The sequence below is a fragment of the Klebsiella sp. D5A genome (genome assembly GCF_001620885.1).
GTDB lineage: Bacteria > Pseudomonadota > Gammaproteobacteria > Enterobacterales > Enterobacteriaceae > Klebsiella > Klebsiella variicola.
On sequence record NZ_KV407481.1, the window covers coordinates 224,823 to 281,253 of the forward strand.

54 protein-coding genes, 1 tRNA gene and 2 pseudogenes (2 of these 57 only partly in view) are annotated in these 56,431 nt (G+C 55.9%); 30 read left to right on the forward strand and 27 right to left on the reverse strand.

Annotated elements, in window-relative coordinates:
- Both qseC and qseB read right to left on the reverse strand, forming a co-directional pair.
- A protein-coding gene (gene qseC / locus AS136_RS01115; protein ID WP_063266644.1) for a quorum sensing histidine kinase QseC crosses the window boundary here: on the reverse strand, window positions 1–684 show its 5' portion. 666 nt of this gene lie to the left of the window's left edge; 684 of the gene's 1,350 nt are visible here — the first part of the coding sequence; its start codon is at window positions 682–684; its stop codon lies off the left edge, out of view.
- Window positions 681–1,340 (reverse strand): quorum sensing response regulator transcription factor QseB, encoded by a 660-nt coding sequence (gene qseB, locus AS136_RS01120; RefSeq protein ID WP_008806509.1) that lies wholly within the window; start codon window positions 1,338–1,340, stop codon window positions 681–683. Before qseB ends, qseC begins: the two co-directional genes overlap by 4 nt.
- Before the next feature lie 149 nt (window positions 1,341–1,489).
- Here qseB and AS136_RS01125 point away from each other — a divergent pair, with 149 nt between their 5' ends.
- The 6 genes from AS136_RS01125 (at window position 1,490) to AS136_RS01150 (ending at window position 9,956) form a co-directional block, all read left to right on the forward strand.
- Window positions 1,490–1,897, forward strand: a complete 408-nt coding sequence (locus tag AS136_RS01125) for a YgiW/YdeI family stress tolerance OB fold protein (protein WP_008806508.1) — start codon at window positions 1,490–1,492, stop codon at window positions 1,895–1,897.
- A 77-nt stretch (window positions 1,898–1,974) separates the two neighbouring features.
- Window positions 1,975–2,844 (forward strand): AraC family transcriptional regulator, encoded by an 870-nt coding sequence (locus AS136_RS01130; protein ID WP_063266645.1) that lies wholly within the window; start codon window positions 1,975–1,977, stop codon window positions 2,842–2,844.
- A 121-nt stretch (window positions 2,845–2,965) separates the two neighbouring features.
- Window positions 2,966–5,224 carry a DNA topoisomerase IV subunit A gene (gene parC, locus AS136_RS01135; RefSeq protein ID WP_008806506.1) on the forward strand — a complete coding sequence of 753 codons (2,259 nt, stop codon included), beginning with the start codon at window positions 2,966–2,968 and terminating at the stop codon, window positions 5,222–5,224.
- Between the two features lie 191 nt (window positions 5,225–5,415).
- Window positions 5,416–6,153 carry a 1-acylglycerol-3-phosphate O-acyltransferase gene (gene plsC, locus AS136_RS01140; protein ID WP_008806505.1) on the forward strand — a complete coding sequence of 246 codons (738 nt, stop codon included), beginning with the start codon at window positions 5,416–5,418 and terminating at the stop codon, window positions 6,151–6,153.
- An 83-nt stretch (window positions 6,154–6,236) separates the two neighbouring features.
- Window positions 6,237–7,649, forward strand: a complete 1,413-nt coding sequence (gene ftsP, locus AS136_RS01145) for a cell division protein FtsP (protein ID WP_008806504.1) — start codon at window positions 6,237–6,239, stop codon at window positions 7,647–7,649.
- Window positions 7,650–7,682: 33 nt separating this feature from the next.
- Window positions 7,683–9,956 carry a YgiQ family radical SAM protein gene (locus AS136_RS01150; RefSeq protein ID WP_162542796.1) on the forward strand — a complete coding sequence of 758 codons (2,274 nt, stop codon included), beginning with the start codon at window positions 7,683–7,685 and terminating at the stop codon, window positions 9,954–9,956.
- An 86-nt stretch (window positions 9,957–10,042) separates the two neighbouring features.
- On the opposite strand, the gene dkgA is transcribed toward AS136_RS01150, so the two are convergent.
- Together dkgA and yqhD are read right to left on the reverse strand one after the other, a co-directional pair.
- A complete protein-coding gene (gene dkgA / locus AS136_RS01155; protein WP_008806502.1) occupies window positions 10,043–10,870 on the reverse strand; it encodes a 2,5-didehydrogluconate reductase DkgA in 828 nt (275 codons plus the stop codon).
- 145 nt (window positions 10,871–11,015) lie between these two features.
- Window positions 11,016–12,179 (reverse strand): alcohol dehydrogenase, encoded by a 1,164-nt coding sequence (gene yqhD, locus AS136_RS01160; protein WP_023323282.1) that lies wholly within the window; start codon window positions 12,177–12,179, stop codon window positions 11,016–11,018.
- Between the two features lie 196 nt (window positions 12,180–12,375).
- On the opposite strand from yqhD, the gene AS136_RS01165 reads away from it, so the two are divergent.
- On the forward strand, window positions 12,376–13,275 hold the full coding sequence (locus tag AS136_RS01165; protein ID WP_012967218.1) for an AraC family transcriptional regulator: 900 nt from the start codon (window positions 12,376–12,378) through the stop codon (window positions 13,273–13,275).
- A gap of 49 nt (window positions 13,276–13,324) precedes the next feature.
- On the opposite strand, the gene yghB is transcribed toward AS136_RS01165, so the two are convergent.
- The gene (gene yghB / locus AS136_RS01170; RefSeq protein WP_004205217.1) at window positions 13,325–13,984 is read right to left on the reverse strand and encodes a DedA family general envelope maintenance protein YghB; all 660 of its coding nucleotides are present in this window, start codon (window positions 13,982–13,984) and stop codon (window positions 13,325–13,327) included.
- A 131-nt stretch (window positions 13,985–14,115) separates the two neighbouring features.
- Complete coding sequence (gene metC, locus AS136_RS01175) at window positions 14,116–15,303, reverse strand: cystathionine beta-lyase (RefSeq protein ID WP_023323281.1); 1,188 nt, start codon at window positions 15,301–15,303, stop codon at window positions 14,116–14,118.
- A 250-nt stretch (window positions 15,304–15,553) separates the two neighbouring features.
- Here metC and exbB point away from each other — a divergent pair, with 250 nt between their 5' ends.
- The 5 genes from exbB (at window position 15,554) to AS136_RS01200 (ending at window position 18,728) form a co-directional block, all read left to right on the forward strand.
- Window positions 15,554–16,285: a tol-pal system-associated acyl-CoA thioesterase gene (gene exbB / locus AS136_RS01180; RefSeq protein WP_004174395.1), complete on the forward strand. Its 732-nt coding sequence runs from the start codon at window positions 15,554–15,556 to the stop codon at window positions 16,283–16,285.
- 6 nt (window positions 16,286–16,291) lie between these two features.
- Window positions 16,292–16,717, forward strand: coding sequence for a TonB system transport protein ExbD (gene exbD / locus AS136_RS01185; protein ID WP_012967219.1), 426 nt, complete (start codon window positions 16,292–16,294; stop codon window positions 16,715–16,717).
- A 140-nt stretch (window positions 16,718–16,857) separates the two neighbouring features.
- Window positions 16,858–17,352 (forward strand): TIGR00645 family protein, encoded by a 495-nt coding sequence (locus AS136_RS01190; protein WP_008806498.1) that lies wholly within the window; start codon window positions 16,858–16,860, stop codon window positions 17,350–17,352.
- 122 nt (window positions 17,353–17,474) lie between these two features.
- Window positions 17,475–18,362 (forward strand): YghX family hydrolase, encoded by an 888-nt coding sequence (gene yghX, locus AS136_RS01195; protein ID WP_023323279.1) that lies wholly within the window; start codon window positions 17,475–17,477, stop codon window positions 18,360–18,362.
- A gap of 78 nt (window positions 18,363–18,440) precedes the next feature.
- Window positions 18,441–18,728, forward strand: a complete 288-nt coding sequence (locus AS136_RS01200) for a DUF2623 domain-containing protein (RefSeq protein WP_002916743.1) — start codon at window positions 18,441–18,443, stop codon at window positions 18,726–18,728.
- A gap of 72 nt (window positions 18,729–18,800) precedes the next feature.
- Here the strand turns inward: AS136_RS01200 and yghU are convergent, their stop codons facing one another.
- Together yghU and AS136_RS01210 are read right to left on the reverse strand one after the other, a co-directional pair.
- A complete protein-coding gene (yghU, locus tag AS136_RS01205; protein WP_008806496.1) occupies window positions 18,801–19,667 on the reverse strand; it encodes a glutathione-dependent disulfide-bond oxidoreductase in 867 nt (288 codons plus the stop codon).
- Window positions 19,668–19,714: 47 nt separating this feature from the next.
- Window positions 19,715–20,275, reverse strand: a complete 561-nt coding sequence (locus AS136_RS01210; RefSeq protein ID WP_023323278.1) for a DsbA family protein — start codon at window positions 20,273–20,275, stop codon at window positions 19,715–19,717.
- A gap of 20 nt (window positions 20,276–20,295) precedes the next feature.
- Between AS136_RS01210 and AS136_RS28440 the strand changes: the two genes are divergently transcribed.
- The 3 genes from AS136_RS28440 (at window position 20,296) to AS136_RS01220 (ending at window position 23,687) form a co-directional block, all read left to right on the forward strand.
- Entirely contained in the window at window positions 20,296–20,418 is a 123-nt protein-coding gene (locus AS136_RS28440) for a hypothetical protein (RefSeq protein ID WP_004217169.1), read from the forward strand.
- A gap of 76 nt (window positions 20,419–20,494) precedes the next feature.
- Window positions 20,495–22,360 carry a bifunctional glutathionylspermidine amidase/synthase gene (gene gss / locus AS136_RS01215; protein WP_023323277.1) on the forward strand — a complete coding sequence of 622 codons (1,866 nt, stop codon included), beginning with the start codon at window positions 20,495–20,497 and terminating at the stop codon, window positions 22,358–22,360.
- Between the two features lie 145 nt (window positions 22,361–22,505).
- Entirely contained in the window at window positions 22,506–23,687 is a 1,182-nt protein-coding gene (locus AS136_RS01220) for an aminotransferase-like domain-containing protein (protein ID WP_023323276.1), read from the forward strand.
- A gap of 196 nt (window positions 23,688–23,883) precedes the next feature.
- Here the strand turns inward: AS136_RS01220 and AS136_RS01225 are convergent, their stop codons facing one another.
- The 3 genes from AS136_RS01225 to AS136_RS01235 all read right to left on the reverse strand — a co-directional run bounded on the left by AS136_RS01225 (window position 23,884) and on the right by AS136_RS01235 (window position 25,305).
- The gene (locus AS136_RS01225) at window positions 23,884–24,072 is read right to left on the reverse strand and encodes a hypothetical protein (protein ID WP_023323275.1); all 189 of its coding nucleotides are present in this window, start codon (window positions 24,070–24,072) and stop codon (window positions 23,884–23,886) included.
- Between the two features lie 199 nt (window positions 24,073–24,271).
- The gene (locus tag AS136_RS01230; protein WP_023323274.1) at window positions 24,272–24,616 is read right to left on the reverse strand and encodes a hypothetical protein; all 345 of its coding nucleotides are present in this window, start codon (window positions 24,614–24,616) and stop codon (window positions 24,272–24,274) included.
- An 86-nt stretch (window positions 24,617–24,702) separates the two neighbouring features.
- Complete coding sequence (locus tag AS136_RS01235) at window positions 24,703–25,305, reverse strand: short chain dehydrogenase (RefSeq protein WP_023323273.1); 603 nt, start codon at window positions 25,303–25,305, stop codon at window positions 24,703–24,705.
- A 97-nt stretch (window positions 25,306–25,402) separates the two neighbouring features.
- On the opposite strand from AS136_RS01235, the gene AS136_RS01240 reads away from it, so the two are divergent.
- The gene (locus AS136_RS01240; protein ID WP_008806489.1) at window positions 25,403–26,314 is read left to right on the forward strand and encodes a LysR family transcriptional regulator; all 912 of its coding nucleotides are present in this window, start codon (window positions 25,403–25,405) and stop codon (window positions 26,312–26,314) included.
- Here AS136_RS01240 and AS136_RS01245 read toward each other — a convergent pair whose 3' ends face one another.
- A complete protein-coding gene (locus AS136_RS01245) occupies window positions 26,315–27,463 on the reverse strand; it encodes a trans-sulfuration enzyme family protein (protein WP_008806488.1) in 1,149 nt (382 codons plus the stop codon).
- Window positions 27,464–27,474: 11 nt separating this feature from the next.
- Window positions 27,475–28,851 carry a pyridoxal-phosphate dependent enzyme gene (locus AS136_RS01250; RefSeq protein ID WP_023323272.1) on the reverse strand — a complete coding sequence of 459 codons (1,377 nt, stop codon included), beginning with the start codon at window positions 28,849–28,851 and terminating at the stop codon, window positions 27,475–27,477.
- A gap of 865 nt (window positions 28,852–29,716) precedes the next feature.
- Here AS136_RS01250 and AS136_RS01255 point away from each other — a divergent pair.
- From AS136_RS01255 to AS136_RS01295, 9 genes and pseudogenes are all read left to right on the forward strand, one after another.
- Entirely contained in the window at window positions 29,717–31,213 is a 1,497-nt protein-coding gene (locus AS136_RS01255) for a DUF3375 domain-containing protein (RefSeq protein ID WP_071983235.1), read from the forward strand.
- Window positions 31,214–31,218: 5 nt separating this feature from the next.
- Window positions 31,219–31,968 (forward strand): DUF4194 domain-containing protein, encoded by a 750-nt coding sequence (locus AS136_RS01260; RefSeq protein ID WP_008806485.1) that lies wholly within the window; start codon window positions 31,219–31,221, stop codon window positions 31,966–31,968.
- Window positions 31,965–32,168 (forward strand): annotated as a pseudogene (locus tag AS136_RS29250) (ATP-binding protein); the annotation flags it as partial. The gene AS136_RS01260 and the pseudogene AS136_RS29250, both read left to right, overlap by 4 nt.
- 1,740 nt (window positions 32,169–33,908) lie before the next feature.
- Window positions 33,909–35,255: an SbcC/MukB-like Walker B domain-containing protein gene (locus AS136_RS29255; protein WP_219995343.1), complete on the forward strand. Its 1,347-nt coding sequence runs from the start codon at window positions 33,909–33,911 to the stop codon at window positions 35,253–35,255.
- Window positions 35,256–36,404 carry a DUF3322 domain-containing protein gene (locus tag AS136_RS01270; protein WP_008806483.1) on the forward strand — a complete coding sequence of 383 codons (1,149 nt, stop codon included), beginning with the start codon at window positions 35,256–35,258 and terminating at the stop codon, window positions 36,402–36,404.
- A gap of 317 nt (window positions 36,405–36,721) precedes the next feature.
- A pseudogene (locus tag AS136_RS01275) lies at window positions 36,722–37,203 on the forward strand (TIGR03747 family integrating conjugative element membrane protein); the annotation flags it as partial.
- Between the two features lie 55 nt (window positions 37,204–37,258).
- Window positions 37,259–37,828 (forward strand): hypothetical protein, encoded by a 570-nt coding sequence (locus tag AS136_RS01280; protein WP_023323269.1) that lies wholly within the window; start codon window positions 37,259–37,261, stop codon window positions 37,826–37,828.
- A gap of 51 nt (window positions 37,829–37,879) precedes the next feature.
- Complete coding sequence (locus AS136_RS01285) at window positions 37,880–38,155, forward strand: hypothetical protein (protein ID WP_023323268.1); 276 nt, start codon at window positions 37,880–37,882, stop codon at window positions 38,153–38,155.
- A gap of 595 nt (window positions 38,156–38,750) precedes the next feature.
- Window positions 38,751–39,344: a site-specific integrase gene (locus AS136_RS01295; protein ID WP_074158321.1), complete on the forward strand. Its 594-nt coding sequence runs from the start codon at window positions 38,751–38,753 to the stop codon at window positions 39,342–39,344.
- Between the two features lie 223 nt (window positions 39,345–39,567).
- Here the strand turns inward: AS136_RS01295 and AS136_RS01300 are convergent.
- Both AS136_RS01300 and AS136_RS01305 read right to left on the reverse strand, forming a co-directional pair.
- Window positions 39,568–39,643 (reverse strand) — tRNA-Phe (locus AS136_RS01300).
- 105 nt (window positions 39,644–39,748) lie between these two features.
- Window positions 39,749–40,462 (reverse strand): DUF554 domain-containing protein, encoded by a 714-nt coding sequence (locus AS136_RS01305; protein WP_008806478.1) that lies wholly within the window; start codon window positions 40,460–40,462, stop codon window positions 39,749–39,751.
- A gap of 419 nt (window positions 40,463–40,881) precedes the next feature.
- Between AS136_RS01305 and AS136_RS01310 the strand changes: the two genes are divergently transcribed.
- Window positions 40,882–43,020 carry an ornithine decarboxylase gene (locus AS136_RS01310; RefSeq protein ID WP_008806477.1) on the forward strand — a complete coding sequence of 713 codons (2,139 nt, stop codon included), beginning with the start codon at window positions 40,882–40,884 and terminating at the stop codon, window positions 43,018–43,020.
- A gap of 43 nt (window positions 43,021–43,063) precedes the next feature.
- Here AS136_RS01310 and AS136_RS01315 read toward each other — a convergent pair whose 3' ends face one another.
- The 4 genes from AS136_RS01315 to mutY all read right to left on the reverse strand — a co-directional run bounded on the left by AS136_RS01315 (window position 43,064) and on the right by mutY (window position 47,002).
- On the reverse strand, window positions 43,064–44,317 hold the full coding sequence (locus AS136_RS01315) for a nucleoside permease (RefSeq protein ID WP_023323266.1): 1,254 nt from the start codon (window positions 44,315–44,317) through the stop codon (window positions 43,064–43,066).
- A gap of 191 nt (window positions 44,318–44,508) precedes the next feature.
- Window positions 44,509–45,591 (reverse strand): membrane-bound lytic murein transglycosylase MltC, encoded by a 1,083-nt coding sequence (gene mltC / locus AS136_RS01320; RefSeq protein WP_012540557.1) that lies wholly within the window; start codon window positions 45,589–45,591, stop codon window positions 44,509–44,511.
- 48 nt (window positions 45,592–45,639) lie between these two features.
- On the reverse strand, window positions 45,640–45,915 hold the full coding sequence (locus AS136_RS01325; protein WP_004105744.1) for an oxidative damage protection protein: 276 nt from the start codon (window positions 45,913–45,915) through the stop codon (window positions 45,640–45,642).
- 28 nt (window positions 45,916–45,943) lie between these two features.
- On the reverse strand, window positions 45,944–47,002 hold the full coding sequence (mutY, locus tag AS136_RS01330) for an A/G-specific adenine glycosylase (protein WP_008806473.1): 1,059 nt from the start codon (window positions 47,000–47,002) through the stop codon (window positions 45,944–45,946).
- Window positions 47,003–47,138: 136 nt separating this feature from the next.
- On the opposite strand from mutY, the gene trmB reads away from it, so the two are divergent.
- From trmB to AS136_RS01345, 3 genes are read left to right on the forward strand one after another with little or no spacing between them, the layout of a single operon-like run.
- Window positions 47,139–47,858, forward strand: coding sequence for a tRNA (guanosine(46)-N7)-methyltransferase TrmB (gene trmB, locus AS136_RS01335; RefSeq protein WP_002916627.1), 720 nt, complete (start codon window positions 47,139–47,141; stop codon window positions 47,856–47,858).
- Window positions 47,858–48,184: a YggL family protein gene (locus tag AS136_RS01340; RefSeq protein WP_012967224.1), complete on the forward strand. Its 327-nt coding sequence runs from the start codon at window positions 47,858–47,860 to the stop codon at window positions 48,182–48,184. The genes trmB and AS136_RS01340 overlap by 1 nt, the downstream gene beginning before the upstream one ends.
- 50 nt (window positions 48,185–48,234) lie before the next feature.
- Window positions 48,235–48,954 carry a YggN family protein gene (locus AS136_RS01345; protein ID WP_012540560.1) on the forward strand — a complete coding sequence of 240 codons (720 nt, stop codon included), beginning with the start codon at window positions 48,235–48,237 and terminating at the stop codon, window positions 48,952–48,954.
- A gap of 47 nt (window positions 48,955–49,001) precedes the next feature.
- Here AS136_RS01345 and AS136_RS01350 read toward each other — a convergent pair whose 3' ends face one another.
- From AS136_RS01350 to AS136_RS01385, 8 genes are all read right to left on the reverse strand, one after another.
- Entirely contained in the window at window positions 49,002–50,303 is a 1,302-nt protein-coding gene (locus tag AS136_RS01350) for a TRAP transporter large permease (RefSeq protein ID WP_023323265.1), read from the reverse strand.
- A complete protein-coding gene (locus AS136_RS01355; protein WP_032731249.1) occupies window positions 50,303–50,806 on the reverse strand; it encodes a TRAP transporter small permease in 504 nt (167 codons plus the stop codon). Before AS136_RS01355 ends, AS136_RS01350 begins: the two co-directional genes overlap by 1 nt.
- Window positions 50,807–50,852: 46 nt before the next feature.
- Complete coding sequence (locus AS136_RS01360) at window positions 50,853–51,839, reverse strand: TRAP transporter substrate-binding protein (RefSeq protein WP_023323264.1); 987 nt, start codon at window positions 51,837–51,839, stop codon at window positions 50,853–50,855.
- Between the two features lie 305 nt (window positions 51,840–52,144).
- On the reverse strand, window positions 52,145–53,281 hold the full coding sequence (hemW, locus tag AS136_RS01365; RefSeq protein WP_016161832.1) for a radical SAM family heme chaperone HemW: 1,137 nt from the start codon (window positions 53,279–53,281) through the stop codon (window positions 52,145–52,147).
- A complete protein-coding gene (locus AS136_RS01370) occupies window positions 53,274–53,867 on the reverse strand; it encodes an XTP/dITP diphosphatase (RefSeq protein ID WP_012540562.1) in 594 nt (197 codons plus the stop codon). The genes hemW and AS136_RS01370 overlap by 8 nt, the downstream gene beginning before the upstream one ends.
- A 12-nt stretch (window positions 53,868–53,879) precedes the next feature.
- Window positions 53,880–54,170, reverse strand: coding sequence for a DUF167 family protein YggU (yggU, locus tag AS136_RS01375; protein ID WP_002916614.1), 291 nt, complete (start codon window positions 54,168–54,170; stop codon window positions 53,880–53,882).
- Entirely contained in the window at window positions 54,167–54,733 is a 567-nt protein-coding gene (locus tag AS136_RS01380) for a YggT family protein (protein ID WP_004205182.1), read from the reverse strand. The genes yggU and AS136_RS01380 overlap by 4 nt, the downstream gene beginning before the upstream one ends.
- Before the next feature lie 20 nt (window positions 54,734–54,753).
- Window positions 54,754–55,455, reverse strand: a complete 702-nt coding sequence (locus tag AS136_RS01385; protein WP_008806467.1) for a YggS family pyridoxal phosphate-dependent enzyme — start codon at window positions 55,453–55,455, stop codon at window positions 54,754–54,756.
- A 16-nt stretch (window positions 55,456–55,471) separates the two neighbouring features.
- Here AS136_RS01385 and AS136_RS01390 point away from each other — a divergent pair, with 16 nt between their 5' ends.
- Window positions 55,472–56,431, forward strand: partial view of a type IV pilus twitching motility protein PilT gene (locus tag AS136_RS01390; RefSeq protein WP_016161830.1) — the 5' portion only. The gene runs 21 nt beyond the window's last position; 960 of the gene's 981 nt are visible here — the first part of the coding sequence; its start codon is at window positions 55,472–55,474; its stop codon lies off the right edge, out of view.

Sequence of the window (56,431 nt, forward strand, 5' to 3'; positions counted from 1 at the left end):
CTGGAACAGCTGATTCAGAGCCTCGACCAGCGGGCGGACTTCGGAGGGGATCTTCTCCACGCTGAGCGATTCCGCTGAGTCCGGCGCGCGCAGGCGCAGCGTGCGCGCCAGCTTTTTCAACGGCGCCAGTTCGCGGCTTAACAGCACGATAAGCAGCACGAACATCAGCGGCAGGGCGATCATCCACGGGGTGAGCTGCGAGGTCACGATATCCATCGCCATTTCGCGCCGATAATCCCACTCCTGACCGACGACGATGCGATGACGACCATCGGCAGTGGTTAACCACAGGAAGCGCCACTCGTCATCATCGCCGCGCAGATAGCCATCACTGAACCCCTCGCGCTGCGAGTTCCACTGGATATCCTCCCCGTTCTCGCCGTCGTTGAGCACCATGGTGCCGTCGCGGGTGAAGATGGCGAACGCCAGCGCGTCGTCGTCGATGTGTCCATGCCGCACCTTTTTCTTTTCACCGAGCGATTCGGGCGGGGCGCGGAGTTCATCGAAATGCATGGCGCTCAGGCGGCGGGCGAACAGCAACTGCTGGGTATCGAACAGCTTATCCAGCTTTTTGCTGGTTTGCTGCCAGGCGATCACGCTGGCGACGCCCCAGGCGGCCGCGGTCAGCACAGCAAACAGCAGCGTCAGACGGACGCGCAGGCTCAGGCGGGCAAGTCGTTTCATGCGTCACCCAGGGTATAGCCTATGCCGTGGACAGTGCGGATAAATCCGCTACCGAGTTTGCGGCGCAGATGATGGACGTGAACTTCCACGGCGTTGCTGGAGACCTCGTCGTCCCAGGTGTAGAGCTTTTCCTCGATAAGCTTACGCGGCAGTACGCGACCAGCGTTACGCAGCAGCAGTTCCAGCAGGGCGAACTCTTTCGGCTTTAGCACCAGGCTCTCGCCGTCGAGGCTGGCGGTTAAGCGGTTCGGGTCGAGGCTCACCTTGCCGTGGCGCAACTCGCTGCTGCTCTGGCCGTGCGCGCGACGGATCAACGCTTCGAGGCGCGCCGCCACTTCAATCAGGGCGAAAGGTTTGCACAGATAGTCATCGGCGCCGAGCCGTAGCCCCTCCACTCGCTGGCTGAGCGCATCGCGGGCGGTAAGGATCAGCACTGGCTCATGGCGGCCCTTGTCCCGCCATTCGCGCAGAATATCGAGGCCATCGATGCCGGGGAGGGTGAGATCCAGGATTGCGGCGTCGTAGGGGGCGCTATATAAGGCATTTTTGCCCTCCAGCCCGGCGGTAAACCAGTCAATGCTGAAGCCCATTTTGCTCAGCCCGGCTTTGATGCCGTCGCCGATCAGCTTGTCATCTTCCACCAGTAATATGCGCATGTTTCCCTCCGACGATCCTGTTTCTTTGCGCAGTAAACCGCGTTGAAGCGGGTGATGTACAGCATTAAAATTTCTTTTTTCCGCTTAAGAAGTCGTTAAGTTTTGTCGGGCGTAATAGGAGCCATATCAACACGAAGGGAGAACACATCATGAAGAAAATTGCTGCGATGACCGCGATCGTTGCCCTGGTTTCCATGCCGGTGCTGGCTGCCGAACAGGGCGGGTTTACCGGTCCTTCTTCGACCACGCAGGTCAGTTCCACCGCGCAGGCTGGCGGATTCACCGGCCCGAGTGGCGCGGTGACCACCGTCGCCAATGCCAAATCGCTGCGGGACGATACCTGGGTGACCCTGCGCGGCAAGATCACCGAGCGCATTTCTGACGATCTGTATAAATTCCAGGATGCTTCCGGGGTGATCAATGTCGATATCGACCACAAGCGCTGGAACGGCGTGACCGTCGGCCCGCAGGACACAGTAGAAATTCAGGGGGAAGTCGATAAGGACTGGAACTCAGTAGAAATCGACGTTAAACAGATCCGTAAAATCGCGCCATAAGTCTTCGTCAGATAAGCGCAAGATCGGTCAGGCATCGCGATCCTCGCTCTGTCAGAGTATGTCGCGAGGAGGAGACGATGAACGATATTAAGGCCAGCCCGGCGTATGTCGGGCGCTTCCAGCGTGTCTGTAGGTACATTGCGCGCCATCTTGATGAGCCGCTGTCGCTGGAGGCGCTGAGCGCGATAGCGCACAGTTCGCCTTACCATTTTCACCGGCAATTTAGCGCTTATACCGGCATTCCATTGTACCGGTATATTCAGTGGTTGCGTCTGCGACGCGCCTGTTGGCGCCTGGCGTTCAACCCCCGCGATAAAGTCATCGATATTGCCCTTGATGCCGGATTTCAGAATGCGGAGTCGTTCAGTCGTGCCTTCCGTACCGCGTTTGACCAAAGCCCGACCCAATTCCGTCAGCAACCGGACTGGGCCGAGTGGCATCGACGCGTACCGAAACATACGCTACAGGAGCAAACGTCGATGGACGTCAATATCATTTCCTTCCCCACCACCCGGATAGCCGTACTGCAACATCGCGGCAGCCCGGACCTTGTCAACACCACCGCCGCGCGTTTTATCGCCTGGCGTAAGACGAGCGGATTATCGCCCGTCGCCACCAGCGATACCTGGGGTATCGCCTGGGACGATCCGCAGACCACCCCGCAGGGGGCATTTCGTTTTGATATCTGCGGTACGGTCGCTGGGCCGGTCGGTGAAAACGCCTTTGGCGTGATTAACGGCGAAATCCCCGGCGGACGCTGCGCCGTCGTGCGCCATCACGGCTCGCTGGACACGCTGGCGAACAGCGTTTGGTTTCTCTATCGCGACTGGTTACCCGCGTCAGGCGAGACGTTACGGGATTTTCCGGTGTACTTCCGTTACCTCAATTTTGTCCATGAGGTGGCTGAGCATGAACTGCAAACCGATATTTATCTGCCGCTGGCCTGATTAAGCGTGACGGAATCCTCAGCCGATCTCACGGCCTGTGACTCAGGGCGTGAGATCGGGTATTATCGCGGGTAGTTTTGCCGTCCGAACGGTCGGTACCCAGATTGAGGATCCACGATTAATGAGCGATATGGCAGAGCGCCTTGCGCTGCATGAATTTACGGAAAATGCTTACCTGAACTACTCCATGTACGTGATCATGGACAGGGCATTACCGTTTATTGGCGATGGCTTAAAACCGGTCCAGCGTCGCATCGTCTACGCGATGTCCGAGCTGGGGCTGAACGCCAGCGCGAAATTCAAAAAGTCCGCCCGCACCGTCGGCGACGTGTTGGGTAAATATCACCCGCACGGCGACAGCGCCTGCTATGAAGCGATGGTGCTGATGGCGCAGCCGTTCTCTTACCGTTACCCGCTGGTAGACGGGCAGGGAAACTGGGGTGCGCCGGACGATCCGAAATCCTTCGCCGCCATGCGTTACACCGAGTCCCGCCTGTCGAAGTATGCTGAACTGCTGCTCAGCGAGCTGGGACAGGGAACGGTCGACTGGGTACCAAACTTTGACGGGACGCTGCAGGAGCCGAAAATGCTGCCTGCGCGTCTACCGAACATCCTGCTTAATGGCACCACCGGCATCGCGGTGGGTATGGCCACTGATATTCCGCCGCACAACCTGCGTGAAGTGGCCAAAGCGGCTATTACCCTGATTGAGCAGCCGAAAACGACTCTCGACGAACTGCTGGATATCGTGCAGGGGCCGGATTTCCCGACCGAGGCGGAGATCATCACCTCGCGGGCGGAAATTCGCAAAATCTACCAGAACGGACGCGGCTCAGTGCGCATGCGCGCGGTGTGGAGCAAAGAGGACGGCGCGGTGGTGATTAGCGCGCTGCCGCACCAGGTTTCCGGCGCCAAAGTGCTGGAGCAGATTGCGGCGCAGATGCGCAATAAAAAGCTGCCGATGGTTGACGATCTGCGCGACGAATCGGACCACGAAAACCCGACCCGTCTGGTGATCGTCCCGCGCTCCAACCGGGTGGATATGGAACAGGTGATGAACCACCTGTTTGCTACTACCGATCTGGAAAAAAGCTACCGCATCAACCTCAATATGATCGGCCTCGACGGACGCCCGGCGGTGAAAAACCTGCTGGAGATCCTCAGCGAGTGGCTGGTGTTCCGTCGCGATACCGTGCGTCGCCGTCTGAACCATCGGTTAGAGAAAGTGCTTAAGCGCCTGCATATCCTTGAAGGTTTGCTGGTGGCGTTTCTCAATATCGATGAAGTGATCGAGATCATCCGCACCGAAGATGAACCGAAGCCAGCCCTGATGTCGCGCTTTGGCATCAGCGAAACCCAGGCGGAAGCGATTCTGGAATTAAAACTGCGCCACCTCGCCAAACTGGAAGAGATGAAGATCCGCGGCGAGCAGGACGAGCTGGAAAAAGAGCGCGACCAGCTGCAGGCGATTCTGGCTTCTGAGCGTAAAATGAACAACCTGCTGAAAAAAGAGCTGCAGGCTGATGCCGATGCTTTCGGTGACGAACGCCGCTCGCCGCTTCACGAACGTGAAGAAGCGAAAGCGATGAGCGAGCATGATATGCAGCCGTCTGAGCCAGTGACTATCGTTCTGTCGCAGATGGGCTGGGTGCGGAGCGCCAAAGGGCACGACATCGACGCTCAGGGCTTGAGCTATAAAGCGGGCGACAGCTGGAAGGCCTCGGCGAAAGGCAAGAGCAACCAGCCGGTGGTGTTTATCGATACCACCGGGCGCAGCTATGCCATCGATCCGATTACCCTGCCTTCCGCGCGTGGCCAGGGCGAGCCGCTTACCGGTAAGCTGACTCTGCCGCCGGGGGCGACCGTGGAACATATGCTGATGGAAAGCGACGATCGTAAGCTGCTGATGGCTTCCGACGCGGGCTACGGTTTTGTCTGCACCTTCAACGATCTGGTGGCGCGCAACCGTGCCGGTAAAGCGCTGATCACCCTGCCTGACAACGCGCACGTGATGCCGCCGCTGGTGATTGAGGACGAGTCCGATATGCTGCTGGCCATCACGGCAGCCGGACGGATGCTGATGTTCCCGGTGAGCGATCTACCGCAGCTGTCGAAAGGCAAGGGCAACAAAATTATCAGCATTCCTGCGGCGGAAGCCGCCGCCGGGCAGGATGGCCTGGCGCATCTGTTTATCCTGCCACCGCAGAGCACGCTCACCATCCATGTTGGCAAACGGAAAATCAAACTGCGTCCGGAAGAGCTGCAAAAAGTCACCGGCGAGCGTGGTCGCCGCGGTTCGCTGATGCGCGGGCTGCAGAAGATCGACCGTGTTGAAATCGACTCGCCGCGCCGCGCCGCGGCAGGCGATAGTGAAGAGTAAACGCCACTCCTCCCGTCTTTGACGGGAGGAGGCGAAAAAATGCCGCAAAATCGTTGTTTATTCAGGCGTTGCGATTAACAATGTCCATCACCAGGGACCCAGGAAGAACGGTCCCGGCCTGCGCAGAACTGATGAGCCTGCCTTCTGTCAGCAGCGAATAATTCTAAGCGGTTTGGGTTTTAGAGGTAGCTATGCTATTCATTTTTCGAGTAATTTTCGTGGTCATTTATTGCATCGTGGTGTGCATACTTGGCTGTCTGTACTGCTTGTTCAGCCCGCGTAATCCAAAACATGTTGCCACTTTCGGCCATCTGTTTGGCCGCTTATCTCCGGTATTTGGCCTGAAGGTGGAACTGCGCAAACCTGCTGATGCGGAAAGCTATGGCAACGCGATCTACATCGCTAACCACCAGAACAACTATGATATGGTGACGGCGTCGAACATCGTGCAGCCGCCGACGGTCACCGTAGGTAAAAAAAGCCTGCTGTGGATCCCGTTCTTTGGCCAGCTCTACTGGCTGACGGGCAACCTGCTGATTGACCGTAATAACCGAACCAAAGCGCATGGCACCATTGCTGAAGTGGTGAATGCCTTTAAAAAGCGTAAAATTTCGTTCTGGATGTTCCCGGAAGGGACCCGCAGTCGCGGCCGCGGCCTGCTGCCTTTTAAAACCGGCGCCTTTCACGCGGCGATCGCCGCCGGAGTGCCGATTATTCCGGTGTGCGTGTCCAACACATCGAACAAAATTAAGCTCAACCGCTGGAACAACGGTCTGGTGATTGTTGAGATGCTGCCGCCGGTGGATACCAGCCAGTTCGGTAAAGACAACGTGCGCGCGCTGGCGACGCATTGCCGCGAGCTGATGGCCGCCAAAATTGCTGAGCTGGACAACGAAGTGGCCGCGCGCGAAGCGGCTAAAAAGTCATAAGACAGGAAACGCCGCCAACGCGCGCGTATTGCTGGCGGGAAACGAATTCCCTTTTTCATTTGTCAGTATGTCATGGAGTTAATATGTCACTCAGTCGGCGTCAGTTTATTAAGGCTTCCGGCGTAGCGCTGTGCGCTGGCGCCGCGCCGCTGAAAGCCCATGCCGCCGGCCAGCAGCTTGCGCTGCCGGTTCCGCCGCTGCTGGAATCGCGTCGCGGTCAGCCGCTGTTTCTGACGCTGCAGCGTTCGCACTGGTCGTTTACGCCAGGCACTCGCGCCCCCGTCTGGGGGATCAATGGCCGCTACATGGGGCCGACGATCCGCGTCTGGAGCGGGGACGACGTCAAGCTTATCTACAGCAACCGTCTGACTGAGAATGTCGCGATGACCATCCGCGGCCTGCAGGTGCCTGGCCCGCTGATCGGCGGCGCGGCGCGTATGATGTCGCCGAACGCCGACTGGGCGCCGGTGCTGCCTATCCGCCAGAGCGCTGCCACCTTGTGGTATCAGGCCAACACGCCGAACCGGATGGCGAAGCAGGTATACAACGGCCTGGCCGGCATGTGGCTGGTGGAAGATGAGGTCAGCAAGAACCTGCCAATCCCTAACCACTACGGCGTTGATGACTTCCCGGTGATCATTCAGGACAAGCGGCTGGATAACTTCGGCACGCCGGAATATAGCGAACCGGGGAGCGGCGGCTTCGTTGGCGATACGCTGCTGGTTAACGGCGTGCAGAGCCCCTATGTCGAAGTGTCGCGCGGCTGGGTGCGCCTGCGCCTGCTGAACGCCTCCAACTCCCGGCGCTATCAGCTGCAGATGAGCGATGGCCGACTTCTGCATGTGATTTCCGGGGATCAGGGGTTCCTGCCGGCGCCGGTCTCGCTCAAGCAGCTGTCGCTGGGGCCGGGGGAACGGCGTGAAATTCTGGTCGATATGACCAACGGCGATGAAGTGTCCATTACCTGCGGAGAAGCGGCGAGTATTGTCGACCGTATCCGCGGCTTTTTTGAACCGTCAAGCATCCTGGTCTCCACGCTGGTGTTGACCCTGCGGCCGACCGGGCTGCTGCCGCTGGTCACCGACAGTCTGCCGGTGCGTCTGCTGCCGACCGAACTGCTCTCCGGCACGCCGATCCGCAGCCGGGATATCACCCTTGGCGACGATCCGGGCATCAACGGCCAGCTGTGGGATCCGCAGCGTATCGATATCACGGCGCAACAGGGGACCTGGGAGCGCTGGACGGTGCGCGCCGACCGCCCGCAGTCGTTCCATATTGAAGGGGTGATGTTCCAGATCCGTAACGTCAACGGCTCGTCGCCCTTCCCGGAAGATCGCGGCTGGAAGGACACCGTGTGGGTCGACGGGCAGGTTGAACTGCTGGTCTACTATGCTCAGCCGTCGTGGCCGCACTTCCCGTTCCAGTATCTGAGCCAGACGCTGGAGCTTGCCGACCGCGGCTCGATCGGCCAGATGCTGGTGAATCCCGCGCCGTAATCTCTTCAACCCTGGCCGGAACACGGTCAGGGTTTGAGAAAATCCTCCTTCATTTCCACTATCATTCCGGCTTATAATCCACGCCCTTTTGGTTATTTTTTTATCATTTCCCCCGGAAGCAATATGAGCGCAATATCCCTGATCCAACCGGATCGTGACCTTTTTTCCTGGCCGCAATACTGGGCTGCCTGTTTTGGCCCTGCGCCATTTTTACCGATGTCGCGTGAAGAGATGGACCAACTTGGCTGGGATAGCTGCGACATTATTCTGGTGACCGGCGACGCCTACGTCGACCACCCGAGCTTCGGGATGGCCATCTGCGGCCGTATGCTGGAAGCGCAGGGGTTCCGGGTGGGGATCATTTCCCAGCCGGACTGGAACAGCAAAGACGACTTTATGCGCCTGGGTAAGCCGAACCTGTTCTTCGGCGTGACCGCGGGCAATATGGACTCGATGATCAACCGCTACACCGCCGACCGTAAGCTGCGCCATGACGATGCTTACACCGCCGGCAACGTGGCGGGTAAACGCCCGGACCGCGCCACCCTGGTCTACACCCAGCGCTGTAAAGAGGCGTGGAAAGACGTGCCGGTGATCCTTGGCGGCATCGAGGCCAGCCTGCGCCGTACCGCGCATTATGATTACTGGTCCGATACCGTGCGCCGCTCGGTGCTGGTGGACTCCAAGGCCGATATGCTGATGTTCGGCAACGGCGAGCGTCCGCTGGTGGAAGTCGCGCATCGCCTGGCGATGGGCGAAACCATCGACCAGATCCGCGATGTGCGCAATACCGCCATCATGGTGAAAGAGGCGCTGCCGGGCTGGAGCGGCGTCGATTCCACCCGCCTGGATACGCCTGGCAAAATTGATCCCATCCCGCATCCGTACGGTGAGGATCTGCCGTGTGCCGATAACAAGCCGGTTGCGCCGAAAAAGCAGGAAGCCAAAAGCATCACCGTGCAGCCGCCGCGGCCCAAACCGTGGGAAAAGACCTATGTGCTGCTGCCTTCCTTCGAGAAGGTGAAAGGCGATAAGGTCCTGTACGCTCACGCTTCGCGTATTCTGCACCATGAAACCAACCCCGGCTGCGCCCGGGCGCTGATGCAAAAGCATGGCGAACGCTATATCTGGATCAACCCGCCGGCAATCCCGCTCTCGACTGAAGAGATGGACAGCGTCTTCGCGCTGCCTTACAAGCGTGTGCCGCATCCTGCTTACGGCGACGCGCGTATCCCGGCGTATGAGATGATCCGTTTCTCGATCAACATCATGCGCGGCTGCTTCGGCGGCTGTTCGTTCTGCTCAATCACCGAGCACGAAGGGCGCATTATCCAGAGCCGTTCAGAAGATTCGATCATTAATGAAATCGAAGCCATTCGCGACACGGTGCCCGGCTTTACCGGGGTGATCTCCGATCTCGGCGGACCAACGGCCAACATGTATATGCTGCGCTGCAAATCGCCACGCGCCGAGCAGACCTGCCGCCGTCTCTCCTGCGTCTACCCGGATATCTGCCCGCACATGGATACCAACCATGAGCCGACGATCAATCTTTACCGTCGCGCCCGTGAGCTGAAGGGCATTAAGAAGATCCTCATTGCCTCTGGCGTACGCTATGACATCGCCGTCGAAGATCCGCGCTATATCAAAGAGCTGGCGACCCACCACGTCGGCGGCTATCTGAAGATCGCCCCGGAGCATACCGAAGAGGGGCCGCTGTCGAAGATGATGAAGCCGGGCATGGGCAGCTATGACCGCTTTAAAGAATTGTTTGATACCTATTCGAAGCAGGCGGGTAAAGAACAGTATCTGATCCCGTACTTTATCTCCGCTCACCCGGGGACCCGTGATGAAGATATGGTGAACCTGGCGCTGTGGCTGAAACGTCATCGCTTCCGTCTCGACCAGGTACAGAACTTCTATCCGTCGCCGCTGGCGAACTCAACCACCATGTATTACACCGGCAAGAACCCGCTGGGTAAAATCGGCTATAAGAGCGAGGACGTGGTGGTGCCGAAGGGCGACAAACAGCGCCGTCTGCATAAAGCGCTGCTGCGCTATCACGATCCGGCAAACTGGCCGCTGATCCGTCAGGCGCTGGAGGCGATGGGTAAAAAGCACCTGATTGGCTCACGCCGCGACTGCCTGGTGCCTGCCCCGACGCTGGATGAGATGCGCGAAGCGCGTCGCCAGAACCGCCATACCCGTCCGGCGCTGACCAAGCACACGCCGATTGTACATCAGCGTTCTAACGGTGAAACGACGGCGAAAAAACCGGTCAAACGCGGTAAAGTCGCCGGGCGTTAAGCCTGACGTTGTGCCCGGTAGCGCTTTGCTGACCGGGCCAGTTGGAGAGCCGGATAAGCGTCAGCGCTATCCGGCTTTTTTATATGTTAGCCGCCAAACTGATCCGGATCGGGCCCTAAACGCTTGCCCTGGTCCAGCTTCGCGATTTCGCTGAGTTCGTCTTTGTCGAGACGGAAATCCCAGACGTTAAAGTTTTCCGCGATACGCGACGGCGTCACTGATTTCGGGATCACCACCAGACCGCTATCAAGATGCCAGCGGATGACGATTTGCGCCGGCGTTTTGCCGTACTTATCGGCGAGCTGGTGGATGACTTTCTGATCGAACACTCCTTTACCGCCCTGGGCCAGCGGGCTCCAGGATTCGGTCTGGATCTTGTGGGTGGCGTTCCAGGCATGCAGCTGACGCTGCTGCAGCAGCGGATGGAGCTCAATCTGGTTGATCACCGGTGCGACGCCGGTTTCATCAATCAGCTTCTGCAGATGCGGGACCTGGAAATTACACACGCCGATGCTTTTCGCCAGCCCCTGTTGCTGCAGCTCGATCAACGCCTGCCAGGCTTCGACATAATGGCCGATCGCCGGCACCGGCCAGTGGATTAAATAGAGATCCACATAGTCGAGCTTCAGCTTGCTGAGGCTCTCTTTCAGCGCCTCGTGCGGCCGTTTTTGATCGTCGTTCCACAGCTTGGTGGTGATGAACAGCTCATCGCGATTGACGCCTGCGCTGTGCAGCGCGTTGCCGACGCCGGCCTCATTTTGGTACGCGGCGGCGGTGTCAAAAGAGCGATAACCGACTTCCAGCGCCTTATGAATGGCGGAGACGACTTCCTCGTTGCCAGCTTTCCACACGCCGAGACCCAGCTGCGGCATCAGGTTGCCGTCGTGTAGTTTTATAACGGTTGGATGTGTCATGCCTTCCTCCTGTTAATGAACTCGGCGAGGCAGAATCCGCCGAGGGGTAGCATTAAGTCTGGACGAAATAGCTAAAAACGGTAGTAAAAACACCTCTCCCCGACGTTTGTTTAACGTAAGGAGAGGTGAATCAGGCGGGGTTAAATTAGCGAGCAGCCTCGTAAATACGGCGACTGACGTCCAGGGTGATATCCTGATGTTCGCCCAGTTTGGTCATGCCGTGCTCTTCCAGTTTCGCCAGCAGCGCCGGGATGGAGCTACCGTCGAGACCGTAATCGGAGAGGCGGGTCGGCACCCCCATCTGCTCGAAGAAACTACGGGTTGCGGCAATAGCGGCATCGATACGCTGTTCTTCGGAGCCCTCGGTGATATTCCATACGCGCTCGGCATACTGCAGCAGCTTCGCGCGCTTGCTGTCGCGTTTCTCGTTCCACAGCGCCGGCAGCACGATAGCCAGCGTCTGGGCGTGATCCAGACCATGCATCGCCGTCAGTTCGTGGCCGAGCATATGGGTCGCCCAGTCCTGCGGTACGCCAGCGCCGATAAGACCGTTCAGCGCCTGAGTCGCCGCCCACATAATATTAGCGCGCACGTCGTAGTTCTCTGGCTCCTGCAGCGCTTTCGGGCCATCTTCCACCAGCGTCAGCAGAATGCCTTCGGCGAAACGGTCCTGAATTTTGCCGTCAACCGGGTAGGTGACGTACTGTTCAACGGTATGGACGAAGGCGTCAACCACGCCGTTGGCGACCTGGCGCGGTGGCAGAGTGTAGGTGTAAACCGGGTCGAGGATCGCGAACTGTGGCTGGACGTGCGAAGACATAAACGCGCGTTTGTCGCCGGTGGTTTTCCGCGAAATCACCGCCCCTTTGTTTGATTCAGAACCGGTCGCTGGCAGAGTCAGAACCGAACCCATTGGAATGGCGCTGGCGATCTTACTGCCATAAGTTTCCAGAATTTCCCATGGATCGATAGCGGCGTCGTAATGGGCCGCCGCGGCGATGAACTTGGTGCCATCCAGTACTGAACCGCCGCCGACCGCCAGCAGGAAGGTGACCTTCTCTTCACGGGCGAGCTTCACGGCGTTCATCAGAGTTTCGTAAGACGGGTTCGGCTCGATGCCGCCAAATTCAAGGACATCCAGGCCATTCAGGGCGGTGAGTACCTGATCCAGGACGCCCGTTTTTTTCACGCTGCCGCCGCCGTAGGTGATCAGTACGCGAGCCTCCGCCGGGATCTGTTCACGCAGCTTTTCAATCGCGCCTTTGCCAAACAGAATGCGGGTTGGGGTATGCAGGTCAAAATTATTCATTGGTAGTGTCCTCAAAAGAGTAAAACCGCCGACAGGGACGATACCGCTGCCAGATGACGGTTATTGTGGTCCTGGCGCCGTTGACCCTCAATGCACATTTCTGCCGATGTCTTGCCTATTTCTCCATGTGGCTGGAGAATTCTCGCCAGCCTGCGCACAATGTATGGGTGAAGAAACATCGGGAGAGGCGGTGGCAATGCAACACGCACAGATATGCCAGATATTGACAGAGAAGATTAACCAGCTGAAAGATAAGCACGAACTGTTAAGTTCGCTGCTGCCTGACGTCCGCCTGCTGTATGGGACGCAGCCGGGTACCCGGACGCCGGTGATGTATCAGCCGGGGATCGTTTTTCTCTTTTCCGGCCATAAAATTGGTTATATCAATGAGCGGACTTTTCGCTACGACACAAATGAATATCTGCTGCTGACCGTGCCGCTGCCCTTCGAATGCGAAACCTTTGCCACCCCGGAGGTGCCCCTCGCCGGGATGCGTCTGAACGTCGATATCCTGCAACTGCAGGAGCTGCTGATGGATATTGGCGAGGATCCGCTGTTTCAGCCCGCCGTCGCTTCCAGCGGAATAAATTCGGCAGTGCTTTCCGAAGATATTTTATGCGCTGCCGAACGGCTGCTCGACGTCATGGATCGTCCGCTGGACGCGCGCATTCTTGGCAAGCAGATTATCCGTGAAATCCTCTACTATGTGCTGACGGGCCCCTGCGGCGGCGCACTGCTGGCGTTGGTCAGCCGGCAGACCCATTTCAGTTTGATAAGCCGCGTGCTGAAACACATCGAGAGCCAGTACACCGAAAACCTGAGCGTCGATCGGCTGGCGGCAGAGGCGAATATGAGCGTCTCGGCGTTTCACCATAATTTTAAATCGGTGACCAGTACTTCACCGCTGCAGTATTTGAAAACCTACCGTTTGCACAAGGCGCGCATGCTGATGATCCATGACGGCATGAAGGCCAGCGCGGCGGCGATGCGGGTGGGGTATGAAAGTCCTTCGCAGTTCAGCCGCGAGTTTAAGCGCTACTTCGGTATGACGCCCGGGGAAGATGCCGCACGAATTCGCACGATGCAGGGCATGTAATATCGGGAAGGGCAAGCCGGGCGGGCGCAGGCCCCCCGGCAGGTGGCCGTCAGGCGCTGCAGTATTTCTTTTTGATCACCACGAACAGCGTGCCGAGCAGGCCCGCCAGCAGCAGAGCAATCGGCAGGATCATCAGGCAGGTCATGACCTGATCTTCATGGCGCTTCACAAACGGGATCATGCTCAGCGCATAGCCGAGACCCGTGACCACGCCAACCCACAGCAGGGCGCTCAGCCAGTTGAAGAACTGAAAGCGGCGGTTCGGCAGGCCGGAAATCCCCGCCATGGTTGGCAGCAGGGTGCGGACAAATGCCAGAAAGCGGCCCGCGAGCAGCGCCAGCAGGCCGTGGCGATCAAACATACAGGTGGCGCGCTGATGGTACTTATGCGGCAGATGCGCCAGCCAGCCTTTCACCGTTTGCGTATTGCCCAGCCAGCGCCCTTGCACATAGCTCAACCAGCAGCCGAGGCTGGCGGCGGCGGTCAGAATGGCGATAGTGGGCACAAAGTCCATGACGCCTTTAGCAATCAGCGCGCCGGCGAGCAGCAGCAGGCTGTCCCCCGGTAAAAAGGACGCGGGCAGCAGCCCGTTTTCCAGAAACAGGGTGGCGAACATAACCAGATATACAACGCCCACAACGTGAGGGTTCGCCAATGCGGCAAAATCATGTTGCCACAACGCGGCGACAATCTCTTGAATGACAACCATGGACTTTCCTAAGTGGTACCGTATTGTTGACTAGTGTACTCCTGAAGAGACCCGAGCACCTTGATCCCGGGCGCAACAAAAGCGGCCGCTTTGCTAAAAAGCGTCCGCTATTGTTGCCACTGACTGTCACTTTACACGATACGCGCGAAGCCCGCTGCTAAATCCGCCTGCAGATCGTCAACATTTTCGAGACCAATGTGTAAACGGATCAACGTGCCGCTGAAGTCGACTTCCGCATCCGGTCGGATGTGAGCGATTTGCTCCGGCTGATTGGCCAGAATCAGCGATTCAAAGCCGCCCCACGAGTAGGCCATGCTGAACAGGCTGAAATTGTCGAGGTACTCGGCCAGTTCGGCATCATTGAGGCGCTTGTTGAGTACAAACGAGAACAGCCCGCTGCTGCCGATAAAATCGCGCTTCCAGAACTCATGGCCTTTACTGCCGGGCAGGGCGGGGTGGTTGACCCGCGCCACCTGCGGATGCTGCGCCAGCCACTCGGCGATGCGCAGGCTGCTTTCATGATGCTGACGCAGGCGCACGCCCAGGGTGCGCAGGCCGCGGCTGGTCATATAGGCGGTATCGGCGTCCAGCATTTGCCCCATCAGATAGGCATTCTCACGCAGCTGCGGCCAGCAGCGCGCGTTCGCCACCGCAGTGCCGACCATGGCGTCAGAATGGCCGATCAGGTATTTGGTGCCTGCCTGAATAGAAATATCGATGCCAAAATCCAGCGCTTTGAACAGGATCCCCGCCGCCCAGGTGTTATCGATCATGATAATCGCTTCCGGCGCGACCTGACGCACGGCGGCGACAATCGCTGGCACATCATGCACTTCCATGGTGATGGAGCCAGGCGATTCCAGGAACACCACGCGGGTCTCCGGCCGAATAAGTTGGGCAATATCGGCGCCAATGAGGGGATCGAACCAGCTGGTGGCGACGCCGAGTTTAGCGAGAATTTTGGTACAAAAATCCTGGCTTGGCTCATAGGCGGTATTGGTCATCAGCACATGGTCGCCCTGTTCGACGAACGCCAGGATGGTGTTGGCCACCGCGGCCGCGCCACAGGGGAAGAGGGCGCAGCCGGCGCCGCCTTCCAGCTCGCACATCGCTTCCTGCAGTGAGAAGTGGGTCAGGGTGCCGCGACGCCCGTAGAACAGCTCGCCGTTAGCCCGGTTGCGGGTGGCGTGTTTTTTGGCCTCTACGGTGTCGAAAACCAGCGATGACGCGCGCTGGATCACGCTGTTCACTGAGCCCTGGGTATATTTTTTGCTCCGTCCGGCGTTGACCAGCGCGGTATCAAGATGTTTATCAGCCATGTTGATGAACCTGTTTTTATACGTCTGGACGTCTAAACTAGCATGAATCTTCTTTTCTGTACCAGTGCGGCGCCGATACAGGCGAAAATTTTACCAGGCCCGCAGTAAGCCGCTTTTTTACTGCGTGAGCGCAAGGAAAATAAACGTGATTTGCTGCACAGTGTAAATACTAATGAGAACCACTATCAATTCGATGTCGTTTTGATATTATTGTGGGCAGATTTTGTGATTATCGTCGTGGAGATAGAGCGTGGGTAATAATTTGATGCAGGCGGATCTCTCCGTTTGGGGTATGTATCATCATGCCGATATTGTCGTTAAGGTGGTGATGATTGGCCTGATTCTGGCGTCGGTCGTCACCTGGGCCATCTTTTTCGGCAAAGGGGCGGAAATCCTCGCCAGCAAGCGTCGCCTCAAACGTGAACAGCAGCAGCTGGCGGAAGCCCGCTCTCTCGATCAGGCCAGCGATATCGCCAGCGCCTTTGAGGCGAAGAGCCTGACCACCCAGCTTATCAATGAAGCGCAGAACGAACTCGAACTCTCTGCCGGTGCGGAAGACAATGAAGGCATCAAGGAACGCACCGGTTTCCGCCTTGAGCGCCGCGTCGCGGCGGTCGGTCGCCATATGGGGCGCGGCAATGGTTATCTGGCCACCATCGGCGCCATTTCGCCGTTCGTGGGTCTGTTCGGGACCGTCTGGGGCATCATGAACAGCTTTATCGGTATCGCCCAGACGCAGACTACCAACCTTGCGGTGGTAGCGCCGGGCATCGCGGAAGCGCTGCTGGCGACGGCCATCGGCCTGTTCGCCGCCATCCCGGCGGTGGTCATCTATAACATCTTTGCCCGCATGATTGGCAGCTACAAGGCCTCGCTTGGCGACGTCGCCGCTCAGGTGCTGCTGCTGCAAAGTCGCGACCTGGACCTCAGCGCCAGCGGTGTGAAGCCGGTGCGTAGCGCGCAGAAATTACGGGTAGGTTGATCGGCTATGGCGATGCGTCTTAATGAAAATCTGGACGATAACGGCGAAATGCATGAGATCAACGTGACGCCGTTTATCGACGTCATGCTGGTTCTGCTGATTATCTTTATGGTGGCTGCGCCGCTGGCGACGGTTGACGTGAAGGTGAATCTGCCGGCCTCCTCCAGCCAGCCGCAACCGCGACCGGAAAAACCCATTTATCTGTCGGTGAAGGCGGATAAGAGCATGTTCCTCGGCAACGACCCGATTACCGAAGCGAATATGATTAACGCCCTGGATAGCCTGACCGCCGGCAAAAAAGATACCACTGTCTTCTTCCGCGCGGATAAAACCGTCGATTACGAGACGATGATGAAAGTGATGGATACCCTGCATCAGGCGGGCTATCTCAAGATCGGGCTGGTGGGCGAAGAGACCGTCAAAGCCAAATAATCCGATTCTGTTCCTGAAAAGGCTGGCCGCGCGCCGGCCTTTTTTATGGCCGTCTGCCGGCGATGTGTTGGCCTGGCGTTGCCATCACGTTATCTGTCTGAGATATAATGTCGCTTCTTTTTGTTAACTAACAGGATTATATGGAACGCTTTCTGGAAAACGCTATGTACACTTCGCGCTGGCTGCTGGCACCGGTTTATTTTGGCCTTTCGCTGGGACTGGTCGCGCTGACCATCAAATTTTTTCAGGAGATCGTCCACGTTCTGCCGCATATCTTCAGCGTCAGCGAGTCGGAATTGATCCTGACGCTGCTGTCGCTGGTGGACATGACCCTGGTGGGTGGCCTGCTGGTGATGGTGATGTTCTCGGGCTATGAGAATTTCGTGTCGCAGCTGGATATCAATGAAGGGAAAGAGAAGCTGAGCTGGCTCGGTAAAATGGACGCCACCTCTCTGAAGAATAAAGTCGCGGCGTCAATTGTGGCGATCTCCTCTATCCACCTGCTACGGGTGTTTATGGATGCGAAAAACGTGCCGGACAACAAGCTGATGTGGTACGTGATTATCCACCTGACCTTCGTCCTTTCGGCCTTTGTGATGGGCTATCTCGATCGTCTGAACAAAGTGAAACACTGATCTCTTCTCTCCCGGCGGTGTTAGCCGCTGGGCTTTTTTCTCCCCCGTTTCTGCTTCTCTGCGCTGGCGTATGTCCGGGCTTCTGCTTTGCTTAAAGGGCGCTTAACAACGGAGGCAAGGTGATGACGCGATTAACGGCCAAAGATTTCCCGCAGCAGCTGCTCGAGTATTATGACTACTATGCCCACGGCAAAATCAGCAAACGCGAGTTTCTCCAGCTGGCGGGGAAATATACTGTCGGCGGGATGACCGCGCTGGCGCTGTTTAATCTGCTGAAGCCCGACTATGCCCTGGCAGAGCAGGTACCGTTCACCGACCCGGATATCCGTCCGGAGTATATTCATTATCCCTCTCCTGACGGCCACGGCGAAGTGCGGGCTTACCTGGTGACGCCGACGAAAATAGCCGACAAAGCGCCCGCCGTTGTGGTGGTACATGAGAACCGAGGCCTCAATCCCTACATTGAAGACGTAGCCCGGCGGGTCGCGAAAGCGGGATATATCGCGCTGGCGCCTGATGGCCTGAGCGCCGTCGGCGGCTATCCGGGGAATGATGATGAAGGCCGCGCGCTCCAGCAGAAAGTCGATCCCGTGAAGCTGATGAATGATTTTTTTGCGGCGGTCGCGTTTATGGCGAAGCATCCACAGGCGACGGGGAAGGTCGGTATCACCGGGTTTTGTTACGGCGGCGGCGTCAGCAACGCGGCGGCGGTGGCGATCCCGGAGCTAGCCTGCGCGGTGCCGTTTTACGGCCGCCAGCCGCCGCTGAAGGAGGTCGATAAAATTAAAGCGCCGCTGCTGCTGCACTATGCCGGCCTCGATAGCGGCATTAATGAAGGCTGGCCCGCCTATGAACAGGCGTTGAAGGAACACCATAAAGTCTACGAGGCCTATCTCTATCAGGGCGTGAATCACGGCTTTCATAATGATTCCACGCCGCGCTACGATCGGGCTGCGGCTGATCTGGCCTGGCAACGCACGCTGGCATGGTTTGAGAAGTATTTACGCTAGCGCAAACGACATAAATAGCGCTACCGCTCGCTCAAAAAAACGCTATATAATTTATTATACAGCGATTGGGAGGGCGCGATGGAAAATCATTTTGGCAAAGGCTTAATGGCGGGGCTACAGGCATCCTATGCTGACACCGCCGCGCATGCGGCGAATTTTTGCGCCGACTATAAACGCGGGTTTGTGCTCGGCTACTCGCACCGCATGTTTGAAAAAACCGGCGACCGTCAGCTCAGCGCGTGGGAGGCGGGGATCCTGACCCGTCGCTATGGCCTTGACAGAGATATGGTGATGGATTTCTTCAAAGAAGGTGGGTCGGGTATGGCGATGCGCTATTTTCTGGCGGGCTATCGGCTGGAAAGCTAAACAGGACGGCTTCGCAGGCGGAGCCGTCCTGTGGTGGGAACCCTTTCCCGTCAGCGGGAAAGGGTGAAGACCTTACGCCTGGCGCTTATCTTCCGTTTGGGTGTCAAAGTCGCGGGCGTCGTGGCGCTCATGTAACTGCTCATTGAGCGGGCCGTTGGTGCGGTTGACGATGCGTCCGCGCTTGACGGCCGGGCGGTTGCCCACATCCTGCGCCCAGCGCAGCACGTTTTTATAGCTCCCGGCGTCGAGGAACTCCGCCGCGTTATAGACATTGCCCAGCACTACGTTGCCATACCACGGCCAGACAGCCATATCGGCGATGGTGTACTCCTCGCCGGCCACATAGCGACCGCGGGCGAGCTGTTTGTCCAGCACGTCGAGCTGGCGTTTGGCTTCCATCGTAAAGCGGTCGATCGCGTACTCGATCTTCACCGGCGCATAGTTATAGAAGTGGCCGAAGCCGCCGCCGAGGAATGGCGCCGCGCCCTGCAGCCAGAACAGCCAGTTGAGGGTTTCGGTGCGGCCGGCAGGATCTTTTGGCAGGAAGAAGCCAAATTTTTCCGCCAGATAGAGAAGAATGTTGCCGGACTCAAATACCCGGGTCGGCGGCGTGGTGGAGTGGTCGCTGAGGGCCGGGATCTTCGAGTTCGGGTTGATATCGACAAAGCCGCTGGAAAACTGATCCCCTTCGCCAATGCGTATTAGCCAGGCGTCGTACTCCGCGCCGCTGACGCCCAGCGCCAGCAGCTCCTCCAGCATGATGGTCACCTTCTGGCCGTTGGGCGTGCCCAGTGAGTATAGCTGGAGCGGATGGGTACCGACCGGCAGGACGCGTTCATGGGTCGCGCCGGAAACGGGACGGTTGATATTGGCGAACGCGCCGCCGCTGTTTTGCTTCCATTCCCACACTTTGGGTGGCTGGTAGTTTTGCTCTGACATGCTGGTTTGCCTTTTTCGTGGATGTACAAAAAGTGTAGCAGGTGACCTCAGGCCATAATCCGCGCGGCCCACACGCTGACATCATCGCCGCTGCCCAGATCCGGCTGCACCAGGCCATTGACCATAAAGGTCGGCGAGATGTGAATGCCGTTCTGACGGGCGTATTTACTGTGCCACTTGATCACGTCCTGCAGCTCCGGGCGGGCAAAGGCGGCCCCCAGCAGCACGTGACTGTAACGTTCAATGCGTTCAATGATTTGCTGCGGCGTGGCGTTCATATTCGGCCCGCTGCAGTGATCGATAAACTCAAACTCTTCCCGATGGTCGGCCACGGCCTGCATCACCTTATGCGCCTGCTCTCTGCCGTGCGGCAGGGTGGACGCGGCGAGGATGCAGCGGACGATAACCCCGGAAAACAGATGCCACGGCTGCGACTGCAGGCGTATCTTAATGGTGACGTTATCGGCGCCGACCTCATCGAGCAGGTCGTCGAGCTTATTAAACGCGCGGACAGAGTAGGGGCAGGTGGGCTCAAGGAACACCTCAAACGTCCGCGGGCCGTGTCCCCAGACCAGCGGTTGGGCATTCAGATGCGAGGGTGTGCTCATTGTCGACTCCTGATGTTGCGTTGTTTTTTTGTTATATCACCGATAACGATATCACTTTTGTTTCCGGCTGCAGGGTTATTTTCCTTAACGGCACGATTAGCGAAACGAATGAGTGGTATCATCGTTACACCTCTGTCTGGTAAGTGCCTGCGGCAGGATAAGAAGAGGGAGTTTTGTTTCGCCAACTGCCCGGGCTGCATTAATTTGAGGTCAGGCTAAATGAGCAAAGGATCGACAAGCAGTGACGCCCCGTTTGGGACATTGTTAGGCTACGCGCCCGGCGGCGTGGCGATTTATTCATCGAATTACAGTAGCTTAAATCCGCAGGACTACCCGGATGACGCGACGTTTCGCAGCTACATCGGCAATGAGTATATGGGGCATAAATGGCAGTGCGTCGAGTTTGCACGCCGCTTTCTGTTCCTGACCTACGGGTTTGTCTTTACCGATGTGGGGATGGCATATGAAATCTTCTCCCTGCGTTTCCTGCGTGAAGTGGTCAATGACAATATTTTGCCGCTGCAGGCCTTCGCCAACGGTTCCCGCCGTCCGCCCATCGCCGGTTCGTTACTGATCTGGCAGAAGGGAGGCGAGTTTAAGCACACCGGCCACGTCGCGGTGATCACCCAGCTTGTCGGCAATAAAGTGCGTATCGCCGAGCAGAACGTCATTCACTCGCCGCTGCCGCAGGGCCAGCAGTGGACCCGCGAGCTGACCCTCGAGGTCAACGCCGGCCGGTACACCATCAAAGATACCTTTACCGATACCGAAATTTTAGGCTGGATGATCCAGACCGCCGATACCGAACACAGCCTGCCGCAGCCGGTGCTGCCGGGCGAGGCGATGGCGATCAAAGGCGCGCGGCTGCCGAACAACGGCCAGTTCCGCGGCAAATGGCTGAACGAGAAAGATCCGCTGCAGAAAGCCTACGTGGCGGCCAACGGCCATTTCATCAACCAGGATCCCTACCAGTATTTCACCATCAGCGAAAGCGCCGAACAGGAGCTGATCAAAGCCACTAACGAGCTGCACCTGATGTATCTGCACGCCACCGATAAGGTGATGAAGGATGATAACCTGCTGGCGCTGTTTGATATCCCGAAAATCCTCTGGCCGCGTCTGCGTCTCTCCTGGCAGCGCCGTCGTCATCATATGATCACCGGGCGCATGGATTTCTGCATGGACGAGCGCGGGCTGAAGGTGTACGAATACAATGCCGACTCCGCCTCCTGCCATACCGAAGGCGGGTTGATCCTTGAGCAGTGGCTGAAGCAGGGCTACTACGGCACCGGCCACAATCCGGCGGAAAGTCTGCTCGATGAGCTGGCGGGGGCGTGGAAACACAGCCGGGCGCGGCCCTTCGTCCACATCATGCAGGACAAGGATCTGGAAGAGAATTACCACGCGAAATTTATCCAGCGTTCGCTGACCCAGGCCGGTTTTGAGAGCAAAATTCTCTTTGGCCTTGATGAGCTGCGCTGGGACGCTGCCGGCCAGTTGATTGACGCTGACGGGCGGCTGGTCAACTGCGTCTGGAAAACCTGGGCATGGGAAACCGCCATTGAGCAGGTGCGCGAAGTCAGCGCCGATGAGTACGCGGCGGTGCCGATTCGTACCGGACATCCGCAGAATGAGGTGCGACTGATTGACGTCCTGCTGCGTCCTGAAGTATTGGTATTCGAACCCCTGTGGACGGTGATCCCGGGCAACAAAGCGATTCTGCCGGTGCTGTGGTCGCTGTTCCCGCATCATCGCTATCTGCTGGATACCGATTTTGTGGTTAACGACGAGCTGGCGAAAACCGGCTATGCCGTGAAGCCCATTTCCGGACGCTGCGGGAACAATATCGATTTGATCGGTCCTCAGGATGAGGTTCTGGATAAGACCAGCGGCCAGTTTGTCGATCGCAAGAATATCTACCAGCAGCTGTGGTGCCTGCCGAAAGTGGACGGTAAGTATATTCAGGTGTGCACATTTACCGTTGGTGGTAACTACGGCGGTACCTGCCTGCGCGGCGATTCGTCGCTGGTGGTGAAAAAAGAGAGCGATATCGAGCCGTTAATCGTTTTGAAAGACAAAGCATGACGTGCGAAACCCGGGTAGCGGCATACCCCTGTCCGGGTGACAACGTACAGAAAAGGATAGCCCCGGCATGGTCAGCGCCGCCGGGGAACACCTGCAACGAAGCGAAGATAATTAACACAACAACAAGACAGAAAAGGAAAATAGTATGCACGATCGGCGTCTCGCCGCCCGCGCGGGTGAACTCAAGCCCTCCGCCGTCCGCGAACTTCTCAAGCACAGTAAACTGCCCGGCGTGATCTCGCTTGGCGGCGGCATTCCGGCCCCGGAATTGTTTGATACCGAAGGCCTGGAGCTGGCGGTGCAGAAGGTGATGAGCGAACGTTTTCATGACGCATTCCAGTACGGTCTGACGGAGGGCTACCCGCCGCTACGTCAGGCGGTGAGTGAAATCTGCCACGCCCGTGGCGTGACCTGTTCTCCCGCCCAGGTCTATATCACCTCCGGCTCGCAGCAATCGCTGGATATCGTTGCCCGTACGCTGCTCGATCCGGGCGACACAGTCGTCGTTGAACGTCCCACCTATCTGGCGGCGCTGCAGGTGTTTCAGCTGGCGCAGGCCAATATCCTCAGCGTCGACACCGATGATGACGGGATGCTGGTGGATCAGCTGGCCGACCTGCTGGAGACCACCCGCGTCAAAGCCGTTTATCTGGTGCCGACGTTCGGCAACCCCGGCGGCAAAACGCTGAGCGAGACGCGTCGTCGCCGGCTGGTTGAGCTGGCGAAAAAATATGACTTCGTCATTCTGGAAGATGATCCCTATGGCGAAATTAGCTTCACTGACGCCGTTCGACGCCCGCTCTATCAGCACGCGGTTGAGCTGGGCTGTGAAGATCAGGTGGTCTACACCTCGACCTTTTCGAAGATCCTCGCGCCGGGGATGCGCATCGGCTGGGTCGTGATGCCGGACTGGCTGGCGCAGCAGACGGTGATCGTCAAGCAGGCGGCGGATCTGCATACCAATATGCTGTCGCAGGTGATCACCGCGGAGTACCTTGGCATGAACCGGCTGGAGAACCAGATTGCGTTGATTCGCGAAGACTACCGCAAGAAGTGTGTGGCGCTGGCCGACGCGCTGGAAAGCCGCCTTGGCGAGCACCTGGAATTCAGCCGCCCGCAGGGTGGCATGTTCCTGTGGGCGCGTTTCCGCTATCCGTTCGATACCATGGAATGGATGAAGAAAACGCTGGAAAACGGCGTAGTCTACGTTCCTGGCGAAGCGTTCTATCACGATAAGCCGGATACCCGTACTTTGCGTCTCTCCTACTCCACGGTGTCTGAGGCCGGGTTGCTGACGGCCGTTGAGCGGCTGGCGGCCTCCCTGTAATGACTCTGCTGTGCGCCGCGTAACGACGGCGCACAGCCCTTCGCGGCGAGAGCGGGAGGAACTGACGTTAGCGTCCAGCGCCAGGGTCAATCTGTCTCGGCGATCCGGTCATCCAGCCAGACCAGCATCAGCGATGCGAGAAAAGCAACCGCAAAGGTGCCAATAAACAACCACATAAATGTCCCTCGCGGGTTAATTATTTTTCTGATTTTACCGGAGAGCGATCGTTTCGGTCGGAGATGGAGATTTTTGTCCCAGCAGAATGGCTGGCGAGAGAGAAAAAGTCATCGGCATCAATATCGAAGTTGAGAATAATTTCCCTGTATTTCCCACCGTTAATCAATGTGTTGGCTTCTTTAATACTATTGGCAATAATGACTGGCATCAGTTTTATCTCATTTTGAAAACTGAGAAGCAAAATAAGAGTTAGTTCGTACCAGATCAACTACTTTTTATAGTATGTCGCAGCAGAAAAAAACGTCATATCGCGGCCCCGCAATGGCAGGGTGTTTTATGGCGGTCATCTGGCTACCAACAGCAAAATCTCATTCGACGCTGAAGATATACTGCGATTTCGCCCCCCATCAGGATGATTTTTCCTGCTGTTTTTCGCGCAATATCTCGCCACAGCGCTGCCGATCTTCGCCCAGTGTTTGCTGCTCCTGCGCGCTGAGCTGGCGCCAGGTGTCCAGCATCCGCTGCCCCAGCGCCGGCAGGTAATGGGTTTTATGCAACGCATAGTCCGAATTTCCCCCTTCGACGATATTTTGCATATCGTGGAGGAACTGGCGGCTGTCGTCATGATCGATCATGCAAAAGACTGCCCGGTAGTAGGCTTCTTCATCTGCGGTGTAATGCGGGGTGAACCACCAGACCAGCAGCGCGATAAGCGCCAAAAGCGGGATAATAAAAGGTAATTTTTTCAACATCAGTTTTTCGGTCGGAGACAATCAGCCGTCAGTGTACCTGCAATGACGGCCTGATGTAAGCGCCGGCCCCGGCGGGCCGGCGCAGGCTAGTAGCCGACCGGGTAGATGCGGCCGGTCTGAACGCCTTCAATGCTGCGACGATAGGCCTGCGCCACGGCGGCGGCGGGGACGCTGGCAAAGCCCGGGAAAAAGTCGCCGTAGGCCGCCAGCGACTCGCTGAGCACGGTGGGGCTAATGAGATTGATGCGGATCCCGCGTGGCAGTTCGCAGGCGGCGGCGCGCACAAAGCCTTCCAGACCGGCGTTGACCGTCGTGGCATTGACGCCCTGAGCAATGGGCTCCTGGGCGACAATACCGCTGACCAGAGTAATCGACCCGCCGTCACGCAGGAAATGCTGCCCGATCAGCGCCAGGCGAATTTGCCCCAGCAGCTTGTCCTGCAGCCCGAGGTTGAACTGACTGTCGGTCATGGTGCTTAACGGCCCAAAGTGCAGATTGCCGGTGGTGGAGACAATCGCATCTACTTCGCCCGTTTGGGCAAATAGCGCCTCGACGCTCTTCTGCGAGGTGATATCCACCTGATAATCTCCCCGGGTGCGGCCGACGCGGATAACGTCATGTCTCGGGCTCAGCTCTTCGCTGACCGCGCGACCGATGGTGCCGCTGGCACCGATAACGATAATTTTCATGGCTGTCTCCTGATGAGGTGAGACGCTATTCTTTAATAAAACGAATATCGGATAAACTGGCTAAAAGTTAGAACATTACTAACCAGAGGTTAGCAATATGGATAAGCTGCGAGGGATGGAGACGTTTATTGCCGTGGTGGAGTGCGGCAGCTTTACCGGGGCGGCGTCGCGCCTGGGGCTGTCGGCGGTGATGGTCGGGAAATATATCGCCCAGCTGGAAAGCCAGCTGGCGACGCGTCTGCTGGAGCGTAACACCCGACGCCAGAGCCTCACCGACGCCGGGCGGGTCTATTTTGACGAAGCGAAACGGGTGATGGAGCAGGTCTCCATCGCCGAAAGCGCGGTCGAGCGGCTGCGGCTGGCGCCCGCCGGCACCCTGCGGGTGAGCGCCCCCACCTCGTTTGGCGCCAGCGTGATCGCGCCCCTGACCGCCACCTTCCTGCAGGCCTGGCCTGCGGTCCGGGTGGAACTGGATCTGACTAACCGGATGGTCGATCTGGTGGATGAGGGGGTCGATCTGGCGATCCGCATTGGCGAGATCCATCAGGAGGATCTGGTGGCCCGCTATCTGGCGCCGTATCGGATGGTGATCTGCGCCGCGCCGGCTTATCTGGCGCGTTACGGGACCCCCGGGACGCCAGAGGATCTCGCCGATCATCTCTGCCTGTCCCATACGGTCTGGACCGCCCGCAACGAGTGGCGGCTGCCGGGCATGGAGGGGGAAGTGCGCTGGAAGCGCGATGCGATTTTACGCTGCAATGATGGCTACGCGCTGCGCCAGGCGGCAATCGCCGGGGCCGGGCTGCTGATGCAGCCGGAGGTGCTACTGGCCGATGCGCTGGCCAGCGGCAGCCTGGTGCGGGTGCTGGAGGCCTGGACCCCGCAGCCGAGACCCGTGCATCTGCTCTGGCGCCAGGATCGTCGGCCCCTGCCGAAGCTGACGCAGTTTATTGCCCATCTTCAGCAGGGAATGGCCGACGCGCTGACAATGACCCGCGCGTCGGAATAATCACTCCTCCCGCAGCGCCTGCTGCCAGTCGGCAATCAGATCGTTGGGATCTTCGATCCCCACCGACAGGCGGATCAGCTGGGGCGTGATGCCATTCGCCAGACGTTTCTCCAGCGGGATCGAGGCATGGGTCATGCTGAACGGCTGGCTCACCAGACTCTCCACGCCGCCCAGGCTCTCCGCAAGCGTAAACCAGCGCAGCTTGCTGATGATGCGCTCGGCGTAACCTTCATCACCCTTCACCACCACCGAAATCATGCCGCCGGGCAGCGCCATTTGCTGGCGCGCCAGCTGATGATGCGGGTGCGAGGCCAGCCAGGGGAACCAGACTCGCTCCACTTCCGGCTGCTGTTCCAGCCATTCGGCGAGCTGCAGCGCGTTCGCGCTGTGGCGCTCCATCCGCAGCGCCAGGGTACGGATACCACGTAGCGTCAGGAAGCTGCTGAACGGATCGAGTACACCGCCTACCGCATTCTGCAGATAGCCAAGCTTTTCCGCGAGCTCGGAGTTATCGCCAACCACCGCCAGGCCGGCGACGACATCGGAATGGCCGTTGAGGTATTTGGTCGCGGAGTGCACCACAATATCAAATCCATGCTCCAGCGGGCGATGGATCGCCGGCGAGGCGAAGGTGTTATCGGCGACGCTGATCAGGTTATGGCGTCGCGCGATGGCGGCGATGGCGCTGAGATCCGCCAGCTTCAGCAGCGGGTTGGTGGGCGTTTCCACCCAGATCATGCGCGTATCGGGGCGGATCGCCGCTTCAATCCCCTTCAGGTCGTCGGGTTTCACCCAGCTCACCTGCAGACCAGCGCTACGGCGGCGCACGTTTTCCAGCAGGCGGTAAGTGCCGCCATACACATCATCGACCGCCACCAGGTGACTGTCCTTATCCAGCAGCTCCAGCACGGTGGAGATGGCGGCCAGCCCGGAGGCGAACGCGTAGCCGCGCGTGCCGTTTTCCAGGTCGGCGATCGCCGTCTCCAGCGCGTGGCGGGTAGGGTTCCCGCTGCGGGAATATTCATAGCCGGTATGCTGCCCCGGCGCCGGCTGAGCAAAAGTGGAGGTGGCGTAAATCGGCGGCATCACTGCGCCGTGGCTGTCGGTGAAGGTTCCGCTATGTACGCTCAGGGTGTGGATAGATGACATAAAAAAATTCCTTATTGTACGACTCGGTTACGCCAGGCGGTTAGTACATCGCTGCGGGTGACCAGGCCAAGAAAACGCGCGTTGTCAGCGATCACCGCCACCAGACCGCGATCGAGAATAGCCTGCAGTTCGCTCTCTGGCGCACGCTTATCGAGAGTTTCAACATGGCGGCTCATCGCTTCGCTGACCGGCAGGGAGAAGCGTTGGCGATCGCCCTGTACGTGGCGGATCAAATCCCACTCATCGACAATGCCGACCACGTGGCCATCCTCCAGCACCGGCAGTTGGGAGATGTCATACAGCCGCATGCGGGTAAAGACTGCGGCCAGGGTGTCGTCCGGCGCGGCCGTGACGGTGGCGCCTTCGTCATGGCGCAGGGCGATAAAATCACTGAGATCGCCCTGTTCGGGCCGGGCGATCAGTCCTTGCTGGCGCATCCAGTCATCGTTGAACATTTTGGACAGGTATTTATTGCCGCTATCACAGGCGAAGGTCACCACCCGTTTCGGACGGCTTTGTGCCCGGCAGTAGCGCAGGGCGGCGCTGAGCAAGGTGCCGGTGGAAGAGCCGGCCAGCACGCCCTCGACCTGCAGCAGCTGGCGCGCAGTCTGGAACGCTTCGCGGTCGCTGACGCGATACGCGGTATGCACCCCCTCCAGCCTGGCCAGAGGCGGGATAAAATCTTCGCCGATCCCTTCGACCAGCCAGGATCCCGTTTCGCCGTAGCGACCGGTATCAACCTGATCGGCAAGGATCGAACCCGCCGGATCGGCGAGAATAAATTCCGTTTTCGGCGAGTGTTCAGCAAACCAGGCCTGAAGCCCGCCCAGCGTACCGCCGGAGCCGACGCCGACGACGACGGCGTCGATATCGCCCTCCAGCTGCTGATAAAGCTCCGGCGCAGTGGAGGTGGCATGGGCCAGCGGATTGGCGTCGTTATTAAACTGGTCGATATAAAAGGCGCCCGGCGTTTCATCGGCAAGGCGGCGGGCATAATCCTGATAATAGGCCGGATGGCCTTTATTGACGTCGGAACGGGTGAGCAGCACCGTCGCGCCCAGCGCCCGCAGGTGAAAGATTTTCTCGCGGCTCATTTTGTCCGGCACCACCAGGATCAGCCGGTAATTTTTCTGCGCCGCGATCAGCGCCAGGCCGAGGCCGGTGTTGCCGGCGGTGGCTTCGATTATCGTTCCTCCGGGCGCCAGTTTTCCCTGGCGCTCGGCTTCATTAATCATCGACAGCGCAACGCGATCTTTAATTGACCCGCCGGGATTCTGATTTTCCAGTTTTAAAAACAGACTGCAGGGGCCGGTATCCAGTTTGTGCAACTGGAGCAGGGGAGTATGACCGATCAGGTCGCTCACGGAATGAAACAGTGACATAACCATTTACCCACTCGTTTAAGATATTTTTGCATGGTAGAGCTGTGAAAACGGTAATTTAAAGAACATTTATCTGCCTGTTAGCGTCAAATGGAATATAAGATGCTATTTGGCCATCTGGAGGGAAAGCAGGGTAGCCACCTGGGCGGATCGATTGCCAGAAAAGGGCGTTTTTAGCCGCTTTTGGCGAGAAAATGGCGATTTGAATCAGCGTGTTATCTGATATCTGAAAATGTATTTTCGAAAAAATTCTATGGGGAATAGGGCCTGTGTCCGCCGTTAAGTGGCAGCTGGCTCGCCAGGAGAAAAGCGCAGTAGGGAATCACGTGTTAGCGTCGTTCGATGGAGTGTCCGGATGCACAAAAGTAAAAGACCATTGTTGGGAGTAGACATATCTGGATGGTAGATAGTATCCCACCAATAATTTGTTTTTTATCGTTATTTGTACTTTATGAAAATGAATTTACGATTAAATGAGAACTATAAAAATTACATTCTTTTCAACGATAATCATTAACAATTGGAACTGGGATGCTTTAGCCCACACGCTTATGAGATGTTATCTGATTTATATCATAACTTTCTTATCATTCCGAAATACAGTACTTTTCTATCAACAGTATTGACAAATTTCAACTTTCATAATCAGATGGTTGTACGAATTTCTATATAATATCGCATCGGTATACAACCATTTATACAGATGCAAAAATGTAACTCATGTATTTATAAATCCTCATTAATAGCGGAAAGTAGGTAGAGTGAATGTTGTGATGAAAGTCGCAAAATGATCTTTGGAAAGGTTAAAACTCTGCCATGTAGAATTATCGTGATTTATGCATTTCGCTTCTCTTTTTGAAGGCTCTGCTATATGGAAGAAAACACTAGGCAGCGTACGGAAAATTATATTTCAGCCAAAAACCAGCATCCCGCATGGATACTTCTGGCTTCCCGCCGTGCCCCGTTGGTGCTGAGTTGCTTGAAAACGTTGTTTGAAAAAGCTCATGATGGTATCCCCCTTGAGGACGCGATTCAGTCTCTTTCCGGCATGCTCATCGAGCATGTGAGTCAGGAACAGTATGACATTAATCAGGACAATCCCTCTCTTCAGGCCAGTCGTGAACTGCGGGAATGGATTAAACGCCGCTTAATTGTCGAACGGGATGGCCGTATCTTCGCCACCGATGCGCTTGAGGTTGCGATTACGTTTGTTGAGTCGCTGGATAATCGTTTCATGACCTCTACGGCTTCCCGTTTGTCTACCGTACAGCGAGAAATTGAAAACCTGGAAACCAGGCTTAATCCTAATCCGGCTAACCGGGTTGCAACCTTACGTCGTCGTATTGCTGAACTGGAGCGTGAATTACAGGAGGCGGAAGCCGGACATATTGAAGTGCTGGAAACGCATCAGGCGGTTGAACATATTCGAGAGGTCTTCAATTTAGCTTCCAGCCTGCGGGCTGACTTTCGTCGCGTTGAAGACTCCTGGCGTGAGGCCGACCGTGCGCTTCGCCAATCCATTATTGGTGAGCAGTATCATCGCGGCGATATCGTAGAACGCTTGCTTAACGATCAGGACGCACTGCTTAATACCCCTGAAGGAAGAGTCTTCGACAGTTTTCAGCAACAGCTACGCCAATCAGTTGAGTTAACGGCAATGAGCGAGCGACTGCGCGTAATCCTTAGCCATCCTTCTGCTTCCAATGCGCTTAACCGTCTACAGCGTCATGATTTACGCTGGCTGGTTAAACGCCTGGTCGATGAATCGCAAACCGTACTCCAGGCTCGTGCCCGAAGCGAGCGAGATGTCCGCGGTTTTATGAAAACCGGGCTTGCTGCTGAACATCACCGCGTTGGTCATCTGCTTAACGAGTTTCTGAATCTGGCGTTAAAACTCGACTGGCAGCGCCAGATGATTCGTAAACAAGAGGTTCCGCTTCCTGCCGTTGGTGTGGCGGTGACGGGAGTCCCCGCAATTGAGCGTTTACGTTTTAAAGAAGTGGATGATGAAGCGGAACAAACGTTGGATCTCAGTAATCATGCGACGGATTTGACGCAGATTGGCGATGATTTCTGGGATGCTTTCAATGGCCTTGATCGTGAGGCGTTGATTCAGCAGACGTTGCAGCTTCTGGCAAAAGAAAATCGCCCCGTTGGTCTGGCTGAACTGGCGGCGCTGTTGCCCCCGGCTCACGATCTCGAAACCTTCGCCGTCTGGATTGGCATGGCGAGAGAAGCAGGCATTGAGGTTATTGATTCACAGCGCGAATTTGCTGAACTTAGTGATGGGGAAGGTCGCCGCTGGCGATTTAATCTGCCCACGACCGGTCTGGAAAGTCAGGCATTAATGGATATCGATTGGGAGTAACAGGTATGGCGGGCTTTTTTGACAAACTGATTAACCGGAGCGTCGCTGCAAATGCAGGTAGTGAACCAGAAACATCGGACGAAGAAATTACTGATGAGTTGGTTGAAGACAGTGCGGCCAGTGGCGAAACGCGGACCCTGAAGAAAATACGCGAAGCGATTCAGGAATTGCTCAAATACGGCCTGCTGGAAGAGGCCAGTAAACCCAATCTGTACCGTGTCGTACTGACCCATCCTGAAGAGGTTACTCGCATTCTGGAACCTCTTGATCTGGATATCGGCATTGATGAGATCCGCGGCCTGTTGTATGTCAAAGTCAGACTTGACGAAACGCCAGAGCAGGATGAATGGTCCCATCCTCTGGTGAGGCGGCAACGGCTTAATCTGGAACAATCATTATTAGTTGCCATACTGCGCCAGCATTTTGTTGCCTGGGAGCAAGAAAGTGGAACTGGTGCCAGCCAGGCACAGATCGCTATCGACGATCTCCTCCCTCAGCTCCAGATTTACCTTGGCGATCCGGGCAGCGAATCAAAAGAACGCACCCGGTTGCTCACCCTGGTGGATCAATTAAAGGGGCATGGGCTGGTCACGTCGCCGGATGCGCATGAGCGGATCGTGATTCGGCCAATTATTGCTCATCTTGCCGACCCGATGAATCTTCAGGCATTACTGGCATGGCTGTGGGAACAAATTACGCAACAAACTTCCCCGGATGATTCGTCAGCAAAGGAGAGTAGTGAGGAGGACGTATGAATCAAATAGCGCGTCTGGCTGAAAAGGAATCCTTTATTCTCACCCGTATCGAGTTGTTCAACTGGGGCGGTTTTCATGGATTGCATCAGGCAGCAATCCATCAGGAAGGTACCGCCGTTATTGGTCCAACCGGAAGCGGAAAAACGACGCTGGTCGATGCCTTAATGACGCTACTCTGTGCCAATCCCCGTTACAACCTGGCCTCAACCGGGGGGCATGAAAGCGACAGAGATCTTATCTCCTACGTGCGCGGTGTATCCGGACCCGGCGATGGCGGGGAGGGGCAATCGCATATTGCCAGACCGGGGAAAACCGTGACCGGCATTGCCGCGACGCTGGAGCGTGAAGGGCAGCAGGTACGTCTGGGGGCGCTATTGTGGTTTGATTCCACCAGTTCCAGCGCGGCAGATTTGAAAAAGCTTTGGATGTTTAGTGATAACCCTACACAGACGCTGGATCACTGGCTGAATATCTGGCATGACGGTGGCGCACGGTCGTTGAAGCAAATGGAAAAAGAGACGACCGGAATCTGGATTTGGCTGAACAATAAAAAACAGTATCTGGCGCGCCTGCGGGACTTCTTCGAAGTGGGGGAAAACGCCTTTACGCTGTTAAATCGGGCGGCAGGATTAAAACAACTCAACAGTATCGATGAGATTTTCCGCGAGCTGGTACTGGACGATCACTCTGCTTTTGATCGCGCGACGGAAGTAGCCAATAGTTTTGATGGTTTGACAGAAATCCATCAGGAACTGGAAACGGCACGTAAACAGCAGCAGTCCTTGCAACCTGTAGCCCTGAGTTGGGATAAGTATCAAAAGCAAGAGCAACAACTTGCTGACAGGAAGGCGCTGGAGTCGCTGTTACCAATCTGGTTTGCACAACAGGCAAGCCAGCTCTGGCGAGAAAAGGTCAGCCATATTGAAGTCGAGCTTGGTGAGTCACAGACTCGCGAAGAACAGATCCAGTCGCAGCTCGAGTTGCAGAAAAAAGTGGTGACGGACTGCTTACAGCGCTATCTCCAGGTCGGCGGCGCCAATATTGATGAACTGAACGAGCGTATCAAGGACTGGCAAAAAACGCTCGGCAGTCGGGAGACTCTGGCGCACCAGTATCAACAGCTGACCCGCAATCTTGGATTGCCGCCTGACCTGAGCCAACCACAGCTGGAGGCGAATCAGCATGAAGCCGAGGCCCGATGTGAGCAGTTTGCTGATGATATAAAGTTGAAACAGGAAGAGGTGTATCAAAAAGGCGTGCTCAGCCATCGCATGACCGAAGAACTTCGGGAACGGGAAACTGAACGCGCCGAGATCGCGCGTCGTCCGGATTCTAACCTTCCCGCCCATTATCAGGCATTTCGCAGCGAGCTGGCAGAAGCGCTGAACGTCGATGAGTCTGAACTGCCTTTCGTTGCTGAACTGATACAGGTTAAACCGGAAGAGGCGCAATGGCGCGGTGCGATTGAGCGCGCTGTCGGGAGTAACAGGCTACGTATTCTGGTTGCTCCTGAATCTGCACAGGAAGCGCTTCGCTGGGTAAACCAGCGCAACAATCGTCTGCACGTGCGCCTACTGGAGGTCAAATTACCGCACTCTCCCGCCAGGTTTTTTGATGATGGTTTTACCCGTAAGCTGTTGTGGAAAGATCATCCGTGGCGAGAGGCCGTCAAAGCATTACTGGCCGAAAACGACAGGCATTGTGTTGACAGCCCTGAACAACTGCGTGACACACCTCATGCTATGACGGTGCAGGGGTTAATGTCTGGTAAACAGCGTTTCTATGACAAACAGGATCAGAAACGTCTTGATGAAGACTGGCTAACGGGATTCGATAACCGCGATCGCCTGAACTTCCTTGCCAAAGAAATCGCCGCCCTTCAGGAGCAGGTTAAAACCGCAAACGCAGCGTTTGAGTTTGCGAAAGGCGAGGTGGGGGTTTTGCAAAATCAGGCCATTTCATTCCAGAAAATACAACAAATTGATTACGATAGCATCGATGTTCCCGGCGCAAAGAGCCAACTGGACGCGCTCAGGGAGCGGCTGGAGAATCTGATCCGCCCGGATTCTGACGCCAGTGTAGCGAAAGCAAAACTTGATGAGGCTCAAACGGTTGAATCTGAACTCGATAAGCAGCTCAGAGCCGCCAATAAAGTCACTAATGGGCTGGATACAGAACTCACCTCAGCCCGGGCAGCAGAACGTAAGGCCCAGCAAACTGCGCAAAAAGGTATGCAGGATGAAGAGCGAGAGTTGTGCGCGTCACATTTTCCTGTGGTGGCTCTGGTTCAACTGCCTGACATTCGCGATCTGGAACGTCAACATGAGCGGGGAATTCAACAAGAAATTGAGGGTATTAAAGGTGAATTGCATCGACTGAACATTGAGTTGACCAAACGTATGTCTGAAGCCAAACGTGTGGATACTGGGGCGCTCGTTGAGGCAGGGGCTGATTTGGACGATATTCCTGTCTATTTACAGCGTTTGCAGGAACTGACCGAAGAAGCCCTGCCGGAAAAGCTCAACCGCTTTCTTGACTATTTGAACCGTTCATCTGACGACGGCGTAACGCAACTGCTCAGCCATATCGATCATGAGGTGCTGGTGATTGAAGCGCGACTCAGCGAACTCAATGAAACCATGTTTAGGGTCGATTTTCAGCCGGATCGCTACCTGCGTCTGGATACCAAAAAAGTTGTCCATGAAAGCCTGCGCACGCTTGAAAAAGCGCAGCGTCAGCTAAATGCAGCTCGGTTTGTTGATGATAACGGCGAGAGCCATTATAAGGCGTTGCAGGTGCTGGTGGCGCAATTGCGGGATGCCTGTGAACGAAACCGTACCCTGGGGGCGAAAGCGCTGCTGGATCCCCGTTTTCGTCTGGAGTTCGCCGTGTCGGTGATGGATCGCCAGAGTGGTAATGTGATTGAGTCGCGTACTGGCTCGCAGGGCGGTAGCGGTGGAGAAAAAGAGATTATCGCGTCTTACGTATTGACCGCATCACTTAGCTATGCGCTTTGTCCTGCGGGGAGTCGTTATCCGCTTTTCGGCACTATTGTCCTTGATGAAGCATTCTCCCGCAGCTCTCATGCCGTGGCGGGCAGAATCATCGCCGCGCTCAGAGAATTTGGCTTACATGCAGTATTTATCACCCCCAATAAGGAAATGCGCCTGTTGCGTGACCATACCCGGTCGGCGATTGTCGTCCACCGGCGCGGTCAGGATTCAAATATGGCTTCGCTGAGCTGGGAAGAACTTGAACAACACTCCCGACGACGGGAGAACGCGTAAATGTATTCTCCTGATGAACTGCGTGAAAAGCTTGCCCGGCAGTGGGATAACGCAAAGCTCCGGGCCGAGCGTTTACTTCCACCCGGTAACTGGCCGCTCTGTCTGACCATTGGCAAACCTTCCGCGAAAATATTCGCAGAGCAGCCTCAGCGTGTTTTACAACACGTGCAGTTATGGCGGCAAGTCGCGGTTGGGCGGGTGGAATGGGAAGAGGTCAGTTATCGGGCGAGCGACGGACCGGTATCAATGCCATTGCGCTGGATCATGAATGGCCCTTCTGACTGGATCAACGCAGCGGCAGATGCGACGGTAAGCCGGGAATTTCGCTTGCTGGAGGGAATTATTGAGCAGGTTGATCCCATTTTCCATCCGCTGTTGATTAGTCATCGTTCGCTCTGGCGAAACAAAGGCTCGCAGGACATCATCAGCGCTGCCAGGCTGGCCAGCCGATTAGAGCCGGGCTGCGCAAAAGGGCTGCCGCTAAGACTGCTTTCCGGGCAAGGGGTGGATACCAAATTTATTGAGAATAATATTTCGTTATTAACCCGACTGTTGGATATGCGTTTTTCCGGCGAAGCCAGCGAGCAGGGGTTAACCACCTTTCTTGATGCTTTTGATGAGTCCAGCCACTGGGTTTTGGTTGTGCCGCTATCACCCGGCTTGCTTCCTTTTAAAAAATGCCGGGTGACAACAGCGGAACTGGCGGAAACGACATTGCCCGCGTCGCGTGTGCTGATGATTGAAAATGAACAGTGTCTGCATCAACTTCCAGAGTTATCTGACACTATCGCGGTTTTAGGGTGTGGCCTTGACGTGCAATGGTTATCCAGCGTTGTTCTGGATAAAAAACGCGTTGCCTATTGGGGGGACATGGATAGCTGGGGGCTACTGATGCTGGCGAGAGCCAGGCGCTGTCGTCCGACGCTTGATGTTCTGCTCATGAATCGTGAGTTGTTTGAGCAATATGCCAGCCAAAGCGCCGTTCCTGAACCGGTAAAAGCACAGGAAGCCATACCCGATGGTTTGCTTAATGAAGAAGGCGATTTTTATCGCTACTTAACCTGCTTACCGCGTGGTCGTCTGGAGCAAGAGTTTTTGCCTGCGGGGGTAGTTGGAGAGGAACTGGTTAGGTGGAGAAAAGAGAGTTAAGGAGATCGAGCTGGCGATGGAGGGGTCGGTATTTACTGAAGGTTGTCAATAAAGCCGGTGCTAAAATGGTAATAGCTTTGTGGTACGTGGAGGCGGTCAACATATAGCGCCGCGAAAACAAACCTCTCGCTTGTGGAATGCTGAGCCGTCACTCCTCTTTGAATTTTAAATTGAAATGTGGATTTAAAGTTTGGTGGGCTAATTCAGTAACCTGATTTTAAATACGTGGGTTTGATAATTTATTATATGTCTATTTTAAGTTTAAATGCTGTAAAAATATAAATCTTAGGCTGTGCCAAATAGTTGCTGATAACGCTTCCCTACAGGGCTGGATCGCGCTGGGCTATCAGCGGCTGTTTGTGAACAGCGGATTTATGGGCTGGTTGCAGTCGATTCAGACACCGACTGCTTGAAGCGGTAATGGCGTTACGGATGAGCTGAATTCCTGGAGAGCCTAGGCGCTACAGGTTGCATATGAATACCTGATGGCGACGCGCTGGTCTTTCTGATGCGGGTCACCATTCTGGTGCTGTCGGTGCCGTTATTTATCCTGGTTGCCATTGAGGAGATCGCGGATGGAATGGTACGACGCGATCTTCGTCGCTACGGTGCGGTCTATGAGTCGAGCTTTATTTATCATCATGCCAAGCGCGTGGTGAAGCCTGTGGCGTATATTCCGTGCGTGCTCTATCTGTCTGCGCTGTTCGCGGTATATCCGAACTTGTTGCTGTTACCGGCGGCATTGCTGATGGGGCTGGCGATTTCAGTGACGATGGGAAGTTTTAAGAAGTATTTGTAGGGTATAAAAATCGATTTATTTATAATGGCTTATTCTTGATGCGATGGAGTCGCGAATGCCTGAACCGACGATACGAGAATCTGGTGAAGTAGCGGTCGAGCAAACAAATGAATTATTCCGACAGGCTGATAAGCCTCTCGTTGCTTGCCTATTGAGCGAACTGGATTTGGAATGGTGTATTTCCGCTGTGCGGAATATGCCTGAGGAAAGACAACTCCCTTGGGATCAAATTGGTGCGATGCTGCGAGACGATAACGCCTTCAATTTTTGTTTTAAGTTGCTGGATGCCCGTCATCGACCCGCAGGTGCGTGTATCTGTGAATACTGCCCGGGGGATGGTGTACTGAATGTTGAGATGTTGCAGAATTTTCAGATCCAGCCATCTATTCTTGATGGCAACATGTTGAAGTTTGCACTCTATGCCATTGTTTTGTTTCTTCTGGAAACGGAAGGCTCGGGTGTGCGTTTGATGTTTCCCATTAATCAGGCGGTTGCGGCCTATTACGTTGAAGAACATGGCTTCCTGGATATTACTGACGATGGCTCAAGAGATATCCTCTATCGTTCGGCGGCAGACTTGGTTGATTGGTTCAGGCGTGACGCTGCTTTAGTTGATGGTGAGTGATTTATGAGCGATAATGTAAGACAACATACGCGACGAACTAAGGAGTTAGGTATGGTGACGAGAAAGAGAAAATTAGTCGCGCCTGAATCCCCTTTTTTCCAGGTGCCAGAAACGACGCAGGTTCATGAGGATGGGAGTACGGAGAGCGTGGTCCGTGGCCGTAATGGCAAAAAAGTGACGTTCACTACCCCAAAAGGCCAGAAGATTAGCGCTTCAAAAGGCGAAGTTTTCAACGTGCTGTTGAATTCAGCAAAATCAACACGCCAGCCACGACCGATCTCTGAAGGTATCTGCGACCTGACCAGATACGAGCTTCTTTCCAAATAGTTTAAAGGCCGCGCTCGCGGCCTTGCTCAACTTTGTTGATTCTCTAATGGGTGGGGTTAGATACCCATTTCATACAAAGTTGATTAATAAGTATACTGATTATGTTAGATGTGGACAGCTTCACACCGGCCAGAGTTACCAGTCTCGACTGGAACAGTAAAAGCCGACGTTAAGTCGGTTTTTTACTTCTGAAACCTATCTACGTTGTAATTGAAATGGAATTTAATGGGTGAATGTATGATGGGAATATATGGGTCTTTATATGATGGGATTGGCACTCTATTCCGTGTTTTTGGTTGGCTTTTTGCAGTAACGAGTATTTTATTCTATTTGTTTTCTGCGAATACCAGTTCCGTTATTGCAAAGAGGATTCGGCTGATACTGACTTATTTAGGAGGCGGGGTCGCTGTTTTTTGTCTTATGGTTGGCTACGATATCTTTTAATTTCAGCCTATCCTTCAGTTATTACCGATGAGTCTCACTTAAATCCAGCCGGTCTAAAAACCAGAATAGCAAGCCTGTACGTCTTCCTGGCTTTTAGACGGGCCTTGCCGGGAGAGCAAGCTTGCTTGCGCTGGGGTGGCAAAGAACCCCGATGGCGCATTCTGCGCCACGCCTTATCCCTTCCATAATTTTCAATATTCCACTTCTGTTTTCTTACTGCCCGCCAGGACGCTTTTCGCCACTCTTCCTTCGTACATGCAATCGCATTGACGGAGGTTCACATGCGCATGACACAACCCCGGGCATGGTGCCTGTTGAGGAACGGTGGATTGACCTGAACATTGAGGGAGCGAAATACCATCGCGAGCATCGGGTTCCGATTGTCTCATCGTTGTATCCGTCGCTGGAGGAACTGGTGAGAAAAGCCGGTGAGGTAGGGATGGAGCCGGGCGATCAGGTATTTAATGTAGGCTGGTTTGACCTGATGAGAAAAAGGAAGTACCCGGAGGTGATGAACGAGTACCCGCTGAGAGCGTTCTTCCGGCGCTTGTCCCGTGAGTGTAAATTTACGATCACGCCACACAGGTTTCGCCATACGGTGGCAACCCACATGATGAAATCACCTGAGCGCAATTTGTACGCGGTGAAGAAACTGCTGGGTCATGTCAGCATCACATCGACGCTGGAATACATTGATGAAAGTGTTGATAGCCTGCGGGATATACTGGAAACCGAATTGATGTAGTGAGGAAGGCTTCAGGAATGGCGTCAAATACTTACATTATTTGACATTGAAAAGATTTCTTGCAAATATCAGACGCGAAAAAACAGACTTGCGGCAAACAAGTCTGTTTCTCAAGAGCCTTTCTTCAACAACAAGTAACAGCGTTACATCGTGTTTTTACTGGCTCGCCTTCGTGTCCGTCAGGATTGCATCTTGCAAATCTGACCAACCGGCTTTGAATAAGTGGTGCCCGGACTCGGAATCGAACCAAGGACACGGGGATTTTCAATCCCCTGCTCTACCGACTGAGCTATCCGGGCAACGGGGCGCATTAAACCGTAATCGCCGCGCCTCGTCAACGAAATTTATCTGTTTTGCAGCAGACTGAACAATCTATCACCACATTGCGCTAAAAGCACGCGTCTTCAGGCAAAAAACAGCGTCCAGGCCGCTGAAATTGGCATCGCCAGCACCAGCGCAGGCAGCATATTCACCACCGCAAACATTTTTATCCCGCAGATGCGCAGCCCGGTGGCCACCAGCAGCATGCCGCCGACGGCGCTGAAATCCGCCAGCATCATCGGGGTAGTAAGCGGCATAATGATCGCCGCGCAGGCCGCAAGAGTCAGCTGGATGAGCAGCATCGGCACGCTGATGGCGGCGACGGCAATGCCCAGGGTGCAGGCGAAAATGGTGGCAGTGAAAAAGTCGAGAAACGCTTTAGCAATCAGAATGCTGGCGTCGCCAGTCATCCCTTCGCGCATGGCGCCGAAGACGCCGGTGCCGCTGGCGCAGAACAGGACGATAATCGCCACATAGCTCTGAATATAAGACTCATGAGCCGAAGCCTTTTTCTTGCCTTTCGCTGACATCAACTGCTGGAGCTTACTGACCAGCGTATTGATGCCTTTTTCCATATTGCATATTTCGCCGAGCAGCGTCCCCACCAGGGTCGACAGCACCATCACTGGCAGATTGGCGCACTTAATGACCAGTAAAATGCCGATGCCTAATGACGCCAGGCCAAAAATTGAGGTCATTGATGTGCGGATCCGTTCCGGCAACCGTTGACTGAGCAAGGCGCCCAGCACACCGCCGACCAGCACCGCGCTGGCGTTAATAAAAGGTCCTGTAACCACGCTGACTCCTGTTAAATATCCCTGATAACCGCATTATTATGACGTTAACCCGCCGTGAAAGCTTGTGTATCCGTGATATAAGTGCATACGGTTTTCATCTTGCGCCTGTTCGGGAAAGGTGCCATGATTGCGCGAATTTTCTCCTCCCTGATATGAGGCCGCCGATGACGACACTGCCATTATCTCGCCAGCGACGTCGCGCACAGATGCGCGGGCTGCCTCATCTTGCTACGCTTACTCCTCTGTTCACCATGCGGTGAAGGACACGTATGCTCACTGTAGGGCAACAGTAAGATCGGACGCGTCTGCTTTTACTGATGTCCGGCGGTCGGAGCTGAAATCCGTCAGACCCGGACACATCGTTGGGCAAGGTTTCCTTGTCTGAGATTTTTACACTCCCGATACGGGCATTTGCGCTTATGAAATCCATGCACATTGCCGCCAGCTGCGAGCTGGTCACCCGCTTGTCCACCCACCGTCGCGTTGTGGCGCTGGACAGTACCGATTTTACCGATGTGGCGGCAGTCGTCATCACCGCGGCGGACAGTCGCAGCGGCATCCTTGCTCTCCTCAGACGCAGCGGATTTAATCTGCCGGTCTACCTGCTGAGTGAGACGGCGGTCGAGAGGCCAGAGGGGGTGCAGGCGGTGATCGCCGGTAAAGATCAGGAGTGGCTGGAGCTGGAGGCGGCGGCCTGTGATTATGAAGCGCGTCTGCTGCCGCCGTTTTTCAATACTCTGACCCAGTACGTCGAGATGGATAACAGCACTTTTGCCTGTCCGGGGCATCAGCACGGGGCGTTTTTCAAAAAGCACCCTGCAGGCCGTCAGTTCTATGACTTTTTTGGCGAAAATGTCTTTCGCGCCGACATGTGCAACGCCGACGTGAAATTAGGCGATCTGCTGATCCACGAAGGGTCGGCCAAGCACGCGCAGAAGTTCGCTGCGAAAGTGTTCAATGCGGATAAAACCTACTTCGTCCTCAACGGCACCTCGGCGGCCAACAAAGTCGTGACCAATGCGCTGTTGACCCGCGGCGATCTGGTGCTGTTCGATCGTAACAACCACAAGTCAAACCATCACGGGGCGCTGATTCAGGCGGGGGCGACGCCGGTCTATCTTGAAGCCGCGCGCAATCCGTTCGGTTTTATCGGCGGCATTGACGAGCGCTGCTTTGATGAGCATTACCTGCGGGATCTCATCCGCGAAGCGGCGCCTGAGAAAGCCAATGCCTCCCGCCCGTTTCGTCTGGCGGTGATCCAGCTGGGGACCTACGACGGCACGGTCTATAACGCCCGCCAGGTGGTGGATAAAATAGGCCACCTCTGCGATTACATCCTGTTCGACTCGGCGTGGGTGGGCTATGAGCAGTTTATCCCGATGATGGCCGACTGCTCGCCGCTGCTGCTGGAGCTGACCCCGGACGATCCGGGTATTTTTGTCACCCAGTCCGTGCACAAGCAGCAGGCCGGCTTCTCACAGACGTCGCAGATCCATAAAAAGGATAACCATCTGCGCGGCCAGGCGCGTTTCTGTCCGCACAAGCGGCTGAATAACGCCTTTATGCTGCATGCCTCCACCAGCCCGTTCTATCCGCTGTTTGCCGCGCTGGACGTCAACGCCAAAATTCATGAAGGTGAGAGCGGCCGCCGCCTGTGGGCCGAGTGTGTGGCGCTGGGCATTGAGGCGCGGAAAGCGATCATCGCTAACTGCAAGATGATCCAGCCCTTTATTCCGCCAGTGGTGGCGGGGCGTCCATGGCAGGATCACCCGACCGAGGCGATCGCCCGGGAGCGTCGCTTCTTCAGCTTCGAACCCGACGCGCGCTGGCATGGTTTTGAGGGCTATGCGGACGACCAGTATTTTGTCGACCCATGCAAGCTGTTGCTGACCACCCCGGGCATTGACGCTGAAAGTGGGGAGTACAGTGAGTTTGGCATCCCGGCAACCATTCTGGCGCATTATCTGCGTGAAAACGGCATCGTGCCGGAGAAGTGCGATCTCAACTCGATCCTGTTCCTGCTGACGCCGGCGGAGAGCGCCGAAAAAATGGCGCAGCTGGTGGCGATGCTGGGGCAGTTCGAACAGCATATTGAGTCGGATACGCCGCTGGCTGACGTGCTGCCGACCATCTACAACAAATATCCGGTGCGCTATCGCGATTACACACTCCGCGAGCTGTGCCAGGAGATGCACGATCTGTACGTCAGCTTTGATGTGAAGAGCCTGCAAAAGGAGATGTTCCGTAAACGGAGCTTCCCGCGCGTGGTGATGAATCCGCAGGATGCTAACCGCGAATTTATCCGCGGCAACGTGGAGCTGGTGCGTCTGAGCGAAGCGGAAGGCCGCGTCGCGGCTGAAGGGGCGCTGCCCTATCCGCCGGGGGTATTATGCGTGGTGCCCGGCGAGATCTGGGGCGGGGCAGTACTGCGCTATTTCCTCGCGCTGGAGGAGGGGGTCAATATGCTGCCGGGCTTCTCACCGGAGCTGCAGGGGGTTTACAGCGAGACGGATCCGGATGGCATTAAGCGGCTGTATGGCTACGTGCTGAAGGGATAAAAAAACGCCCCGCTGAACAGGCGGGGCGTTTTGCTTTTGACGATCACGCGCTCTGCTGGGCGGCGGTCGGTTGTCTGACGTGTTTGTATTTGAACAGCGCCACGAAGGCAAAGGCCAGCACCAGCGAATAGCCGGCGAAAATCAGCCACACGCTCTGCCAGTCAGTGATCCCCTCGACGGTAAAGTGCTCAACCACTTTGCCGCTCACCATCCCGCCAAGAATACAGCCGAAGCCGTTGGTCATCATCAGGAACATCCCCTGGGCGCTGGCGCGGATTTCCGGACGAACCTCTTTCTCAACGAACACCGAACCGGAGATGTTGAAGAAGTCGAAGGCGCAGCCGTAGACGATCATCGACAGCACCAGCAGTACAGTGCCGAACGGTGTCGGGTCGCCAAAGGCGAACAGGCCGAAGCGCAGCATCCACGCCACGATACTAATTAGCATCACGTTCTTAATGCCGTAGCGGCTAAGGAAGAACGGGATGGTCAGGATAAACAGCGTTTCGGAGATCTGCGAAATCGACATCAGCACTGACGCGTGCTCGACGATAAAGCTGCCGGCAAACAGCGGATCTTTATCGAAGCTGTGCAGGAAGGTGTTGCCGAACATATTAGTGATTTGCAGTTCGGCACCGAGCATCATCGAGAAGATAAAGAAGATAGCCATGCGCTTGTTTTTAAACAGCGCAAAGGCGTTAAGCCCCAGCATCTCCGTCCAGCTTTGATTGCGCTGGGCGTTGGCGACCGGAATATGCGGCAGCGTCAGGGTGAACAGCGCCAGAAAGACCGACAGCGTCGCGCCAATGTACAACTGCATATGGCTCAGTTCGAAGCCTGAGAAGCTAACGCCCCACATGGCGAGGATAAAGCCAATGGTGCCCCAGATACGAATTGGCGGGAAATCAGTCACGATATCCAGCCCCGCCGACTGCAGGCGATAGTAAGAGATGGTGTTAATCAGCCCCAGCGTCGGCATATAGGCCAGCGAGTTGAGGAGGATCACAAGGAACATCTCGCCCGGCGTGGTGACCTGCGCCGCCAGATACAGCGTTAACGCGCCGACCAGGTGGCAGATGGCGTATACCCATTTGGCGCTGATCCATTTATCGGCGACGATGCCGAGCAGCGTTGGCATCAGGACGGCGGCGATGCCGAGCGAGCTATACACTGCGCCGATTGCCGCGCCGTCAAACTTCAGCGTGACAAACATGTACGAGCCGAGCGTGGTCAGCCAGCTCCCCCAAAGGCAGAACTGCAGGAACGACAGTATTTTTAGCTGCAGCTTAAGATTCATGTATTTATCCTCACGAATGTGGGCTTGTTATGTTTATTAAATAACATAACCACCGTTATTTTGATGCGATTCTATCATTCAGGGGTGAGAAGCTTCTGTTAACTGCCGCAGAAAATCGAAAAGATATTACGAAGTATGTCCTATAAAAAAGAGAGGCCCAGTGCGATGTCCGGGCCTGTAAGAGAGGGGGGTTATTTGCGGCGATAGCTTTTCTGCGCAGTGTTAACTTTATACAGATACCGGCGCGATTCGGCCGACGGATGGCGGGTGGTGAGCGTCTGGTAGACGTCGCCTGGCGCCATGCTGTTAATGATGTTCGCCGCCTGGACTTTATCGCTGGAGAACACGCGCAGTACGCTGCCGGCGCCGCCGTTATAGGCGGTGATCACCGCGTAGCGACGCGAGGTGGGGTTATCGATGCCGGCGAGATAAACATTGTTCAGCATCGCCAGATAAGCGGTGCCGGTATCGATGTTATTCGCCGGGTCAAACAGATAGCTGCGGCTCGGCAGGCCGGATTTGCCCTGCGAACGGAAGACGTCTTTCCCCGCGCTGTGCTGGACGACCTGCATCAGCCCCATGGCATCCGCGTGGCTCACCGCATAGGGGTTAAACGATGATTCTGTTTGCATAATCGCAAGGATCAGCGACTCATCAACGCCGTATTTACGCGAGGCCTGGCGCACCATGCCGAGGTATTTATGCGCACGTTTGTCGAGGTGGTTTGGTACCAGGTTGATGGTGATGCTGTAGATCACGCGCAGGCCATTGTTGCGGCTCTTGAGGCGGGTTTGCAGCAAATAATCGGCGTAGCGCGCGGCGCGCCACTCCCAGCGAATCGACGCGCCGGTGTTATCCACCACCTGACCATAGAGGAACGGCTCTTTGGAGATCTGAATATCATCGACGTCGGAATAGAGGTCAATGGAGTTGGGGTCATCGCCCATCAGCAGCGTTTTGATGATCGCCTGGCGCAGTCGTCCGCGCGGATCGGTGCCCGCGATGGTCTCGACGGTGATCGTCCCGGCATCAAAGTTGATGTGGCTGCGGGTTTGATATTGATCGGTATATTTAACGTAGTCCTTCGGCCCGGCGAGCAGGACTTCGTTATACCCCCAAATGTTCTCGATGTTATGGGCAAACTGGCCCATCAGGATATCGAATCCGTTCGTGTCCTTGACCCAGGCCTCGTTGTATTCGGTGCCTTTTTTATTGGAGCTGGAACACGAAACGAGCAACGGCGCAATCAGCGCGAGCGCTAAGTATTTTTTCATCATTCCGGGCGTGCGTGTTGTGTTTGTTTTTAAAAGGCCGCAGGGCCCTTACTGTTTTTCCGGCGGCGTGTAGCCTTCGATATGCACGTCTTTCCCTTCAAACAGGAACTGCACCATCTCCTGCTCCAGCAGCTTGCGGTGCTCCGGGTTCATCATGCTGAGCTTTTTCTCGTTGATCAGCATGGTCTGCTTATGCTGCCACTGCGCCCAGGCTTCTTTGGAGATTTCGTTGTAAATGCGCTTCCCGAGTTCGCCCGGGTAGAGCTGGAAATCCTGGCCGTCCGCTTCACGCTGCAGGAAAGTACAAAAAATGGTTCTGCTCATAATCACTCCTCTTTGATAGCCGAAAAATTTATACCGGCGTTCCGGCTTTTAACTGTTGCAACAAGCGCTCCACGGGGGCCGCCAGTCCGACCGACGGCGGCTGCGCTAAGTTATACCAGAGTGCGTTGCCTTCATCCATGCATGCGCCAGATGAGTGCACTGTAAGCCACATCGGCACAATATCCAGGTGGAAATGGCTGAAAGTGTGGCGAAAGGCGGTTAATTGCGTCAGATTATCGGCCTTTATCTGACGCTGCGCCAGCCACTCGCGCAGCTCCGCTTCGTCTGCAAACTGCGGAAAACAGAATAGTCCGCCCCACAAACCCACCGGCGGACGCTGGGAGAGGAACACCTCGTCGCCGTGCTGCATCAGCAGGAAATAGCCGGTGCGTTCCGGGATGGTCTGCTTCGGTTTTTTACCCGGATATTCCGCCCATGAATGGTTAGCGTAGGCCACGCAGCCATTGCTCAACGGGCACAGCTCGCACTTCGGCTTCGAGCGGGTGCAAACCATCGCCCCGAGATCCATCATCGCCTGGTTGAAGCGTTCTACCCCTTGCGCCGGGGTCACCTCTTCGCTGATATCCCACAGCCGTTTTTCGACCTCTTTTTTTCCCGGCCAGCCGCTGACAGCATAGCAGCGGGCGAGCACGCGCTTCACGTTGCCGTCGAGAATCGGATAATGCTGACCGAGCGAAAGCGACAAAATCGCCCCTGCCGTTGAACGCCCGACGCCGGGCAGCGCGGCCACTTCCTCAAAGGATTGCGGGAAAATGCCGCCATGCTGTGTCGCCACCTGCTGGGCGGCTTTATGTAAATTGCGTGCCCGCGCGTAGTAGCCAAGGCCGGTCCACAGATGCAGCACCTCATCCAGCGGCGCGTTGGCTAAATCAACCACCGTTGGGAAACGCGCCATAAAGCGTTCAAAATACGGGATTACCGTGGTCACCTGGGTTTGTTGCAACATCACTTCGGAGAGCCATACTTTGTAGGGCGTCTTGGCGATTTGCCAGGGCAGGGTTTTACGCCCGTATTTGTCGTACCAGTCCAGGACCTGGGCTGAAAATTGCGCGGCGAGAAAAGTCAAAGCTATGGCTCCGGGATCGCGATTACAGGGTGGCAGATTGCAGCACAAGGGCGAGTGGCTGTAAACCCTTGCATCCGCCGGGTAACTTTGGATAATGCCCGTTTTCCGAACACTTTCACTAGCAGACTTAACTTTTATGAAAAACGACGTCATTTCTCCGGAATTCGATGAAAACGGCCGCCCGCTGCGCCGTATTCGTAGCTTCGTCCGTCGCCAGGGGCGCCTGACGAAAGGGCAGCAGCATGCGCTGGATAACATTTGGCCGGTGATGGGCGTTGAATTCAACGATGCGCCGCTCGATTTCGCTGCCCTGTTTGGCCGCGACGCGCCGGTCACACTAGAAATTGGTTTCGGCATGGGGGCTTCGCTGGTGGCGATGGCGAAAGCCAAACCGGAACAGAATTTCCTCGGCATTGAAGTGCACTCCCCGGGCGTTGGCGCCTGTCTGGCTTCTGCTGAAGAAGAAGGTGTGCAAAATTTGCGCGTGATGTGTCACGATGCGGTGGAAGTGCTGCATACCATGATCCCGGATAACTCACTGAATATGGTGCAGCTGTTTTTCCCTGACCCGTGGCATAAAGCGCGTCATAATAAACGTCGTATCGTGCAGCCGCCTTTCGCTGAGCTGGTCAAAAGCAAACTGAAACTCGGCGGCGTCTTCCATATGGCGACCGACTGGGAAGCCTATGCCGTGCATATGCTGGAAGTGATGTCCTCGCTGGAAGGCTATCGTAACCAGTCGGCAAGCAACGATTACGTACCGCGCCCGGAATCGCGCCCGGTAACCAAATTTGAACAGCGTGGCCATCGTCTCGGCCACGGCGTATGGGACTTAATGTTCGAGAGGGTGAAATAATGGCCAAGAATCGTAGCCGTCGTCTGCGTAAAAAAATGCATATCGACGAGTTTCAGGAGTTAGGCTTCTCCGTCGCATGGCGTTTCCCGGAAGGGACCACCGAAGAGCAGATCGACCAGACGGTCAACGATCTGATCGAAGAGGTGATTGAGCCGAACAAGCTGGCCTTCGACGGCAGCGGCTATCTCTCCTGGGAAGGGCTCATCTGCATGCAGGAGATCGGTAAGTGCACCGAAGAGCATCAGGCCATCGTACGCCAATGGCTGGAAGCGCGTAAGTTAGAGGATGTGCGCACCAGCGAACTTTTTGACGTCTGGTGGGACTAAGTTTGACAAGGGTCGGCAACTGCCGGCCCGTTTTGTCTTAAGGGAGTTTTATGATGCGTAAAACGCTGCTGGCGGTGGCGCTCTCCGTCACCGCTTTGTCTGCCCATGCGGACTACCAGTGTAGCGTCACGCCGCGTGACGATGTGATCCTCAGCCCGCAGCAGGTGCAGGTGAAAGGGGAAAACGGCAATCTGGTGATAAAGCCGGATGGCAACCTGACCTTTAACGGTAAAGCCTATACTCTGAGCGCCGCCCAGCGCGAGCAGGCGCAGGATTATCAGGCCAGTCTGCGCAGCAGCCTGCCGTGGATTGACGAAGGCGCGCGCTCGCGAGTCGAAAAAGGCCGCAAGGCGCTGGATAAAATCATTACCGAACAGGTTGGCGCCAACAGCAGCATGCATGGTCGCCTGACCAAGCTGGATGCGCAGCTGAAAGAACAGATGAACCGCATCATTGAGCGCCGCAGCGATGGCCTGACCTTCCACTATAAAGCTATCGACCAGGTACGTGCCGATGGTCAGCAGCTGGTGAATCAGGCGATGGGCGGCATTCTGCAGGACAGTATTAACGAGATGGGCGCGAAAGCAGTGCTCAAAGGCGGCGGCAACCCGCTGCAGGGCATTCTCGGCAGCCTCGGCGGCCTGCAAACGGCGATTCAGGATGAATGGAAAAACCAGGAGGCCGATTTCCAGCAGTTTGGTAAGGACGTCTGCAGCCGGGTGGTCTCGCTGGAAGATAGCCGGAAATCGCTGGTTGGCTCGTTAAAGTAAGTTGATTTCGCTACCTGCGCCTGCAGGTAGCGGTTAGGCTCAGTCGATCACATCAGCCCCAGCAGCTGTGGAATAAACAGTGAGATCTGCGGGATATAAACAATCATCATCAGCGCGATCAGCAGGGCGGCGTAGAACGGCAGCAGCGGTTTGATGAGCTGCTGAATTTTAACCCCTGAAATGGAGCAGCCGACAAACAGCGCGCTGCCTACCGGCGGGGTCAGCAGGCCGATGCACAGATTGGCGACCATCATGATGCCAAAATGGACCGGGTTCATGCCTAAATCCTCAGCGATGGGGAGAAATATTGGCGTAAAAATCAGTACTGCTGGGGTCATATCCATAAAGATACCGACGATTAACAGCACGATGTTAATCAGTAGCAGGATCACCAGCGGATTTTCAGAAAACCCCATGAGCGCATCGCTTATCATGTAGGGAATATCGGCATTGGTCATTGCCCACGACATGCCGACGGAAAAACCGATCAGCAGAAGGACGATAGACGTCATCACCACCGATTCAAGGATCAGCTTTGGCAGGTCGCGCCATTTGACTTCCCGATAAATCAGCACCGAGAGGATAAAGGTGTAGACCACGGCGATGGCGGAAGCTTCAGTGGCGGTGAAAATACCGCCGAGGATCCCGCCCATGACAATAATGACCAGCAGCAGGCTGGGCAGGGCATCGAAAAAAGCCTTTGCCGCCTGGGCGCAGGTCGGGCGCTCGGAAACCGGATATCCGCGGTGTTTAGCGATACCAGAGCAGACCAGCATGATGGACAGACCCATCAGAATGCCCGGCAAATAACCGGCCATAAACAGCGAGGCGACCGAGACGCCGCCGGCCGTCAGAGAAAAGACGATCAGCACGTTTGATGGCGGAATGAGCAGGCCCGTGATGCAGGATGAAACGTTTACCGCCGTGGAGAATGCCGGATCGTAGCCTTTCTGCGTCTGAATGGGATTGAGCGTCCCCCCTACCGCAGCGGCGGCAGCGACCGCCGAACCGGAGATCGAGCCGAACATCATATTGGCCAGCACGTTGACGTGTCCCAACGATCCGGGTACCCGCCCAACCATCACCTGCGCCAGATTGATGAGGCGTATAGCAATTCCCCCGCTGTTCATCAGGGTACCGGCAAAGATAAAGAAGGGGATAGCCAGCAGCGCGAAGTTATCGAGTCCGTTCGCCAGGCGCTGAGCAACGGTAATCACCGCGATATCCCAGGGAAACATCAGCAGCATTGAGCCGACGGTAGCAAGACCGATGGAAAAAGAGATAGGTACGCCAATAAAGACCAGAATAAAGAACGAGCCAAACAGCGTCAGTGCAATATAGCTATCCATTAATTTGCTCCTGCTTCTGAATGTTTCATGTTTTTTAGACCGTTGCTGATAAAACACAACGCGTAAAACATCATCATGATGCCGGTGAGCGGCAGGATCAGATACACATAGCCCATCGGGATCTGCATTGCGGCTGAGACCTGGGCGGTCGACAGCGTTTTTTCAATCAGTTTTACGCCGCCGGTAACAATCACTGAGCCAGCAAACAGAAAGATAAGCAGATTGATAATGACGCTGAGCAGTGCCTGCTTGCGGGAAGAGAGCATCAGCGTAAGTAAATCGATCGCCAGATGACGCTGGGCGCCGACGGTATAGGCCGCACCCAGTAGCCCGACCCAGATCATTAAGAAACGCGCCAGTTCATCGGTCAGGGTGCTAGGCTGGTTGAGCACGTAGCGGCTGAACACCTGCCAGACGACGCAGAAAACCAGCGCAATCATTACGACGACAGAGAATGCGGCGATGGTGCGGTCCACCGCCAGCTTTATGCGGTTAAGTATCATCATTGATTTCCTGGTGAAAGCGGGCCAGCGGCTGGCCCGTTAAAGGTTATTCAGCGGCAGCGTCAAATTTGGCCAGCAGAGCGGCCTGTTTTGGATCTTTCTTAAAGTCATCAAATAGCGGCTGCACGGCGGCACGGAACGGTGCTTTATCCACTTTGATAATTTCGCCCCCCAGTGCTTTGGCCTGAGCGCGGGTATCGGCGTCGATCTTCTGCCACAGCTGTTGCTGATATACCTCTGAGGCTTTGGCCGCTTTGACCAGAATTTGCTGCTGTCCCGGCGTCAGTTTGTCCCAGGTTTTGCTGGAGATCACGAGGAAGTCAGGGATGGAGGCATGTTCATCTTCAGAGAACACTTTCGCGATTTCGATATGGCGAGTCTGCACCCAGGAGGGAACGTTATTTTCCGCACCGTCCACCACCCCTTGCTGCATGGCGGTGTAAACTTCACCAAAGGAGATTGGCGTCGGGGAGCCGCCCATTAATTCAATCATTTTTAATGTTGTCGGGCTGGCCTGCACGCGGATCTTCAGTCCTTTTAAATCCTCCGGTTTGGTGATGGGCTTTTTGGCATAAAAACTTCGGGTTCCGGCGACATAAGCGGAAAGGGCAAAGAATCCTTTCTCTTTCGTCGAATCCATTATTTCCTTGCCCACTTCCCCGAAGACCACCTTATTGAAATGATTTTGATCGTTAAACAGGAACGGTAAATTATATATCGCGTAGATATTATCAAATGACTCCAGATCGCTGGCGGAACCTTTGGTCAAATCCAGCGCGCCATTTTGTAATAACTCCATCGTTTCGCGTGCGCTGCCCATCTGGCTACTGGGGTAAATACGAATCTTCATATTACCGTCAGAAAGTTGGTTTACCTCTTTGGCCATCTCTTCAAACGCCTGATGCACCACGTGACTGCGTTCAAGGTTATGTGCGAGTTTTAACGTCATTTTTTCAGCTGCGCTGGCTCCTGAAGAGAATAGAGCAAGCAAAGATATTGCTATTAGAGAACGAGAAAAAGCGTATTTTTTCATGAGTTGGCTCCATGCACTTGTGGTAATTGGTCAATATGTTAAGCGTCGTGCTTTGTTTCTGTATGACATATTATCTTTGTTGTCGTACATCTTTAAGCTGCCTGACTCACACTTTTTCTCAATGAGGCACTGAAATAACGGATTTTATGGGTTTAATTATATTTTGTTTCTATAAATAAAAGAGAATTAATTAGAGGGTGGAATATTTTAAAAGAATGAATCGGGAATGGTGAGGTTGATATGTCGATAAATTCGAACTATTGTCCTTCCCGTTAAAACGATAAAGGGAAGGACAAGAGTGATATTTATTCGTTAAGGAAGAGTTCGAGCAGGGAATTCAAAAACAGCTTACCGTGCTCGGTAATCTGCCAGTTCTGCTCGTCTTCCTGCAGATAGCCCTGGGCTATCGCCGCGTCCAGCTGCGGGCGGATCGCCGCTTCATCAAGACCGGTATAGCGACTAAATTCTGCGCGCGGCGCGGCCTCCAGCAGGCGGAAACGGTTCATAAAGAACTCGAACGGTTTATCCGCCTCTTCCACATCATGCTGACGCTCGAGGTAACGGCCTTCCATATACCCGCGCGGGTGGCGGGTTTTGGCGGTCCGCAGAATGCGTCCGTCAGGGAAGGTTATCTTACCGTGCGCGCCGCAGCCGATGCCGAGGTAGTCGCCAAAGCGCCAGTAGTTGAGATTATGCTGACACTGGAAACCCGGTTTGGCGTAGGCGGACGTCTCGTACTGCTGATAGCCAGCGGCGCTTAGCAGTTGATGTCCCTGCTCGAAAATATCCCATAGCGCGTCGTCATCCGGCAGCACCGGCGGCCGGGAGCCGAACAAGGTGTTCGGCTCAATGGTCAGCTGGTACCACGACAGGTGCGGCGGGTTGAGGGCAATCGCCTGACGCAGATCGTCCAGCGCCTCCTCCAGCGACTGGTCCGGCAGACCGTGCATCAGGTCGAGATTGAAGCTGCGCAGGCCGAGGCCGCTGGCGAGACGTGCTGCGCGCTTGGCCTCCTCCGGACCGTGGATCCGCCCCAGGCGCTGCAGCTTCGGTTCGCTAAAGCTTTGTACGCCGATGGAGATACGGTTCACCCCGGCGCGCTGGTAATCAACGAAGCGATCGGCCTCCACGGTGCCCGGGTTGGCTTCCATGGTGATTTCCGCCCCGGCGGCCAGCGGCAGGCAGGCGCGGACGCCATCCAGCAGGGTTTGCATGGCCGGGCCGGACAGCAGGCTCGGCGTACCGCCGCCGATAAAAATAGTGCCTATTTCCCGTCCCTGGGCATATTGCGCATCGGCCTGCAGGTCGTTTAGCAGATGCTGGACGTAATCGTCATGCGGCACCTCGCCTTTCAGCGCATGCGAATTAAAGTCGCAGTACGGGCATTTCTGCACGCACCAGGGAATATGAATATAGAGACTCAGCGGCGGCAAATTAGCCATTACGTAATGCTTCCAGTAACAGTTTTAGCGCTTGCCCACGATGGGAAATCGCACTCTTTTCTTCACGGCTCAGTTCGGCCGCGGTTTTCCCTTCTGACGGGACGAAGAAGATCGGGTCGTAGCCGAAGCCACCCGTACCAGCGGCTTGTCGGGTGATTACTCCAGGCCAGCTGCCGTGGCACACCAGCGGCGTGGGATCCTCGGCATGGCGCAGATAGACCAGCACACAGTGGAACTGCGCCTGACGCTGGTCGTCCGGCACGTCCTTTAACGCGTCGAGCAGCTTTTCAAGATTCTGCTGGTCGGTGGCGTCGACGCCGGAATAGCGGGCGGAGTAAATACCCGGCGCGCCGCCAAGCGCATCGACGGCCAGACCGGAATCGTCAGCGATGGCCGGCAGGCCGGTGATCTGCGCCGCATGACGCGCTTTCAGAATCGCGTTTTCAATAAAGGTCAGGCCGGTCTCTTCCGCAGAGTCCACGCCCAGCTCGGTCTGAGCGACGATATCGAGACCAAAATCTTCCAGCAGCGAGGCCAGTTCGCGCACTTTACCGGCGTTGCCGGTCGCGAGGACGACTTTTTGCATGATGAATCCTGTTTATTCAGTTAGCGCCGCGACCGCAGTCGGGATCTGTTGTGGGGCGATGATTTTAACTTGCTTATGGCGACCCAGCTCGCCTTTTTCAATCAGTACCTGGCTTTTGGCGACGCGGAACTGTTTGGCGAGAAATTTCACCAGGTGGGCATTGGCCTGGCCATCAACGGGCGGGGCGGTAATGGCGACTTTGAGCTCGTCGCCATGTACGCCCACGATGCTATCGCGGCTGGCCTTCGGCTGAATATACAGCCTGAGCACCAGCCCGTCAGCACAGGTTTCAACGGCACTCATAGCGCCATCCACAGCCCCGGCAGCAGCACGTTACCGGTGGCCTGCAGCACTTCGGCGACGCCCATATTAATCACGTACAGCAGCAGCACCAGTACCATCGGTGAGAAATCGATACCGCCCATCGACGGCAGCAGGTTGCGGATAGGGCGCAGCAGCGGGTCCGCCAGCTGCATCAGCACGTACTCCACCGGACTGCGGCCCTGGCTGACCCAGCTCATGATCGCCATCAACAGCAGCACCCAGAAGATCAACGAGCCGATGGTTTTCAGCAGAATAAGCAGGGCGGAGATCCAGATGATCGGCTGGAAAGTGATCACCATAAACAGCACGATCGCTTTGATGACGCAGAGAATAAATGCCACCAGCAGCGAGGCGCTGTCAATCGGCCCCATCGCCGGGATAATCCGGCGCAGCGGCCCGACAATCGGCTGCGTGGCCTTCACCACAAACTGCGAAAACGGGTTGTAAAAGTCGCAGCGCGCCCACTGCATCCAGACGCGTAACAACACGACCATCGTGTAAAGCTCAATGACCGTTGAAAGCAGGAAAGTCAACGTCTTCATGGCGTTCCTCAGATTCCTTATTATTTGCTGTAGTCGCGCGCACCAAAAATAGCTGTGCCGATGCGCACCATCGTGCTTCCCGCCGCGATTGCGGCTTCCATATCGTCCGACATTCCCAGAGACAACGTATCGACCGTGGGGTACCGCGTTTTTAATCGCGCAAATGCTACCGCCATTTGCTGGGCGACGGCAAACTGCCTTACATATTCTGACTCAGGCGCGGGGATGGCCATCAGACCGCGCAGCTCCAGATGAGGTAACTCAGCGATCTCTGCCGCTAATCCATCGAGCGCTTCCAGCGGGATGCCGGATTTGCTCTGCTCATCGCTAATGTTGATTTGAATCAGCACCTTCAGCGGCGGCAGATGCGCCGGGCGCTGTTCGTTCAGGCGGGTGGCGATTTTCAGCCGATCGACGGTGTGGCACCAGTCAAAATGCTCTGCCACCAGCCGGCTTTTGTTGGACTGCAGGGGGCCAATAAAGTGCCACTGTAGTCCACTGATGCCGGCCTGCTGGAAATGGTTAATCTTCTCCACGCCCTCCTGGACGTAGTTTTCACCAAATGCCCGCTGGCCTGCCACGATGGCTTCTTCGATCGCGCTCGCAGGTTTCGTTTTACTCACTGCAAGCAATGTCACTTCTTCTGGCGCACGCCCGCAACGAGCGGCGGCACCGGAGATTTTGTCCCGGACCTGTGCCAGGTTATGCGCAATATCGTTCATATTCCGAGGATGAGTTATGAAGCTGGAAGAAATCGTAGCCCTTAGTGTAAAGCATAATGTCTCCGATCTACACCTGTGCAATTCCGCCGCACCGCGCTGGCGGCGGCAGGGCAAGCTGGAGCCCGCCCCGTTTCCCGCGCCTGATATCCCGGATTTACTCAACTGCTGGCTTGATGCCGCACAGTTACAGCACTGGCAGGAACACGGCCAGATTGACTTTGCGCTGACCCTGGCCTGCGGTTCGCGGCTGCGCGCCAGCGCTTTCGCCCATACGCGTGGAATATCGCTGGTGCTACGCCTTCTGCCTGAACAATGCCCGCGTCTGGAGACGCTGGGCGCCCCGCCTGCGCTGAGCGAGCTGCTGGCGGAAGAGAGTGGCCTGCTGCTGGTCACCGGAGCGACGGGCAGCGGCAAGTCGACCACCCTGGCGGCGATGGTGGGGCATCTCAACCAGCATCTTGATGGCCATATTCTGACCCTGGAGGACCCGGTGGAGTTTATCCATCACAGCGAGCGCTGCCTGATCCAGCAGCGGGAGATTGGCCGTCATTGTCCTTCGTTCGCCGCGGCGCTCCGCGTGGCGCTGCGCCAGGATCCGGATGTGATCCTGCTCGGGGAGCTACGGGACAGCGAAACCATTCGTCTGGCGTTAACGGCTGCGGAGACCGGACATCTGGTAATGGCGACATTACATACCCGCGGCGCGGCGCCGGCGGTGGAGAGATTGATCGATGTCTTTCCGGCAGAGGAGAAAGATCAGGTTCGTAGTCAGCTGGCTGGAAGCCTGTGCGCGGTGCTGGCGCAAAAATTGTTACCTGCACGTCAGGGCGGGAGAGTTGCGCTATACGAGCTTTTGGTCAATACCCCCGCAGTAGCTAACTTGATCCGTGAAGGAAAAGTGCATCAGTTGCCCGGCATAATGCAGACCGGGATGCAGGCCGGAATGCTGACATTTACGCAGAGTTTTCAGCAACGT

What these genes read in the sequence shown, in the direction of transcription:
- AS136_RS01270 (WP_008806483.1), top strand. Translation starts at nt 35,256, where the DNA reads ATGTATTCTCCTGATGAACTGCGTGAAAAGCTTGCCCGGCAGTGGGAT.
- metC (WP_023323281.1), bottom strand. Translation starts at nt 15,303, where the DNA reads ATGGCTGATAAACATCTTGATACCGCGCTGGTCAACGCCGGACGGAGC.
- AS136_RS01360 (WP_023323264.1), bottom strand. Translation starts at nt 51,839, where the DNA reads ATGAAAAAATACGCTTTTTCTCGTTCTCTAATAGCAATATCTTTGCTT.
- trmB (WP_002916627.1), top strand. Translation starts at nt 47,139, where the DNA reads ATGAAAAACGACGTCATTTCTCCGGAATTCGATGAAAACGGCCGCCCG.
- AS136_RS01280 (WP_023323269.1), top strand. Translation starts at nt 37,259, where the DNA reads ATGCCTGAACCGACGATACGAGAATCTGGTGAAGTAGCGGTCGAGCAA.
- AS136_RS01250 (WP_023323272.1), bottom strand. Translation starts at nt 28,851, where the DNA reads ATGGTTATGTCACTGTTTCATTCCGTGAGCGACCTGATCGGTCATACT.
- AS136_RS01350 (WP_023323265.1), bottom strand. Translation starts at nt 50,303, where the DNA reads ATGGATAGCTATATTGCACTGACGCTGTTTGGCTCGTTCTTTATTCTG.
- AS136_RS01240 (WP_008806489.1), top strand. Translation starts at nt 25,403, where the DNA reads ATGGATAAGCTGCGAGGGATGGAGACGTTTATTGCCGTGGTGGAGTGC.
- AS136_RS01315 (WP_023323266.1), bottom strand. Translation starts at nt 44,317, where the DNA reads ATGAATCTTAAGCTGCAGCTAAAAATACTGTCGTTCCTGCAGTTCTGC.
- AS136_RS01325 (WP_004105744.1), bottom strand. Translation starts at nt 45,915, where the DNA reads ATGAGCAGAACCATTTTTTGTACTTTCCTGCAGCGTGAAGCGGACGGC.
- yghU (WP_008806496.1), bottom strand. Translation starts at nt 19,667, where the DNA reads ATGTCAGAGCAAAACTACCAGCCACCCAAAGTGTGGGAATGGAAGCAA.
- AS136_RS01165 (WP_012967218.1), top strand. Translation starts at nt 12,376, where the DNA reads ATGCAACACGCACAGATATGCCAGATATTGACAGAGAAGATTAACCAG.
- AS136_RS01220 (WP_023323276.1), top strand. Translation starts at nt 22,506, where the DNA reads ATGCACGATCGGCGTCTCGCCGCCCGCGCGGGTGAACTCAAGCCCTCC.
- parC (WP_008806506.1), top strand. Translation starts at nt 2,966, where the DNA reads ATGAGCGATATGGCAGAGCGCCTTGCGCTGCATGAATTTACGGAAAAT.
- AS136_RS01225 (WP_023323275.1), bottom strand. Translation starts at nt 24,072, where the DNA reads ATGCCAGTCATTATTGCCAATAGTATTAAAGAAGCCAACACATTGATT.
- ftsP (WP_008806504.1), top strand. Translation starts at nt 6,237, where the DNA reads ATGTCACTCAGTCGGCGTCAGTTTATTAAGGCTTCCGGCGTAGCGCTG.
- AS136_RS01295 (WP_074158321.1), top strand. Translation starts at nt 38,751, where the DNA reads ATGGCGCATTCTGCGCCACGCCTTATCCCTTCCATAATTTTCAATATT.
- AS136_RS01385 (WP_008806467.1), bottom strand. Translation starts at nt 55,455, where the DNA reads ATGAACGATATTGCGCATAACCTGGCACAGGTCCGGGACAAAATCTCC.
- AS136_RS01230 (WP_023323274.1), bottom strand. Translation starts at nt 24,616, where the DNA reads ATGTTGAAAAAATTACCTTTTATTATCCCGCTTTTGGCGCTTATCGCG.
- AS136_RS01125 (WP_008806508.1), top strand. Translation starts at nt 1,490, where the DNA reads ATGAAGAAAATTGCTGCGATGACCGCGATCGTTGCCCTGGTTTCCATG.
- plsC (WP_008806505.1), top strand. Translation starts at nt 5,416, where the DNA reads ATGCTATTCATTTTTCGAGTAATTTTCGTGGTCATTTATTGCATCGTG.
- AS136_RS01245 (WP_008806488.1), bottom strand. Translation starts at nt 27,463, where the DNA reads ATGTCATCTATCCACACCCTGAGCGTACATAGCGGAACCTTCACCGAC.
- yghB (WP_004205217.1), bottom strand. Translation starts at nt 13,984, where the DNA reads ATGGTTGTCATTCAAGAGATTGTCGCCGCGTTGTGGCAACATGATTTT.
- AS136_RS01200 (WP_002916743.1), top strand. Translation starts at nt 18,441, where the DNA reads ATGGAAAATCATTTTGGCAAAGGCTTAATGGCGGGGCTACAGGCATCC.
- AS136_RS01190 (WP_008806498.1), top strand. Translation starts at nt 16,858, where the DNA reads ATGGAACGCTTTCTGGAAAACGCTATGTACACTTCGCGCTGGCTGCTG.
- qseB (WP_008806509.1), bottom strand. Translation starts at nt 1,340, where the DNA reads ATGCGCATATTACTGGTGGAAGATGACAAGCTGATCGGCGACGGCATC.
- yggU (WP_002916614.1), bottom strand. Translation starts at nt 54,170, where the DNA reads ATGAGTGCCGTTGAAACCTGTGCTGACGGGCTGGTGCTCAGGCTGTAT.
- AS136_RS01285 (WP_023323268.1), top strand. Translation starts at nt 37,880, where the DNA reads ATGGTGACGAGAAAGAGAAAATTAGTCGCGCCTGAATCCCCTTTTTTC.
- dkgA (WP_008806502.1), bottom strand. Translation starts at nt 10,870, where the DNA reads ATGACACATCCAACCGTTATAAAACTACACGACGGCAACCTGATGCCG.
- hemW (WP_016161832.1), bottom strand. Translation starts at nt 53,281, where the DNA reads ATGGCTAATTTGCCGCCGCTGAGTCTCTATATTCATATTCCCTGGTGC.
- AS136_RS01310 (WP_008806477.1), top strand. Translation starts at nt 40,882, where the DNA reads ATGAAATCCATGCACATTGCCGCCAGCTGCGAGCTGGTCACCCGCTTG.
- AS136_RS01370 (WP_012540562.1), bottom strand. Translation starts at nt 53,867, where the DNA reads ATGCAAAAAGTCGTCCTCGCGACCGGCAACGCCGGTAAAGTGCGCGAA.
- AS136_RS01255 (WP_071983235.1), top strand. Translation starts at nt 29,717, where the DNA reads ATGGAAGAAAACACTAGGCAGCGTACGGAAAATTATATTTCAGCCAAA.
- mltC (WP_012540557.1), bottom strand. Translation starts at nt 45,591, where the DNA reads ATGAAAAAATACTTAGCGCTCGCGCTGATTGCGCCGTTGCTCGTTTCG.
- AS136_RS01380 (WP_004205182.1), bottom strand. Translation starts at nt 54,733, where the DNA reads ATGAAGACGTTGACTTTCCTGCTTTCAACGGTCATTGAGCTTTACACG.
- AS136_RS01340 (WP_012967224.1), top strand. Translation starts at nt 47,858, where the DNA reads ATGGCCAAGAATCGTAGCCGTCGTCTGCGTAAAAAAATGCATATCGAC.
- gss (WP_023323277.1), top strand. Translation starts at nt 20,495, where the DNA reads ATGAGCAAAGGATCGACAAGCAGTGACGCCCCGTTTGGGACATTGTTA.
- AS136_RS01210 (WP_023323278.1), bottom strand. Translation starts at nt 20,275, where the DNA reads ATGAGCACACCCTCGCATCTGAATGCCCAACCGCTGGTCTGGGGACAC.
- AS136_RS01355 (WP_032731249.1), bottom strand. Translation starts at nt 50,806, where the DNA reads ATGATACTTAACCGCATAAAGCTGGCGGTGGACCGCACCATCGCCGCA.
- AS136_RS01235 (WP_023323273.1), bottom strand. Translation starts at nt 25,305, where the DNA reads ATGAAAATTATCGTTATCGGTGCCAGCGGCACCATCGGTCGCGCGGTC.
- AS136_RS01345 (WP_012540560.1), top strand. Translation starts at nt 48,235, where the DNA reads ATGATGCGTAAAACGCTGCTGGCGGTGGCGCTCTCCGTCACCGCTTTG.
- yqhD (WP_023323282.1), bottom strand. Translation starts at nt 12,179, where the DNA reads ATGAATAATTTTGACCTGCATACCCCAACCCGCATTCTGTTTGGCAAA.
- exbD (WP_012967219.1), top strand. Translation starts at nt 16,292, where the DNA reads ATGGCGATGCGTCTTAATGAAAATCTGGACGATAACGGCGAAATGCAT.
- AS136_RS01130 (WP_063266645.1), top strand. Translation starts at nt 1,975, where the DNA reads ATGAACGATATTAAGGCCAGCCCGGCGTATGTCGGGCGCTTCCAGCGT.
- yghX (WP_023323279.1), top strand. Translation starts at nt 17,475, where the DNA reads ATGACGCGATTAACGGCCAAAGATTTCCCGCAGCAGCTGCTCGAGTAT.
- AS136_RS01260 (WP_008806485.1), top strand. Translation starts at nt 31,219, where the DNA reads ATGGCGGGCTTTTTTGACAAACTGATTAACCGGAGCGTCGCTGCAAAT.